The organism is Nocardia jinanensis (assembly GCF_014645735.1).
GTDB classification, from domain to species: Bacteria; Actinomycetota; Actinomycetes; order Mycobacteriales; family Mycobacteriaceae; genus Nocardia; species Nocardia jinanensis.
In genome coordinates this window covers 1-56,634 of record NZ_BMMH01000014.1, presented here as the reverse complement: position 1 = coordinate 56,634, position 56,634 = coordinate 1, and the positions used below count along the sequence as shown (strand labels likewise).

At 67.1% G+C, this 56,634-nt stretch carries 56 protein-coding genes and 3 pseudogenes (1 of these 59 only partly in view); 29 read left to right on the top strand and 30 right to left on the bottom strand.

Annotated elements, in window-relative coordinates; all coding sequences use genetic code 11:
- Nucleotides 1–190, bottom strand: partial view of a sulfite exporter TauE/SafE family protein gene (locus IEY68_RS26580; protein ID WP_058855157.1) — the 5' portion only. Its footprint begins 554 nt before the window's first position; the window shows 190 of its 744 coding nt (coding positions 1–190); the start codon lies at nt 188–190; its stop codon lies off the left edge, out of view.
- Between the two features lie 200 nt (nt 191–390).
- On the opposite strand from IEY68_RS26580, the gene IEY68_RS26575 reads away from it, so the two are divergent.
- Nucleotides 391–1,059, top strand: a complete 669-nt coding sequence (locus tag IEY68_RS26575; RefSeq protein ID WP_199804943.1) for a GntR family transcriptional regulator — start codon at nt 391–393, stop codon at nt 1,057–1,059.
- Nucleotides 1,060–1,142: 83 nt separating this feature from the next.
- A complete protein-coding gene (locus tag IEY68_RS26570; RefSeq protein ID WP_058855156.1) occupies nt 1,143–2,426 on the top strand; it encodes an amidohydrolase family protein in 1,284 nt (427 codons plus the stop codon).
- A gap of 7 nt (nt 2,427–2,433) precedes the next feature.
- Here the strand turns inward: IEY68_RS26570 and IEY68_RS26565 are convergent, their stop codons facing one another.
- The 5 genes from IEY68_RS26565 to IEY68_RS26545 are packed head-to-tail and all read right to left on the bottom strand — an operon-like array spanning nt 2,434 to nt 7,484.
- The gene (locus IEY68_RS26565; protein WP_058855155.1) at nt 2,434–3,240 is read right to left on the bottom strand and encodes an ABC transporter ATP-binding protein; all 807 of its coding nucleotides are present in this window, start codon (nt 3,238–3,240) and stop codon (nt 2,434–2,436) included.
- A 23-nt stretch (nt 3,241–3,263) separates the two neighbouring features.
- The gene (locus IEY68_RS26560) at nt 3,264–4,169 is read right to left on the bottom strand and encodes an ABC transporter permease (RefSeq protein ID WP_082681379.1); all 906 of its coding nucleotides are present in this window, start codon (nt 4,167–4,169) and stop codon (nt 3,264–3,266) included.
- Nucleotides 4,166–5,140 (bottom strand): ABC transporter substrate-binding protein, encoded by a 975-nt coding sequence (locus IEY68_RS26555; protein ID WP_058855154.1) that lies wholly within the window; start codon nt 5,138–5,140, stop codon nt 4,166–4,168. The genes IEY68_RS26560 and IEY68_RS26555 overlap by 4 nt, the downstream gene beginning before the upstream one ends.
- Nucleotides 5,137–6,336 carry an amidase family protein gene (locus tag IEY68_RS26550; protein WP_058855153.1) on the bottom strand — a complete coding sequence of 400 codons (1,200 nt, stop codon included), beginning with the start codon at nt 6,334–6,336 and terminating at the stop codon, nt 5,137–5,139. The genes IEY68_RS26555 and IEY68_RS26550 overlap by 4 nt, the downstream gene beginning before the upstream one ends.
- A complete protein-coding gene (locus tag IEY68_RS26545; protein WP_058855152.1) occupies nt 6,333–7,484 on the bottom strand; it encodes an acetamidase/formamidase family protein in 1,152 nt (383 codons plus the stop codon). Before IEY68_RS26545 ends, IEY68_RS26550 begins: the two co-directional genes overlap by 4 nt.
- Before the next feature lie 306 nt (nt 7,485–7,790).
- Here IEY68_RS26545 and IEY68_RS26540 point away from each other — a divergent pair, with 306 nt between their 5' ends.
- The 11 genes from IEY68_RS26540 to IEY68_RS26490 all read left to right on the top strand — a co-directional run bounded on the left by IEY68_RS26540 (nt 7,791) and on the right by IEY68_RS26490 (nt 20,263).
- Entirely contained in the window at nt 7,791–8,489 is a 699-nt protein-coding gene (locus IEY68_RS26540; protein ID WP_058855151.1) for a FadR/GntR family transcriptional regulator, read from the top strand.
- 350 nt (nt 8,490–8,839) lie between these two features.
- Nucleotides 8,840–10,366, top strand: a complete 1,527-nt coding sequence (locus IEY68_RS26535) for an acyl-CoA synthetase (protein ID WP_062999203.1) — start codon at nt 8,840–8,842, stop codon at nt 10,364–10,366.
- Nucleotides 10,367–10,776: 410 nt separating this feature from the next.
- Complete coding sequence (locus tag IEY68_RS26530) at nt 10,777–11,271, top strand: hypothetical protein (protein ID WP_058855150.1); 495 nt, start codon at nt 10,777–10,779, stop codon at nt 11,269–11,271.
- 73 nt (nt 11,272–11,344) lie between these two features.
- Nucleotides 11,345–11,701, top strand: a complete 357-nt coding sequence (locus tag IEY68_RS26525; RefSeq protein WP_058855149.1) for a hypothetical protein — start codon at nt 11,345–11,347, stop codon at nt 11,699–11,701.
- A gap of 159 nt (nt 11,702–11,860) precedes the next feature.
- Complete coding sequence (locus tag IEY68_RS26520; RefSeq protein ID WP_058855148.1) at nt 11,861–13,387, top strand: hypothetical protein; 1,527 nt, start codon at nt 11,861–11,863, stop codon at nt 13,385–13,387.
- A 228-nt stretch (nt 13,388–13,615) separates the two neighbouring features.
- Nucleotides 13,616–16,063, top strand: coding sequence for a sensor histidine kinase (locus tag IEY68_RS26515; protein WP_229719019.1), 2,448 nt, complete (start codon nt 13,616–13,618; stop codon nt 16,061–16,063).
- A complete protein-coding gene (locus IEY68_RS26510) occupies nt 16,041–16,457 on the top strand; it encodes a roadblock/LC7 domain-containing protein (RefSeq protein ID WP_062999226.1) in 417 nt (138 codons plus the stop codon). Before IEY68_RS26515 ends, IEY68_RS26510 begins: the two co-directional genes overlap by 23 nt.
- Nucleotides 16,454–16,843, top strand: coding sequence for a DUF742 domain-containing protein (locus IEY68_RS26505; protein WP_058852907.1), 390 nt, complete (start codon nt 16,454–16,456; stop codon nt 16,841–16,843). The genes IEY68_RS26510 and IEY68_RS26505 overlap by 4 nt, the downstream gene beginning before the upstream one ends.
- A 336-nt stretch (nt 16,844–17,179) precedes the next feature.
- On the top strand, nt 17,180–19,498 hold the full coding sequence (locus IEY68_RS26500; RefSeq protein WP_058852906.1) for a nitrate- and nitrite sensing domain-containing protein: 2,319 nt from the start codon (nt 17,180–17,182) through the stop codon (nt 19,496–19,498).
- Nucleotides 19,476–19,892, top strand: a complete 417-nt coding sequence (locus IEY68_RS26495) for a roadblock/LC7 domain-containing protein (RefSeq protein WP_062999228.1) — start codon at nt 19,476–19,478, stop codon at nt 19,890–19,892. Before IEY68_RS26500 ends, IEY68_RS26495 begins: the two co-directional genes overlap by 23 nt.
- Nucleotides 19,889–20,263: a DUF742 domain-containing protein gene (locus tag IEY68_RS26490; protein WP_058855076.1), complete on the top strand. Its 375-nt coding sequence runs from the start codon at nt 19,889–19,891 to the stop codon at nt 20,261–20,263. The genes IEY68_RS26495 and IEY68_RS26490 overlap by 4 nt, the downstream gene beginning before the upstream one ends.
- Before the next feature lie 12 nt (nt 20,264–20,275).
- Here IEY68_RS26490 and IEY68_RS26485 read toward each other — a convergent pair whose 3' ends face one another.
- Both IEY68_RS26485 and IEY68_RS26480 read right to left on the bottom strand, forming a co-directional pair.
- Entirely contained in the window at nt 20,276–22,231 is a 1,956-nt protein-coding gene (locus IEY68_RS26485; RefSeq protein WP_058855139.1) for a GMC family oxidoreductase, read from the bottom strand.
- Nucleotides 22,232–22,422: 191 nt separating this feature from the next.
- Entirely contained in the window at nt 22,423–22,818 is a 396-nt protein-coding gene (locus tag IEY68_RS26480) for a winged helix-turn-helix transcriptional regulator (protein ID WP_058855140.1), read from the bottom strand.
- 171 nt (nt 22,819–22,989) lie between these two features.
- On the opposite strand from IEY68_RS26480, the gene IEY68_RS26475 reads away from it, so the two are divergent.
- Nucleotides 22,990–23,862 (top strand): aldo/keto reductase family oxidoreductase, encoded by an 873-nt coding sequence (locus tag IEY68_RS26475; RefSeq protein WP_058855141.1) that lies wholly within the window; start codon nt 22,990–22,992, stop codon nt 23,860–23,862.
- A 152-nt stretch (nt 23,863–24,014) separates the two neighbouring features.
- On the opposite strand, the gene IEY68_RS26470 is transcribed toward IEY68_RS26475, so the two are convergent.
- The 7 genes and pseudogenes from IEY68_RS26470 to IEY68_RS37185 form a co-directional block, all read right to left on the bottom strand.
- A complete protein-coding gene (locus tag IEY68_RS26470) occupies nt 24,015–24,848 on the bottom strand; it encodes a DUF72 domain-containing protein (protein ID WP_229719018.1) in 834 nt (277 codons plus the stop codon).
- A complete protein-coding gene (locus IEY68_RS26465) occupies nt 24,845–25,648 on the bottom strand; it encodes an SDR family oxidoreductase (RefSeq protein ID WP_058855078.1) in 804 nt (267 codons plus the stop codon). The genes IEY68_RS26470 and IEY68_RS26465 overlap by 4 nt, the downstream gene beginning before the upstream one ends.
- Before the next feature lie 203 nt (nt 25,649–25,851).
- Entirely contained in the window at nt 25,852–26,361 is a 510-nt protein-coding gene (locus IEY68_RS26460; RefSeq protein ID WP_156426203.1) for an IQM protein middle domain-containing protein, read from the bottom strand.
- A 199-nt stretch (nt 26,362–26,560) separates the two neighbouring features.
- Nucleotides 26,561–27,052: an SMI1/KNR4 family protein gene (locus IEY68_RS26455; RefSeq protein ID WP_373293018.1), complete on the bottom strand. Its 492-nt coding sequence runs from the start codon at nt 27,050–27,052 to the stop codon at nt 26,561–26,563.
- Between the two features lie 34 nt (nt 27,053–27,086).
- Nucleotides 27,087–27,479: pseudogene (locus tag IEY68_RS37190) on the bottom strand (deaminase domain-containing protein); the annotation flags it as partial.
- Nucleotides 27,480–27,817: 338 nt separating this feature from the next.
- Entirely contained in the window at nt 27,818–28,369 is a 552-nt protein-coding gene (locus IEY68_RS36460; protein WP_058855081.1) for a hypothetical protein, read from the bottom strand.
- A 100-nt stretch (nt 28,370–28,469) separates the two neighbouring features.
- Nucleotides 28,470–28,922 (bottom strand): annotated as a pseudogene (locus tag IEY68_RS37185) (toxin glutamine deamidase domain-containing protein); the annotation flags it as partial.
- 2,506 nt (nt 28,923–31,428) lie between these two features.
- Here IEY68_RS37185 and IEY68_RS26445 point away from each other — a divergent pair.
- Nucleotides 31,429–31,863: a hypothetical protein gene (locus IEY68_RS26445; protein ID WP_156426205.1), complete on the top strand. Its 435-nt coding sequence runs from the start codon at nt 31,429–31,431 to the stop codon at nt 31,861–31,863.
- A 152-nt stretch (nt 31,864–32,015) separates the two neighbouring features.
- Here the strand turns inward: IEY68_RS26445 and IEY68_RS37350 are convergent.
- Nucleotides 32,016–32,459: pseudogene (locus tag IEY68_RS37350) on the bottom strand (WXG100-like domain-containing protein); the annotation flags it as partial.
- 455 nt (nt 32,460–32,914) lie between these two features.
- Between IEY68_RS37350 and IEY68_RS26440 the strand changes: the two are divergent.
- On the top strand, nt 32,915–33,568 hold the full coding sequence (locus IEY68_RS26440; protein WP_058855088.1) for an AIM24 family protein: 654 nt from the start codon (nt 32,915–32,917) through the stop codon (nt 33,566–33,568).
- Nucleotides 33,569–33,592: 24 nt separating this feature from the next.
- Here IEY68_RS26440 and IEY68_RS26435 read toward each other — a convergent pair whose 3' ends face one another.
- Together IEY68_RS26435 and IEY68_RS26430 are read right to left on the bottom strand one after the other, a co-directional pair.
- Nucleotides 33,593–34,165 carry a hypothetical protein gene (locus IEY68_RS26435; RefSeq protein ID WP_058855089.1) on the bottom strand — a complete coding sequence of 191 codons (573 nt, stop codon included), beginning with the start codon at nt 34,163–34,165 and terminating at the stop codon, nt 33,593–33,595.
- Nucleotides 34,162–34,536 (bottom strand): hypothetical protein, encoded by a 375-nt coding sequence (locus IEY68_RS26430; protein WP_156426206.1) that lies wholly within the window; start codon nt 34,534–34,536, stop codon nt 34,162–34,164. The genes IEY68_RS26435 and IEY68_RS26430 overlap by 4 nt, the downstream gene beginning before the upstream one ends.
- Before the next feature lie 6 nt (nt 34,537–34,542).
- On the opposite strand from IEY68_RS26430, the gene IEY68_RS26425 reads away from it, so the two are divergent.
- The 6 genes from IEY68_RS26425 (at nt 34,543) to IEY68_RS26400 (ending at nt 39,107) form a co-directional block, all read left to right on the top strand.
- A complete protein-coding gene (locus IEY68_RS26425) occupies nt 34,543–35,592 on the top strand; it encodes a helix-turn-helix domain-containing protein (protein WP_156426207.1) in 1,050 nt (349 codons plus the stop codon).
- A 26-nt stretch (nt 35,593–35,618) separates the two neighbouring features.
- Nucleotides 35,619–35,762 carry a DUF397 domain-containing protein gene (locus tag IEY68_RS26420; RefSeq protein ID WP_229719016.1) on the top strand — a complete coding sequence of 48 codons (144 nt, stop codon included), beginning with the start codon at nt 35,619–35,621 and terminating at the stop codon, nt 35,760–35,762.
- Between the two features lie 179 nt (nt 35,763–35,941).
- Nucleotides 35,942–36,523 (top strand): DUF3558 domain-containing protein, encoded by a 582-nt coding sequence (locus IEY68_RS26415; protein WP_063916359.1) that lies wholly within the window; start codon nt 35,942–35,944, stop codon nt 36,521–36,523.
- Between the two features lie 60 nt (nt 36,524–36,583).
- Nucleotides 36,584–36,979, top strand: coding sequence for a hypothetical protein (locus IEY68_RS26410; protein ID WP_058855093.1), 396 nt, complete (start codon nt 36,584–36,586; stop codon nt 36,977–36,979).
- A 2-nt stretch (nt 36,980–36,981) separates the two neighbouring features.
- Nucleotides 36,982–38,247: a hypothetical protein gene (locus tag IEY68_RS26405; RefSeq protein WP_058855094.1), complete on the top strand. Its 1,266-nt coding sequence runs from the start codon at nt 36,982–36,984 to the stop codon at nt 38,245–38,247.
- A complete protein-coding gene (locus IEY68_RS26400) occupies nt 38,244–39,107 on the top strand; it encodes an ESX secretion-associated protein EspG (protein WP_063916360.1) in 864 nt (287 codons plus the stop codon). The genes IEY68_RS26405 and IEY68_RS26400 overlap by 4 nt, the downstream gene beginning before the upstream one ends.
- 127 nt (nt 39,108–39,234) lie before the next feature.
- On the opposite strand, the gene IEY68_RS26395 is transcribed toward IEY68_RS26400, so the two are convergent.
- Together IEY68_RS26395 and IEY68_RS26390 are read right to left on the bottom strand one after the other, a co-directional pair.
- Complete coding sequence (locus IEY68_RS26395; RefSeq protein ID WP_058855095.1) at nt 39,235–40,437, bottom strand: cytochrome P450; 1,203 nt, start codon at nt 40,435–40,437, stop codon at nt 39,235–39,237.
- 100 nt (nt 40,438–40,537) lie between these two features.
- The gene (locus IEY68_RS26390) at nt 40,538–41,134 is read right to left on the bottom strand and encodes a TetR/AcrR family transcriptional regulator (RefSeq protein ID WP_058855096.1); all 597 of its coding nucleotides are present in this window, start codon (nt 41,132–41,134) and stop codon (nt 40,538–40,540) included.
- 146 nt (nt 41,135–41,280) lie between these two features.
- On the opposite strand from IEY68_RS26390, the gene IEY68_RS26385 reads away from it, so the two are divergent.
- On the top strand, nt 41,281–41,673 hold the full coding sequence (locus IEY68_RS26385) for a VOC family protein (protein WP_058855097.1): 393 nt from the start codon (nt 41,281–41,283) through the stop codon (nt 41,671–41,673).
- 329 nt (nt 41,674–42,002) lie between these two features.
- Here the strand turns inward: IEY68_RS26385 and IEY68_RS26380 are convergent, their stop codons facing one another.
- Nucleotides 42,003–42,542, bottom strand: a complete 540-nt coding sequence (locus IEY68_RS26380; RefSeq protein ID WP_156426208.1) for an Rv3235 family protein — start codon at nt 42,540–42,542, stop codon at nt 42,003–42,005.
- Nucleotides 42,543–43,053: 511 nt separating this feature from the next.
- On the opposite strand from IEY68_RS26380, the gene IEY68_RS26375 reads away from it, so the two are divergent.
- The 3 genes from IEY68_RS26375 (at nt 43,054) to IEY68_RS26365 (ending at nt 45,428) form a co-directional block, all read left to right on the top strand.
- Entirely contained in the window at nt 43,054–43,758 is a 705-nt protein-coding gene (locus tag IEY68_RS26375; protein ID WP_058855099.1) for a metal-dependent hydrolase, read from the top strand.
- 68 nt (nt 43,759–43,826) lie between these two features.
- A complete protein-coding gene (locus IEY68_RS26370) occupies nt 43,827–44,540 on the top strand; it encodes a VIT1/CCC1 transporter family protein (RefSeq protein WP_058855100.1) in 714 nt (237 codons plus the stop codon).
- An 81-nt stretch (nt 44,541–44,621) separates the two neighbouring features.
- Nucleotides 44,622–45,428: a hypothetical protein gene (locus tag IEY68_RS26365; protein ID WP_062999232.1), complete on the top strand. Its 807-nt coding sequence runs from the start codon at nt 44,622–44,624 to the stop codon at nt 45,426–45,428.
- A gap of 51 nt (nt 45,429–45,479) precedes the next feature.
- Here the strand turns inward: IEY68_RS26365 and IEY68_RS26360 are convergent, their stop codons facing one another.
- From IEY68_RS26360 to IEY68_RS26320, 9 genes are all read right to left on the bottom strand, one after another.
- On the bottom strand, nt 45,480–46,442 hold the full coding sequence (locus IEY68_RS26360) for an MlaD family protein (RefSeq protein WP_058855102.1): 963 nt from the start codon (nt 46,440–46,442) through the stop codon (nt 45,480–45,482).
- Nucleotides 46,439–47,506, bottom strand: a complete 1,068-nt coding sequence (locus IEY68_RS26355) for an MlaD family protein (protein WP_058855103.1) — start codon at nt 47,504–47,506, stop codon at nt 46,439–46,441. Before IEY68_RS26355 ends, IEY68_RS26360 begins: the two co-directional genes overlap by 4 nt.
- Entirely contained in the window at nt 47,503–48,603 is a 1,101-nt protein-coding gene (locus IEY68_RS26350; protein WP_058855142.1) for an MlaD family protein, read from the bottom strand. The genes IEY68_RS26355 and IEY68_RS26350 overlap by 4 nt, the downstream gene beginning before the upstream one ends.
- Nucleotides 48,603–49,661 carry an MCE family protein gene (locus IEY68_RS26345; RefSeq protein ID WP_058855104.1) on the bottom strand — a complete coding sequence of 353 codons (1,059 nt, stop codon included), beginning with the start codon at nt 49,659–49,661 and terminating at the stop codon, nt 48,603–48,605. Before IEY68_RS26345 ends, IEY68_RS26350 begins: the two co-directional genes overlap by 1 nt.
- Nucleotides 49,649–50,653 carry an MlaD family protein gene (locus IEY68_RS26340; protein WP_058855105.1) on the bottom strand — a complete coding sequence of 335 codons (1,005 nt, stop codon included), beginning with the start codon at nt 50,651–50,653 and terminating at the stop codon, nt 49,649–49,651. The genes IEY68_RS26345 and IEY68_RS26340 overlap by 13 nt, the downstream gene beginning before the upstream one ends.
- A complete protein-coding gene (locus IEY68_RS26335) occupies nt 50,650–51,642 on the bottom strand; it encodes an MlaD family protein (protein ID WP_058855106.1) in 993 nt (330 codons plus the stop codon). Before IEY68_RS26335 ends, IEY68_RS26340 begins: the two co-directional genes overlap by 4 nt.
- A 6-nt stretch (nt 51,643–51,648) precedes the next feature.
- Nucleotides 51,649–52,515 (bottom strand): MlaE family ABC transporter permease, encoded by an 867-nt coding sequence (locus IEY68_RS26330; RefSeq protein ID WP_058855107.1) that lies wholly within the window; start codon nt 52,513–52,515, stop codon nt 51,649–51,651.
- Nucleotides 52,515–53,396 (bottom strand): ABC transporter permease, encoded by an 882-nt coding sequence (locus IEY68_RS26325; protein WP_058855143.1) that lies wholly within the window; start codon nt 53,394–53,396, stop codon nt 52,515–52,517. Before IEY68_RS26325 ends, IEY68_RS26330 begins: the two co-directional genes overlap by 1 nt.
- 273 nt (nt 53,397–53,669) lie before the next feature.
- Nucleotides 53,670–54,065, bottom strand: a complete 396-nt coding sequence (locus IEY68_RS26320) for a nitroreductase/quinone reductase family protein (protein WP_058855108.1) — start codon at nt 54,063–54,065, stop codon at nt 53,670–53,672.
- A 107-nt stretch (nt 54,066–54,172) separates the two neighbouring features.
- Here IEY68_RS26320 and IEY68_RS26315 point away from each other — a divergent pair, with 107 nt between their 5' ends.
- From IEY68_RS26315 to IEY68_RS26305, 3 genes are all read left to right on the top strand, one after another.
- Nucleotides 54,173–54,850 carry a phosphate signaling complex PhoU family protein gene (locus IEY68_RS26315; RefSeq protein ID WP_229719014.1) on the top strand — a complete coding sequence of 226 codons (678 nt, stop codon included), beginning with the start codon at nt 54,173–54,175 and terminating at the stop codon, nt 54,848–54,850.
- A gap of 592 nt (nt 54,851–55,442) precedes the next feature.
- A complete protein-coding gene (locus tag IEY68_RS26310; protein ID WP_058855109.1) occupies nt 55,443–56,228 on the top strand; it encodes an HNH endonuclease family protein in 786 nt (261 codons plus the stop codon).
- 35 nt (nt 56,229–56,263) lie between these two features.
- A complete protein-coding gene (locus tag IEY68_RS26305) occupies nt 56,264–56,488 on the top strand; it encodes a hypothetical protein (RefSeq protein WP_189094506.1) in 225 nt (74 codons plus the stop codon).
- The last annotated feature ends 146 nt before the right edge of the window (nt 56,489–56,634 follow it).

Here is a 56,634-nt window from a genome sequence, read left to right as displayed (position 1 = left end):
GCAGGGCGGCCGCACCACCCAGATAGCCGGGCCAGACGGCCACGGCATTGGTCACCGTCGCGGTCACCGGCGGCAGGCCGGTGGCCACCAGGGCGGGAAACGACAGCAGGCTGCCGCCGCCGGCGATGGTGTTGCACACGCCGGCGCCGAAACCGGCCGCCAGCAGCAGCACCGCGTACACGGGATCCATGGCGTCCTTCCGATCACAAGTGAGACCGGATCGTATACGAAATAGAGCGTTATTGTCGCCCGTGTGCTGCCGGTCACCATGGAAAGCGCCGCTTCGGCAGGCCGCACCGGCGATTCGAATGCTTTCCTGGTATCCAGGTGGAGTACCGGGCGACGGATCGTATGCGACCGCCCGCCGTTTCCCACCGAACCGAGGATGATGTGGACAGCACCAACCCGCGGATGACCAAACAGCAGGTGTGCCGCGCCATTCGCGACGACATCATCCGCGGTGTGTTCGCACCGGGTCAGCGACTGACCGAGGACACGCTGGCCGAGAGCTACGGAGTCTCCCGGGTGCCGGTCCGGGAAGCCCTGCGCACACTGGAGGCCGAGGGCTTCGCCTACTCGCGCCCCTACGCCGGCACCTTCGTAGCCGAGCTGACCGAGGACGAGGCGGCCGATCTGCTCGAGATCCGCGCTCTGCTCGAACCGTTGTGCGCGAGCCGGGCCGCACAGCGGCGCAGCCCCGAACAACTCGGCCGGCTCAAAGAACTGACCGCACTGGGGCAGGAATCGGTGCGCTCGGGCCGTCTCGACGATCTGACCAGGCTGAACAGCCGTTTCCACGAGGTACTCGCCGAGGCCTCGGGCAGCAGTCTGCTGGCCGGTCTGATCACCCAGCTCGGCTGGAAGATCGCCTGGGTGTACGCGGTCGAACTCCCGCGCCGCGCCACCGATTCCTGGGACGAGCACGAGCGGATCTGCGCCGCGCTCGAAGCCCGCGACGCCGATCTCGCCCAGCGGCTGGTCACCGAGCATATCGCCCACGCGACCACCGCCTACCGGCTCCGGCACGCCCGCCCGGCACCCTCGGGCGCGGGTTCGTAACCTCGCCGAAGCAATTCGCGGGCCCACCGGAAACACCCGGGTCGTATACAACCGGTGTGACTCTTTCGGCCCCGGAGGTATCCATGGCGAACCCGTCGCCGCTCGACAGCGCGGACCTGCTGCTCCGCAATGCCCGTATCGACGATGCGGCGGCGCCCGTGGATATCGCCGTGCTGGACGGTGTGATCGCGGCGATCGGCCCGGCGCTGCGGGCAACCGCCACCGAGGAGATCGACTGCGCCGGGCGCGTGGTGATACCGGGTCTCGTCGAATCGCATGTCCACCTGGACAAGGCGCTGCTCGACGGCGAACGCGCGAACCCCGACGGCACCCTGGCCGGGGCGATCGCGATCACCGCGGAGCTGAAACGGAGGTTCACACCCGCCGCGATCCGGGACCGTGCCCGCCGTGTACTCGAACAGGCGATCACCCACGGCACCACCGCCATCCGAGCGCACCCGGATGTCGACCCCATCGTCGGTCTGCTGGGCGTGCACACCCTGCTGGAACTGCGGGAGGAGTTCCGCGGCCGGATCGATCTGCAGATCGTGGCCTTTCCGCAGGAGGGGATCTTCCGGGCGCCCGGCACCCTCGGCCTGCTGCGCGAAGGTCTGCGTGACGGCGCCGATGTGATCGGCGGCTGCACCTACAACGAGGATTCCGTCGCCCAGTGCCGGCGCCATATCGATCTCGTCTTCGACCTGGCCGCCGAGTTCGGAGTGCCGGTCGATCTGCACGCCGATTTCGCCGACGACACCGCCGACCCCCGCTTCGCCCTGGCCGACTACATCGCCGAGGTCACCGACCGCACCGGGATGGCGGGCCGGGTGACCATCGGGCACGCGACCTCGCTGGCCGCCCGCCCTCCGGAGGACCGGCGACGGGTCCTTTTCCGGCTCGCCGACGCCGGTGTGGCCGTGGTGCCCCTCCCGGCCACCGATATGTTCCTGGGAGGGCGCGCCGATACCGCGAATATCCGCCGCGGTATCGCACCCGTGCGTGAGCTGTGGGCGGCCGGAGTGCGAACCGCTTACTCCTCCAACAACATCCGCAATGCCTTCACCCCGTACGGCAATGCCGATCTGCTCGATATCGGCCTGTTCCTGGCCCAGACCTCGCATCTGGCCGGTCCCGCCGATCTGACCCGGGTCCTCGGTATGGCCACCTACGAGGCCGCCGCGGTGATCGGGATCGCCGACGACTACGGGTTGCGCGTGGGCGCGGCGGCCGACCTGGTGGTGCTGTCCACCCATCGCGTGGCCGACGCACTGCTGGACCGGCCCGACCGCTGCTATGTCGTGAAAGCGGGCCGGGTCGTCGCGCGGACGACCCGGACCCGGGAACTGCTACCGGCGACCCCGGTGTGACCGCCGGTCAGGCCGCGGCCCGATCGCCCTGGTGGATCAGCGCGTCGATACGGCGCTTGTACTCGTTGAACTCCGGCGCGGTCACCTCCCGCTCCCGGGGCAGATCGATGGTGACCACCTCCCGCACATGTCCAGCCGTACCGTGCGCGGTGCCGCCGGCCATCACCACCACCCGGTCCGACAGGTACACCGCCTCTTCGACGCTATGGGTCACGAACACGACCGTCACGCCGGAATCCCGGTGGATACGGGCGAGTTCGGTCTGCATATCGCCGCGGGTGAGGGCGTCGAGCGCCCCGAAGGGTTCGTCCATCAGCAGCACCGCCGGCCGGTTGGCCAATACCCGCGCGATCGCGACCCGCTGCTGCATACCGCCGGAGAGCTGATGCGGGAACGAATCGCGGACCCGGGTCAGCCCGACGGTCTCCAGGCTGCGGTCGGTGGTCTCGCGGATATCGTCGCGGGTCATCCGGGCCTGTTTCGGACCGTAGGCGATGTTCTCCGCGACGGTCAGCCACGGGAAGAGCCCATAGTCCTGGAATACGACCCCCCGGTCCGGGCCGGGCCCGGTGACCGGCTCCTCGCCCACCGAAACCGCGCCCTGGGAAGCGGTTTCGAACCCGGCGAGAATGCGCAGCAGCGTCGATTTACCGCAACCGCTGGCGCCGACCACGCAGACGAATTCTCCGGCGGCGATATCGAGGTTCACCCGGTCCACCGCGAACCCGGAAGCGCCCGGATAGCGTTTGCCCAGGCCGTCGAGCACGATCCGCGCGGGCCGGTGCGGACGACGGCGAGTGGAGTAGATCTTCATATCATCACCTGGTCCGAGAAGAGTCACGGGAGCAGTGGTCGCCGTCCGGCGACCAGGCGTACGGCGAGCATCATGATCCGGTCGGCCAGGAATCCGGCCAGTCCGATCACGATCATGACGGCGACGATGAGGTCGGTGCGGGACTGTTCACGCGCCTGGGTGATCAGCGCGCCCAGGCCCACCCGGATACCGACCGTCTCCCCGACCACCAGAATCACCCAGGACAGCCCGAGCGCGATCCGCAGCCCGGAGACGATCGTCGGTATCGCGGCCGGTAACACCACCTTGTACAACGTCTGTGCCGACGGTGTGCCGAGCATGGCGGCCGCCTCGAACAACCGGGCCGGGACGGCGCGCACCCCGGCGATGGTGTTGATCAGGATCGAGAACACCGCGGCCAGGAACACCAGGAAAATGGTGGCCCGATCACCGAATCCGATGATCAGCAGTGACAGCGGCGCCCAGGCCGTCACCGGGATCGGACGGATCAGATTGAGTGTCGGTTCGAGCATCCGGTAGACCAGCGGCGAGCGCCCCATCACGATCCCGAGCGGCACCGCCACCGCCGCCGCGATCGCGAAACCCTGCAGCACCCGGACCGTACTCGCGTACAGGTGCAGCCACAGGGTGCCGCTGTAGGAATCGTCGACGATCCCGCCGACCGCCAGATCGGCCAGCCGCCGCGCGACCTCCACCGGAGTCGGCAGGAATTGCATCTGGATCCCGAACGGCAGGGTCCAGCCGCCGCCGACACCGCGGTCCCACAGCAGCAGTACCGCCAGCGGGACCGGCAGCGCCCAGAGGATCGCGACCGCCCGGGCCCGATAGCGGTCGCGCCGCGACGGCGCGTCCGGCGAGCCGTTCCCCGCCGCGGTATCCGGATCCGCCGGCTCGGCCGTCTGCTCGGCCTGGATCCCCAGCGTGGTCATCGCTGCGCGCTCACGGATTCGAGGAATTCGGTGCGGAAGACCTTGCTCATATCCGGGGCGGCGGGCAATTGGTCGAAGTCCACCATCTGCCGGGCCAGTTCGGCCACCCGCTGCCGGTACTCGTCGTCGAGTTCCCAGCGCAGCCGCACATTGTCGATGGCGATATCGGTGACAGCGCGGTCCAGGCCGAAAGTCTCCACCAGTCCGGCAGCCCAGGCCGCGCGGTCACTTTTCATGAAGTCGATGGCGCGGGCGAAGGTCTGCACGGTATCGCGGGCGCGGTCGGGGTGTTCGCCGAGGAAGCGTCCATTACCGCCGAGAATGATATTGGTGGCGCCGATCGGGGTCTCGTAGGGCGAGACGATCTGGTGGGCACCGGCCTGCCGCGCGATCGACACACCCATCTCCGCACTCAGGAAGGCATCGACACGACCGGCGGTATAGGCGCTCGCCATATCGGAGTACGCCAGATTGACCAGCTGCACATCGGTATCGGGGTCCAGGCCGTGCGCACGCAGGGTGAGTTTCAGCGCGATCTCCTGCGAGGAGCCCGCCGGGAACCCGATCCGCTTGCCCCGCAGTTCTTCCGGGGTCCGGATCTGCGGCGATCCGACGAATCCGGATCCGCCGTCGGCCGCCGACGCGATGATCTGCACATCCTGTTCCGCCGCGATACCGGAAAGCATCGCGGGCGCGCCGAGCACTCCCATATCGATGGCGCCCGAGGCGAGCGCGTTCTTGATATCCGGGGAGTTCTCGAACAGCACGATTTCGTAGGTGGTGTGCTCCGGGGCGAACCGCTGCATGAAGTAGGGAGCGTAGAGATGCGGCTGACCGCGCAGCGTCCCGATCCGGATCGCACCGGAATCACCACCGACACTGTCGGGTGTGGCGATACAGCCCGTCAGGCCCGCTATCGCCAGCAGCAGCACCGCGCTGATCGAGAAGATCTGGCGGAGTCGTCGTTTCATGGTCGGTCCTCACTGTGGAGCGATCCTCCGGCCGGTACAGCGACACTGCTGAGTGCGAGGCGGATCAGGGAACGGTCGGTGCCCGAGGCGCCGAGCAGACAGAGGCCGACCGGGATACCGGCTCCGGATCGCAGCGGCACCGTCACCGCGGGCAGACCGGCGATGGAGGCCAGGCAGGTCAGCCGCAGGGTGCGGGCGCGGGCGTGCTCCCAGGCCTGCGGCCCGCCCGCACGCGGCGGTGGCGGGGTCGCGACGGTCGGCAGCAATAGCGCGCGATCACCGATCGTGGACCGCAGGGTTACCATCGCGGCGGCCAGGACCTCGCGCGCGGCGGCCGCCTGTGCGGCGGTAACCGTCGCGGCGAAGGCGAACCGGTCGGCCACCTCGGGTTCCAGCACACCCGGATGGGCAGCGACCCACTCCCCGTGGTTCCTCCAGGCCTCGAACGCCTGGACAATACGGAATGCCACGAGCCAGCTGTCGGCGGGGCGTAGGTCGACCGGTACCGCATCGAGCCGATCCGCGGCCCTCCCGACGACGGCCGCGAGTTCGGGGTCGGCGTACCCGCAGACCGCCGGGTCCACCGCGAAACCGGTGCATGCCGCGGTGTCGGCGCCGAGTACGCAATCCGCGATTTCCGCCAGAGTCGCGCCGTCGCGCGCGAGCCAACCCACGGTGTCGAAGGACTGCGCCAGCGGCAGCAGACCCGAGGTGTCGACCCGGCCGGATGTGGTCCGGATACCCCACAGTCCCTGATAGGCCGCCGGAACCCGGATCGAACCCGCGGTATCGGTCCCCAGACCGATATCGGCTTCGCCGCGGGCCACCGCTACCGCCGGACCGCTGGTGGAACCACCCGGAATCCGGTCGGGCGCGGCCGGATTCACCGGCATTCCGAACCCGCCGTTGCCGCCGGTCAGGCTGTAGGCGAACTCGTCGGTCCGGGCGATACCGCCGACCTGCGCCCCGGCCGACAACAGTCGCGCCACCGCGTCCGCGTGCCGGGGCGCGGCCGGTTGCTCCCGCTGATAGACCGGCACACCGGCGCCGATGGGGAATCCGGCCACCGCGAACAGATCCTTGACCGCCACGATCCGCCCGGACAGCGGCCCCGCCGCGGTCGCGGCCACCAGCGGCGAACCGGTCACCCGCCAGACGCTGGTATCGATTCCGGGTTCAGCGGCGACCCCGGTCATCGCACTCGCTCCAGCACCCGGCGCGCGAAAGCGGTATCGGCGGCCCGGCCGAAATCGGAGCGGCGCACCGCGGCGTGTACCCCGCGGACCTGGTCGACCGCCTGCGAGATCGTGAAATCGGCGGCAGCGCTGAGATACAGGTACGCCTGCCTGGGGTCGGCCTCGAACAGCCCGCTCACCAACTCCACCGCATGCGTCACGCACAATTCCAGTGCGGTGTTCAGATCCGCGTGCAACCCGGTCGGGATCAGCAGCCCGTGGGCCGCGGCGAACGGGCCGATCCGGCCGCCGAACCCACCCGCGATCTCGGCCGCGGGGATCAGATCCAGGGTCAGCCGCGCCCGCAGCGGAGCCTCCAGCGCCGTCAGCGCGACCTCGCCGTCGCCCTGCGCGAAATGCGGATCACCGATGTACAGCAGGGCTTCCGGTACTTGTACCGGAAGGAACAGGGTGGCGCCCGCGGTGAGGAGTTTGACGTCAATATTGCCGCCGTGCGGTCCGGGCGGCACCGAGTTCACCCGGGTCCCGGTATCGGTGGCCACCCCGATGATGCCCAGGAACGGCGCCAGCGGAAATTTCGCGTGCCCGGCATTTCCGGACGTGTCGAGCGGCATCGTGGCGGACCAGTGATCGTCGCCGGGAACGACCCGGCAGAACTGCCCGTAGTCACCGTCGAATCCGGCCCGGCCGCTGAGCACCCCGCGACCGTGCCGGGTGGATACCACCCCGTAGGGCGCGCGCATGGTCAGCGCGTCGATCCGCACCGCGAGCAGATCACCGGGTCGCGCACCGGCGACCGCGATCGGTCCGGTCACGATATGCGGCCCGACTCCGGGTTCGCGGCTCCGCCGCGCGGCCACCGCCACCGCGTCCGCCAGCACATCGGCCCGCTCCACACCGTGATTCCCGAAGTACCGCAGTGGATCCGAACCCTGATCCTCGAGGATGCCCTCGTGGCTGACGGTGTCGATCAGCACGGTGGATCCCGCTGCGACCGTGGCGACGGCGGTATCGGTCCGGCAGGGCAGCCGGCCCCAGAGAACTCGGTCGGGTTCGGCCGGTACGTACACCGTGCCCGGATCGATTCCCATGTCCTGCTGCAGGACCGGGAAGGCCGGGGCCTCTTCCTGCGATGCCAGCGTCGTCACCGAAGCTCCTTATTGGTCCGACCACCTGATGCACCGACCATAGGAGTCGCGACACCCGGTCGCGAGCGGGGCGGCGGAACGTAACGACCGATTTACCGGTCGGCAACACAGCTACCTGAAACGCAGGCCATCGGTAACTTTTCCGAATCATCCCGGCTCGTGGAAAACTTGCGGCGACAAGCGGTGGCCGGCTACGTAGAATCCGCATCGACCACACAGCCCGATATTGGTAGGACCAATTCTGGTCCGGATGCCGTCACCGGGTTCACCAGCCGCGGCCGTCCGGCCGGTACCAGGAGGGCCCGTATGACATTCGCGTCGATCCCACCGATGCGCCGCCACTCGCGCAGCGTGAGCGCCGAGGTAGCCGCCCATCTGGAGAAGCTGATCATCAGCGGCGAACTGCGCGCCGGCGATCGGCTCCCCCCGGAGCGGGAACTCGCCGCGAGTATGAACATTTCGCGGTCATCGTTGCGCGAGGCCATGTTCGAACTGGAATCGAAGAAACTGGTGGAGCGGCGCCAGGGCCGGGGCAGCACTGTCGCCGATATCTCGAAGGGGGCATCCCGGCTGTACGGGAACCTCGCCGATCTGGATGTCGAACTCGGCTATGCCACCGAACTACGCGATCTGGTCGAGCCGCGGATCGCCGAACTCGCCGCGCTGCGTGCCGTGGATTCCAATCTGCTCTCCCTCGACGAGGTGCTGACCCGTTCGCAGGAGACCCTGCCGCCCGAGGAGTCGATGCGTCTCGATATCGAATTCCACACCCTGCTGGCACATGCGGCGCAGAACCCACTGCTGGTCACGCTGTGCACGATGACCACCGAATGGACGCAGCGCACCCGGATGCTCTCCCATCGCACCGCGCTCGGCCGCCGGATCTCCATCCAGGGCCACGAGCTGATCTACCGGGCGGTATCCGAGCACGACGGCCCCACGGCGGCGGCCGCGATGGAGCAGCATCTACGGGAGGTCCGCGAGATCAGCACACCGAACGGCTGAGCCGAGCTGCCCGCGACCGGCCGGCGCCCGCCTGCCGGCGGACCGGATGCCCGCCTGCGATGCTTTTCCCGGCGGCCACGGGTCACTGGGCACAATGGGAGCGGCCCGAGCTGTTCGACCAGGTGGCCGCGACCTTTCCGAACGAGCCGTCGCGGCCCTGAGGAAGGACCCGGGCCCGAAATACCGGCCGGGTCCGCCAGTTCCGGAAAACTGACGAATCGCTGTTCACTTTCCGCTATCGTCGCGATCGCCGGGCGATTGCCCGGCGGGGCCGGTGACGCGGAAGCGACATAGGCCTCATCTCGGCTCGGCAGTCGATATCCGGCTGCTTCGTTCCGTGAAGGAGCATTATGTATCCCGGCGCGCATGTCGATACATTCCCCGATAAACCAGCCATTATCGTCGCCGAGACCGGCGAGACGCTGACCTATCGGGAGCTGGAGGACAATTCCGTCCGGCTCGCCCGGCATCTGCACGCCGCCGGATTGCGCAAGGGTGATCACATCGCATTGCTCTCCGGTAACGACCCGAAGGTGTACGAGGCGTACTGGGCGGCTCTGCGATCGGGGCTTTACATCACTGCGGTGAACCGGCATCTGTCCCCGCCCGAGATCAGCTACATCGTGAACGACTGCGGTGCGCAGGCACTGATCGTCTCGGCCGGACTGCGCGACGCCGCCGAGGCGATCGTCGAGCAGACTCCCGAGGTAGGGATCCGGCTGGCCTTCGGCGGGGCGGTCGAGGGCTACGAGTGTTATGAAGACGCGCTTGCCGCGCAGCCCCCGCAACCGCTACCCGACCAGCCGCGCGGCGCCGATATGCTCTACTCCTCCGGTACCACCGGGCGGCCCAAGGGTATCGAACAGCCGCTGTCGGACCAACAGGTCGGCGATGCGCCCGGCGACCCCTACACCGCCGTCTTCGGACCGCTCTACGGTTTCGACAGCGAATCGATCTACCTGTCCCCCGCCCCGCTCTACCACGCCGCACCGCTGCGTTTCGGCGGTGTCGTACAGGCCCTCGGTGGCACCCTCGTCGTCATGGAGCGGTTCGACGCCGAGCAGGCTCTGGCCGCGATCGAGCGCTACCGGGTCACCCACAGCCAATGGGTTCCCACCATGTTCGTCCGCATGCTGAAACTCGACGAGGCCACCCGCACCCGCTACGACATCTCGAGCCTGAAGGTCGCCGTACACGCCGCCGCTCCCTGCGCCGTCGACGTGAAGCGGGCGATGATCGAGTGGTGGGGCCCGGTGCTGTTCGAGTACTACGCCTCGACCGAGGCCAACGGCGCCACCTTCATCGACAGCGAGCAGTGGCTACGCAAACCGGGCTCGGTGGGTCCCGCCGGTATGGGCTCGATCCGGATCTGCGGGGAGGACGGCGCGGAGCTACCGACCGGCGAAATCGGCACGATATATTTCGAACGCGACGAACTGCCCTTCGCCTACCACAACGACCCGGCGAAAACGCAGCAGGCGATCCACCCGGACCACCCGACCTGGACCACCACCGGCGATATCGGCTACGTCGACAACGACGGTTTCCTGTTCCTCACCGACCGCAAAGCGTTCATGATCATTTCCGGCGGAGTGAACATCTACCCGCAGGAGATCGAGGACGCGCTCGCCCTGCATCCGTTGGTGTTCGATGTCGCGGTGATCGGTATTCCCGACGAGGAGATGGGCGAATCGGTGAAAGCGGTGGTCCAACCGGCGCCGAATGTCGCGCCCGGTCCGGAACTGGCCGCGGGACTGCGTGAATACCTGCGCGAGCGGATCGCCCACTACAAGGTGCCGCGCAGTTTCGACTTCGCCGACGAATTGCCCCGCACCCCGACGGGCAAGCTGGTCAAAGGCAAATTGCGCTCTGTCTAATGGCGGCGCCTTCGGCGCCGCGGGGGCGGGGCCCTATTAACCCCGGTTCTTCACTCCTTCGCTCAGTCGCTGCGCTCCTTCGCTACGTCGCTCCAGAACCGGGGCGGGCCCCGCCTACTGAGGTGGACCATCCGGAGTAGACGGAAGGTGGTGCGGAGGTGCGCCATGGCAGACAGAAGGTGGGTGCGGAGGTGCGTCATGGCAGACAGGAGGTGGGTGCGGAGGTGCGTCACGGCAGACAGAAGGCGGGTGCGGAGGTGCGTCCTGGCCCCCTGGGGAGGTTCGCGACCTTGTAGGTGCTCAATGGTCGCCGACCTCTGGACGGCCGACCGCACATCGCACGCACATCGCACGCGATCGGCCGCGGCGCTCGTTCGCTCCACAACCGGGGCGGGCGATAGGTTGCGGAGGTGGCACACGCGATCACCGCATTGATATTGCCCGGCCCGTACCACGCCGATGTGGTCGACAAGTGGGATCTGGTACCGGTACCTCTGGGCGGCGACCTGACGCTGTTTCATCTGACGCACTACTACGCGGCGTATCGGCAGAAGCTGCTCGGGGTCGAAGGACATTTCGAACTCGCCCCGAGCGCGCGTGAACTGTTGTTCCCGACCGAGAACGTGATCGGTGTGCTGGCGGCGGAGCTCTCGGCCCGATCCGAGGCGACTTTCGCGTTGGTGGTTACGGACTACTTCGCAGGCGCAGGAGGCCAGGGGGCTGTCGTATCGATCGATGGTGGACCCATACGTCCGGTAGCGGACATCAATGGCGCTCTGCGCGTTCTGGGGGTCGCGGCGAGAGAGGGCCTGGACGAGTTCGACACGGTCGGCCTGGGCGACCAACGATCGACACCCGACTACCTGGATCGCTACGTAGATCTCTGCGACGAGCTCGGTGTTTGACGAGTCAGCGGTGCTGACCTGGGATGTTTGTCGCGCTGCTGCCGGGAAATACCGCGGCCGGGAGGGCTGTGCGATGACCGACGATGTGGAGAAGCGCTGGTCCGACGACGGAAACTTCCGCCGGGCGGTGCGCTACGTGCTTGCCGTGCTCGTGCTCGCGGCGCTGGTTTGCGCGGTCGCCGCGATCTGGGCGGCGACCGGGCGGTGCCGCGACGCCGACGCGCTGCTGTGCGATACGGCCGCCCAGACCGCAATCCTGTTCGGACCCGGGCTCGTACTGATCGCGGGCGGCGTCGGCGCCTTCGTGGAGACGATCCGGGTCTGGCGGCGGGAAGGTCCCTGGCCCATCTGGCAGGGGGCCGGCTGGTTCCTCTTCCTGATCATGCTCTTCTACCTGGGAATCGGCGCGAGTACGGTACCCGCGGGCTGACGGGCGGTCCCCATCGGCCCGGGCGCCCCCGTGCCGGCGGGACCAACCGCCCGGTAGCGCTGCTAACTCACCTGTACCTGTGGCAGACTTTCGAGGAATGCTCGGACTACGGCCGCTCGACGACCGTGCGCGGAAGGTGATGCGGGAATTGAGATCGCGATGGACCTGATCGCCATCGAGGGCCGGGTGGCCGCAGACCGGATCGCGGCGCGTGACCGGACACCGGCGGCGGAGCTCCAGCTCGCCACCAGCCTGTGTGAGCTCGCCTCGGGCTATCTGGCCACCCAGACCGACGGTTCGGTGCGCAACCGGGTGGCCGGCGCGTTGGAGCCCGCGCAGGAAGCGGTGATGATCCGGCTGCGCTGGTTCACCTCCGGTCATGTGTCGGCGATCTTCGCCAACGAGGTCCAGGACACGCTGCGGCTGCTGGAACAGGCCGCGCGCGCCATCGGCCATCGCGAACTCGCCACCGCCACCATCCGCGACGCCTGCAACGCCTACACCCGGGTGGCGCACGAATATCCCAATGTGGCGGGAGTCTGCGCGGACGGTCTGTCGAAATGCGGTGTGTGGCTGTGCCGGCTGGACCCGGGCGCGGCCGTGGTCGCCACCGACGAGGCAGTCCGGATCCGCGCCGGCCTGTTCCAGGCCGATGCCGAGCAGTCCCGGAAATACCTCGCCACCCTGAACACCCTGCTGCGCACCCTCATGGTGGGCCGCCAGCGGAAGCAGGCGGTGGCCATGTATCGCGAACGCTATACCGCGCTCACCACCCCGGCCATGGCATCGCAACTGCGGAACCTCAAGCTCGAGGAGATCGGTTTCACCAGCAAAACGCAGTCCGCGCTGCGGAAGCTGGAATGCCGGACCCTCGAACGCGCCGGTTACCTGACCCAGCAGCAGATCCTGTATCAAAGCGCGGGAGATCTGGCCACGATCGAGGAGATCAACTGGCAGCTCGCGCTGGTCGGGCTGAAACCGCTGGTCGCCGGGGCGATGCCGGACCAACCGGCCAAACCGGTGGAGATCGGCTCCTCGTTCGGCGCGTTGAGCGTGCTGTGCTCGGCGCCCGACGCGCTGGAGCAGGTGCGCGACGCGATCGTCGCCGCCTATACGGCGGCCGGTGCCGAACCGGTGGATATCAACACCGCCTACGGAGTGGACAAGGCGCACTGGGGTACTCGCGATCCGCAGCTCAACGCCGCCGCCGAACTCGGTGAGGACATCGTGCTGGTCGAGCGGAGGTCGGGCAGCTGGATCGCGGTCGAGAGCCTCAAATGGGAGCTCACCCCGGTCGCGAAGAACCCACTGGCGCTGGCTCTTTCGCAGCATTGGCCGGTGATGAGTGTGACCAGCACGGAGAACCTGGCCTACGAGTTGTGCTGGTACGAGCAGGGCGCGGCCACGCAATACGCCGCACTCGGCCGGCCCGCCGAACCGGTCGCCCTGGATACTCCGCTGGCGCCGTTGGACTTCGGCAAACTCGCCGACTACGGCGCGGATTACGCCTCGGAGACCCAGATCCGCTCCGCGTTCGGTAACGCCACCATGTTCGCCAAGCTCACCGAGCTCCCGGCCAGCGGTATCCGGCAGGCCGCCGAGGCCCAGCCGCTGGCCGGATACGGCGAGCGGGTGCTGTGTTTCCGCGTCGCCGGCGCGAAACGTACGGCTGTTACGCGCGGGTAGCGCCCCGATCGCGCGAGGTCCGCGAATAAACCGTAACGACCCGGCTTCGAATCCCGAAAAGAATGCCTGGTGAGAGTAGTAGTTTTCGAGACTGAAACGTACTACTTTCGCTAATGTCTGGGACAAGCATGACGCATTGCCGGGAGAACCGCAGTGCCGGGATAGTTGGGCGGTGAGCCGGACCGATGAGGGCGTTCGCGCGCATCCCCGGGAACGAGTTGATCTACTGTGTCCAAGCGGCTGCCGCTCCCCGAATTCGCATCGACATTCCGTTCCAGACCGAGCCGAACGCGCGGCCGCGTCGGTATTCGGACACGTCTACTCGCGATCGTTCTCATCACCAGCGTCGCCCTGCTGTCCATCGGGGTCGGCGCGGCGGCATACCTGGTGAACTCCAGCCGCCAGGCCCAGGAATGGGCCGATCTGGCCAGTAGCACAACCACTCCCGCCATCCTGATGGTGCAGGCCCTCCAAGAGGAACGGCGGCTGTCGCTGCTGTATATGGCGGGCGATAGCGGCATACCGGCCGCGCTCCTGGACGCTCGCAAACGCTCGGATATCGCGCTCGCCGAGCTCACCGCCAAAGGCGATGCCGCCCAGCGGCTCAATCCCGACGGCGGTACCGGCCAGCTGGAGGGCTATCGCAAACTCTTCGATGCCGTCCCGAATCTGCGCACAGCCATCGACGCGCGTGCGATTGCGCGCGAAGAGGCATTCGGGTTCTTCAGTTCGGTCATCGAGACCATCATCGGGGGCTCGGTCCTGGCGGCCCGGGTCGCGCCGGACGCCGGTGTCGGTATCGCGCTCAACTACGGTGTCGAGCCCTTACGGGCCGCTGAGGCACTGTCGAAGGCCGACACCCTGGGCGCCGTCGCGTTGACCCTCGGCGAGTTCACCCATGTACAGCTGCTCGAATTCAACCGGCAGGTCGGCGAATTCCGTGGCGAGGTCGCCTATTCCGCCACGGTGCTGGCGGGGCCCCGCCTGGCCCAGTTGCAGACTCTCACCGCCTCGCCGGCCTGGCACCAGCTGACCGCCGTGCAGGACGCCGTCATGCTGCGCGGCCCGGTCACCCCCGAGGATCCGGAGACCGGTAGCTCCACGAGCGAGCGCGACGGGACCGGTACCGGTTCCGGCTACAGCACCTCCGACGAATCCACGGACTCCGATACACCCGCCCTGCCGTTGACCGTCGCCGACTGGCAGCGGGCATCCGGCGAGGTGGTTGCCGCCCTGCTGAAGCTCTGGGAGGGCCAGAGCGCCGACGCCCATGCCATCGGTCGCGCCCAGGGCGCCGATACCGCCAACCGATCGCTGGCCGGCGGCGCCGCGGTGCTGCTGTTCACCGGGTTGGCCTTCCTCACCGCGCTCGTGCTGGCCAACCGCTTCATCGCCCGGATGCGCCGCTTGCGTGACGACACCCTGGAGCTCGCCGACAAGCGGTTGCCCGACATCATGCACCGGCTGGATCAGGGCGAGAAGGTCGATTCGGCCGCCGAAGTCGCGCGGCTGGACTTCGGTACCGACGAACTCGGTGAAGTGGCCGACGCGTTCAACCGGGCCCAGGTGGCCGCCGTCTCGGCCGCGGTGGCCGAGGCGCAGACACGCGCCGGTTTCCATACGGTCTTCCTCAATATCGCCCACCGCAACCAGCTCGCCGTACACCGCCAGCTCTCCTTGCTGGACAAGGCCGAGCGCCAAGAGGAGAACGCCGACCAGCTCGAACTGCTCTTCGAGCTCGACCATCTCGCCACCCGCGCCCGGCGCCACGCGGAGAACCTGATCGTGCTCGGTGGTGAACAGTCGGGCCGCCGGTGGCGCAACCCGGTTCCGCTGTGGGAACTCATCCGCGGCGCGGTCGCGGAGAGCCTGGACTACACCAGGATCCACACCGGACGCGTACCCGATGTCCTCATCGCGGGCAAGGCCGTGGCCGACCTGATCCATCTGCTCGCGGAGCTGATGGACAACGCCACCGCGTTCTCGCCGCCGGAATCCCAGGTCGAGGTCTCGGCGACGGTCGTCGGCAAGGGTGTGGCGGTCGAGGTCGCGGATCAGGGCCTGGGGATGACCGAGGAGGAGACGGCCGAGCGCAACAGTCTGCTGGCCGAACCGCCGGACTTCGGGGTCGCGGCACTCACCGGCGATACCCGCCTCGGTCTGTTCGTGGTCGCCACATTGGCCGCCCGTCACGGTGTCACGGTGCGCTTGACCGATTCGGTCTACGGCGGAATCAAGGCGATCGCGCTGATCCCGACCGCGCTCATCGAGTCCGGGGGCCCGCAGCGCCCCGCCCGTCCGGCCCTCGAACCCGCTGCGGCCCCGGTACCGGCGGCGGTGGTGCCCGGCGCCCCTGCCGGTGGGCCGTCCGGCCGGTCCGGCGAACCCGCACCGCATATATCCGCGGGTGCGCATCCGATGGGCGTGATCTCGAAACCACGGCCGGACGAAGGCTCTCGCCCGGCGTTGCCGCGCCGGCAGCGGCAGTCCGCCGAGGCCGATACCGGAGTGATCCCGATCGTCGACCTGCCCCGTGCCCGCACTCCCGAGCAGTCCCGGAACCTGTTGTCCGCCATCGAAGGCGGCACCCGATCCGGCCGCCGGCCCGACGACGGCTCCTCCACAACCGATCGCACTCGAGAAGAAGGCACCGATGACGACTCCTCCGCGCACTGATCTGAGCTGGCTGCTGGAAGAACTGGTGAGCGGATTGCCGAACGCCGAATCCGCGGTCCTGCTCTCCACCGACGGGCTGTTGATGGGACATTCGGAGCGCTTGGAAAGGACCGAGGCCGAGCGGTTCGCCGCGATGGCCTCGGCATTCCACAGCCTGGCCCGCAGCGCCGGCAGCCATTTCGACGCCGGCGGCGTATGCCAGACCGTGGTGGAACTCGATCGCGCGGTGCTGTTCGTCACCGCCGCCGGTGGTAACGCCTGCCTGGCATTGCTGGCCGCCGAATCCGCGAATATGGGTATGGTGGCTTTCGAGATGAACCGAACTGTGCAGCGGGTCGGCAGCCATCTGGCCGTCGACTCGCGCCCGCAGCGCAGCGGTGCGAGACAGCCGTGACCGGGCCGCGCGGACCCTGGGAAGAGGAGGAAGCCGGTCCGGTCGCACGGCTCTACGCGATGACCGGCGGCCGGGGTCGCACCGCGCGAACCGAACTCACCCTGGACACCATGGTGGTCGATATCGGGGCCGGGTTCGCCCCGCGGCGAACCGAACCCGAGTACATCGGCATCATCCGGTTCTGCCGGGTGCCCCAATCGGTGGCGGAGGTCTCGGCACAGCTCCGGATCCCGCTCGCGATGACCAAAGTCCTCGTCGGCGATCTCATCGACGACGGCCGGTTGGCCGTACGCGCTCCGTTCGAGACCACTGATGCCACATCCGATCTCGGTTTGTTGCAAACCATCGCGAACAGTCTGCGGGGAGGCCGAGACCGGGTCACCTGATCGAACAAGCCCTGGATACCGGCACTTTCCCCGGCCATCGAGTCGTCCGATGGGTGCGATTTCGCCGGTCTTTGTAGCAACAGTCACACCTATGCCCGGAAGTCCATACGGTGAGACCGGTCTCCGGTCTGCGCCCAGCTTTCGCTATGGTCTGGACGAAAGCTGATGCATTGCCGGGCAATGGCAATGCCGAGAACATTGGGTGATGCGCCGGTCACCACGTGTCGTACTGGCGTATGCCCGGGAACGGGTTGATCTATCGTGGCTGTTCGGCGGCTTCTGCCCGAATCACTGGTCAGGGCATTCCGGTCCGGCAGAGACGCGACTCGGGGTCGGATGGGCATTCGCGCCCGGCTGCTCTCGATCGTGCTGATCACCAGTGTCACCCTGGTGATCGTCGGCGTCGGCGCCGCCGGGTATCTGGTCAAATCCAGTCTGACCGCCACGGTGTGGGCCAATCTGATCAGCGGCACCACGACCCCGGTGATCTCGATGGTGCAGTCCTTCGAGGAGGAGCGGCGGCTGTCGCTGCTGTATCTGGCCGGCGATCCGGATGCCGCGAACATTCTGGTGGACGCGCGGCAGCGATCCGATACCGCGCTGGCCGCCGTCATCGCCAAGGGTGAGGCCGCTCAGCGCCTCAACCCCGACGGATCGGCCGCCGAGCTGGAAACCTTCCGGCCGCTCTACAACCGGGTCCCCGGCGTACGCACCGCGATCGACGCGCGTGCCATGCCCCACACCGAAGCCTTCGAGTTCTTCAGCACCGTCGTCGGCACCATCTTCAAGGCTTCGATGGTGGCGGCCCGGGTGGCACCCGACGCCGGTCTCGGTATCGCACTCGGCTACGGCGTCGAGCCGCTGCGGGCCGCCGAGGCACTATCGCAGGCCGATACCCTCGGCGCTGTCGCCCTCACCCGCGGCGAGCTGACCCATGAACAACTCTTCGAATTCACCCGTTACACCGGTGAAGTCCGGTCCCAGGTGGCCTATTCGGCCACGGTACTGACCGGTCCGCGACTCGCACAGCTGCAGGCCATCACGGATTCCCCGGACTGGCGCCAGGTGATCGCCATGCAGGACGCGGTGGTCTTGCGCGGCCCCGTCATCGCCGCCGAGACCGACGGTACCTCCGAATACGGCGACGAATACGAGCAGTCCGCGCAAGCCGAGACAGCGCCCTTGCCGATGACCGTGCCCGCATGGCAGGAAGCCTCCGTCCGGGTCAGTTCGGCCCTGCTGAGCCTGTGGGAGAGCCAGAGTCGCGATGCCCATGCCATCGCGCGCGCGGAGGGCACCGATACCGCCGGAATATCGCTGATCGGTGGGGTCGTGGTGCTGATCGTCACGGCGGTAGCGCTGCTGGCCGCGCTCATCGGAGCGAACCGGTTCATCGCCCGGATGCGCCGCCTGCGCGACGACACCCTGGAACTCGCCGACCAGCGCCTGCCCGATCTCATGCGCCGCCTCGACGACGGTGCCGAGATCGATACCGCCGCCGAGGTCGCGCATCTGGACTTCGGTACCGACGAACTCGGCGAAGTGGCCGACGCGTTCAACCGCGCGCAGGTCGCCGCGGTTTCCGCGGCGGTGGCAGAGGCCAAGACCCGGGCCGGATTCCGGACCGTGTTCCTCAATATCGCCCACCGCAACCAGCTCGCCGTGCACCGCCAGCTCGCCCTGCTGGACAAGGCCGAACGCCAAGAGGAGAACGCCGACCAGCTCGAACTGCTCTTCGAACTCGACCATCTCGCCACCCGCGCCCGGCGCCACGCCGAAAACCTCATCGTCCTCGGCGGCGAACAGCCGGGCCGCCGGTGGCGCAAACCTGTTCCCCTGTGGGATCTCATCCGGGGAGCCGCGGCGGAGAGCCAGGACTACACCCGCATCCACACCGGTCAGATCCCGGATCTGAGTATCGCCGGCCAGGCCACCGCCGACCTCATCCATCTACTCGCCGAGTTGATGGAGAACGCCACGGCGTTCTCGCCCCCGGAGGCCCACGTCGAGGTTTCGGCCGCCGTCGTCGGCCGCGGCGTGGCGGTCGAGGTCGCCGACCGCGGACTGGGAATGTCGGCGGACGAGATCACCGATCGCAACCACCTGCTGGCCCAGCCGCCGGACTTCGGAGTCACCGCCCTGACCGGGGAAACCCGGCTGGGCCTGTTCGTGGTCGCCACCCTGGCGGCCCGTCACGGTGCCTCGGTGCGGCTGGCGGAATCGGTCTACGGCGGGATCAAGGCGGTTGTGCTGATCCCGGCCGCGCTCATCGAATCCGCGAACTCCCCCGAACCGCCCGCCGCCCCCGCGTACACGGTGGCGCCGAGTCCCGCGCCGCCGGAAACCGCCCCGGCCACCGGGGGCGTCACCCCGCGGCCGCGGTCCACCTCCGGACCCGCCCAGCAGGTCACCGCCGCGGCACCCGGCGGAACTCGTCCCGCGCTCCCGCGCCGGCAGCGGCAGCAGGCCGACCCCGAACCCGCGGAAACCCCGGTCGCCGAGGAAACCCCTCGTACGCGCACACCGGAACAGGCTCGCAATCTGATGGCCGCCATCGAGGGCGGCACCCGGTCCGGACGTCACCCGCGTCCCGATCCGGGCACGGCCGATCGAACCCGACAGGAAGGCAACGATGACAACTCCTCCGCGCACTGATCTGAGCTGGCTGCTGGAAGAACTGGTGAGCGGATTGCCGAACGCCGAATCCGCGGTCCTGCTCTCCACCGACGGGCTGTTGATGGGACATTCGGAGCGCTTGGAAAGGACCGAGGCCGAGCGGTTCGCCGCGATGGCCTCGGCATTCCACAGCCTGGCCCGCAGCGCCGGCAGCCATTTCGACGCCGGCGGCGTATGCCAGACCGTGGTGGAACTCGATCGCGCCGTGCTGTTCGTCACCGCCGCCGGTGGTAACACCTGCCTGGCATTGCTGGCCGCCGAATCCGCGAATATGGGTATGGTGGCTTTCGAGATGAACCGAACTGTGCAGCGGGTCGGCAGCCATCTGGCCGTCGACTCGCGCCCGCACCCGAGCGGCGCGCCGCAGCCATGAGCGGGCCGCACGACGACGGCTGGGACGAGGAGGACGCCGGTCCCGTCGTACGCCTCTACGCGCTGACCCGTGGTCGCGGCCGTACCTCACGCACCGACCTCACCCTCGACACCATGGTGGTGGACGCGTCGCCAGGACTCGCTTCCAGGCGGCCCGAACCCGAATACGTCGATATCGTGCGCCTGTGCCGGGTCGCGCAATCGGTCGCGGAGGTATCGGCGCAACTACGGATTCCGCTCGCGCTGACCAAGATCCTCCTCGGCGATCTGGTCGACGACGGCCGGATCCTGGTCCGCGCTCCGGCCGAGACCAGCGATACCGCCGATCTCGGCCTGCTCCGTTCCATCGCGAACAGTCTGCGCGGCGGCTGATTCCGGGACGGCTCAGGTCAGCCGGGCGACCAGCCGCTTGGCGTTCATATGGGCGATCGCCTCGATCGACACCATCGGGTTGACGCCCGAGGAGGTAGGGAAGCAGGACGCGTCGGCGACGACGACGTTCTTCACCTCCCAGGTGGCGCCGTCGGGGTCGGTCGCCGAGAGTTCCGGCGATCCCCCCATCCGAGCCGAACCCATGATGTGCAGGGCGCCGAGCGCGCACTGTCCCGGCCCGTAGCCCGCGGCACGGGCGGCGGCGGCGAACTCCGCGTGCGAGCCCCGCGCACCCGGCTCGTAGGAGATACCGGCCTGGTGGCCGGAGAAGATACGCCGCGCGCCCGCGGCTTCGAGAATGCTCGCCGCGCCCTCGATCCCGGTGTGCAGATGACCGGCGTCGTAATCGGAGATGCGGTAGTCGACGGTGGGCCGGCCGTCACGGTCCACCTTCACCTCTCCGGAATCACGGTCGCGGGTGATGATGCCGATGGCGTTCGAGCGCCCGAATTCCAGCATATTGGTGCGGTGGTTATCGGCCCCGCGCCAGCTCATGAACCCGGTGGACAGGCCCGGATGCAGGGGGCCGGTCTCGTAGATGACGCCGTAGCCGTTGCCGTCGAGGTCCGCGTGACGCCGGCAGATACGGGTCTGCAACCCACCCTCCCACGGCCGGATCTCCTCGTCGAACACCCCGAACACCGCCGCCGCCGGATGCAGCCGTAGATACCGGCCGATGTTCTTGTTCCCCAGCCCGGACCGTTTCAGCAGCGCCGGGGTCTGGATCGCGCCCGCTGCCACCACCACCGCGCGCGCCCGGATCTCGAACTCGATCCCCGTGGCGGTGCGCGCCGCCACCGATTCGGCCTTCCCGCCCCGCACTTCGATCCGGCCTACATCGGCGTCCACGATCAACCGCGCGCCTCGTGCGGCGGCATCGGCCAGCCAGGTCTTGGTGACCGACTGTTTCGCCCCCACCCGGCAGCCGTTACCGCACCGGCCGCATTCCACCCCGGCATCGCAGGCATCGGTCACATTGCGCGGCAACGGATCCACCGCCCAGCCCAGGGCGCTCGCACCGCGTTCCAGCACACCGTCGCGCGCCGAGAGGATCGAGCGGCGTTCGTTCACCCCGAGCCGGCGCACCACCGCGTCCAGCGATTCGGTGAACTCCGCCTCCCGGAACTGATGGGCGCCCGCCTCGGCCCATTCGTCGCGCACACCGTCCGGTGTCGGCAACGAGGTACTCCAGTTGACCACCGTGCCCCCACCGAGGCAGGTGCCCGCGACCAGCGTGATCTGCCCCTCTGCCGAAGCCGACGGCCCCGGCGCGTACAACTGCTGCAGGCCCGCGAGTTCGCCCGCGCCGAAATCCTTGTCGTCGTAATAACCGCCGCGTTCGACGACGATCACATCGAGCCCCGCTTCGGCGAGCACGGCGGCCGCCGTCCCGCCACCCGCACCCGAACCGACGATCACGACATCACAGGTGAGCGTGCCCGGTTCGGTGATCCGCTGCGGGGACAGCGCGGGCTGCGGCGCGGTCGGCAACGGTCCGGGTGGGCCCGGGTAGCCGATCTCCTTCCACAGCGGATGGAACCCGGTGGGCCCCGGGGTGACGTTGTAGGCCAGCAGCGAGGCCTGTTTGAGTGCCTGGAAGACCGCCCGGACCGCGCCGATCCCGGAGTCGCCGAGCCGCAGCAACGCCCGCTCCCGTTCGGCCTGCGACAGCTTCGAGAACCGCCGCGGCCCCCGGCCGGTGAGCAGCCCGGTCACCGGGGAATCCCAGATATCGAGCAGCATCGCCAGCTGCTTACCCTCGGACTCCCGGGGATTGCGCCCCAGCAGTTCGAATACGGTATCCACAGCACCGATTTCGGTCGCCGACGGCAACGTGAGACCGTCCCCCGGCACGAACGTATCGCAGATCGTCCCGAGCGCGGCACGTTGCTTGGCAGTCGCCTTCATACCCATCCGCCTTTCAGATTGCCGAAGTTCTATCACGGCGCGCGAATCCTCGCTTACAAAAAGGCATAAAATTCAGTGTAAATAGGGAAAACTCGCCAGAACAACGATTCACATCAAGCGAAGATCCGTCAATGAACTCTTCGCCGTTGAGGGTGTAGCGCGAGAAGGTTCGAGCTGTTGAATGTGAGTCGTCAGGTGGTGTGAATGTCGTAGTGTTCGCGGTTGGCGAGCACCTCGGTCATGTGCGTCTGGGCCCAGCTTCTGATGCCGCGCGTCATGTGGTGGAGCGAGAGGCCGAGATCGGTCAACTCATAGGAGACCGTGACCGGGACAGTCGGCGTCACGGTGCGGGCGAGTAGGCCGTCACGTTCCAGTGACCGCAGTGTCTGGGTCAGCATCTTCTGGCTGACCCCGGCAAGGAGACGAGAGATCTCGGAGTAGCGCATCGCCTTGGGCGCGTCTGCTGTACCGGGAACGGGCGAGGCGTCGCCGCCGAGCGCGCAGAGGATCAGGACGACCCATTTGTCCGAGATTCGGTCGAGCAGCCGGCGGCTGGGACATACCGCCAGGAATGCGTTGTACTCCATCTTGGCCTGCGCCTTCTTCTGAGCCGCCGTCGTCGTCACGGATCGCACCTTTCTCCTTCGGGTGGGTTACGCACTCCGAGGTGCCTACTTCCTCACAGGAAGTTACTCTCCAATACTGGTGCAGGGAGGGTGGACAGCGCCATCCCCGAGCGAACTACGAAGGGCACCAGTTTGAGCACATCCTCCACATCTCTTCCCGGCGGCACCTGGACCCTCGGCGACCTGACAGTCACCCGGTTCGGCTACGGCGCCATGCAGCTCGCCGGGCCGTGGGTCATGGGGCCGCCCGCTGATCGCGACGGTGCGCTGGCCGTATTGCGCGAAGCAGTCGACCTGGGGATCACCCACATCGACACCAGTGACGCCTACGGGCCGCGTATCACCAACGAGTTGATCCGAGAGGCGCTCCACCCCTATCCCGGGTCGCTGCGCATCGTGACCAAGGTGGGCGCCAACCGTGACGCACAGGGTGGCTGGCCTACAGCCCGGCGACCCGAAGACCTACGCAAGCAGGTCCATGAGAACCTTCAGGCGCTCGGGGTCGAGGTGCTCGACCTGGTCAACATGCGCTCGGGCAACGCCGAGGGCCCGCAATCCGGTTCGCTCGCCGAGTCGTTCGCGACTCTCGTCGAGCTCCAGCAAGAGGGCCTGATCCGCCACCTAGGGGTCAGCAACGTCACTACGGAGCAGGTCGCCGAAGCACAGACCATCGCCCCGATCGTGTGCGTGCAGAACATGTACAACCTCGCCCACCGCCACGACGACGAGCTCATCGACCGGCTCGCCATCGAGGGCGTCGCGTATGTGCCGTTCTTCCCCCTCGGAGGCTTCAGCCCGTTGCAGTCCTCGGCGCTCTCGGCAGTCGCCGGTCGCTTGGGGGCGACGTCGATGTCGGTCGCGCTGGCCTGGCTGTTGCAGCGTTCCCCGAACATTCTGCTCATCCCCGGCACGTCGAAGGTGGCGCATCTGCGTGAGAACGTCGCAGGCGCCGGCCTTTCTCTCACTTCTGAGGACTTGGCAGAGCTGGACGGCATCAGCGACTGAATCACGACGAGCGCCCCGGAACGAACGAGCCGAGATGGCCGGTCCGGTCCGATTCCCGATCCGGACACAAGCGCGAGGTCGCCGAGGTGCTGCGCCGCGGCGGGGTCCGCGGGCCGGCGGACGGATCGGTCCGGTATGTACGAGAGCGCACATCAGAAGAGCGTCATGGGCTCGGCCTCGGCCGGGTCCGGCAGGAGCGCGAGTTCGGGTACGAGAGTGCGGACCTCGTCGTGGAAGCGGCGCGCGAGGTCCCGGGAGGACGCGTTGTCCGGCGTGTGCAGGAACACCGTCGGCGACCGGCCCTCGCGCAGCCATTCGGCCGTCTGCTCGACCCAGGTCCGCCACCCCTCGACCGTGGCCTCGCTGTCGTCGCGACCGTGATAGCGGACGATCGGTGCGCCGGTGAGTGCCTTCACCCGACGCGGCAGCCGGGGCTTCTTGGACCGGGCCTCGAATTCGGCCGGGCTCGCCGCGGGCGCGGCGAACAACACGGTCGTATCGAAGGGCACCCATTCGGCGCCGACCCGGCCCAGCACCCGCTCGAGTTGCGCCGCCGCGCTCTCGTCGGTGAAGAACTCCGGATGCCGCACCTCCACCGCCAGCGGCAACCCCGCGGGCAGCCCCCGGAAGAACATCGCCAGCGCGCCCAGATCCGCCGGTCCGAACGAGGACGGCAATTGCGCCCACAGCGCGTGCATTCGCGACCCGAGCGGTTCCATGGTGTCCAGGAACTGCCGCAGTTCGGTGTCCACCCCGGAAAGGCGGCGCTCATGGGTGACGGTCTTGGGCAGTTTGATCACGAACCGGAAATCGGGATCGGTCTGGTTCGCCCAGTTCTCGACCGTGCGCCGAGCCGGGACCGCGTAGAACGTCGTATTCCCCTCCACCGCGTTGCACCACTGCGCGTAGCCGCGCAGTTTGTCGCCGCTGACCGGCCACGCGGTATGCGTCCACATGGCACAGCCGACATGGAGCCGCGTACTCAACGCTTCAGCCCGTGCATCCCCGCCACGACCTTCTCGATCACCGATGCCGGCAGCAGCCGCCGCAGCAGGAAAACGATCGGCGCCCGGCTACCCCTGGCGTACAGCGGTTTCGGCTTACCCGCCTCGATCGCCCGCAGCACGGTTTCAGCCACCTGCTCCGGCGAGATCCCGGCCTTCTCGTTGCGGTCCAGCCGCGTGATCATGGTCCGGAAATCCGCCCCGTACACCGAGTCCTCAGCGATGTACTTGGTACGCCGCTCCCCGATCCCGGTCGCGATGGACCCCGGTTCGACCGTGCTGATCCACACACCGAACGGCGCCGTCTCCAGCCGTGCCGCATCCGCGAACCCCTTGATCGCCGCCTTCGCCGCCACATACGACGACCGATACGCCAGCGGGAAACTCGCCAGCATCGACCCGACCATGATGATCCGCCCGTAACCCCGCTCCCGCATCGCCGGTAGCACCAGCTGCGCAAGCCGCACGGCCCCGAAAACGTTCAGCTGGAACAGCCGCTCGATCGCCGCGATCGGCAGCTCCTCGATGGGCCCGGACTGGCTCTCCCCCGCGTTGTTGACCAGCACATCCACCGGACCCAGCTCGGCACCGAACTGCTCGATACCGGCCTGATCGGTCAGGTCGAGGGCCCGATACTCGATCCCCGCCACCCGCGCCGAGTCCGCGATCGTGTCCGGGTTCCGGCTGGTCCCGATCACCCGATATCCACGCTGCACCAGCAGCGCGGCAGTCGCGCGCCCGATCCCCGAGGACGCTCCGGTCACCAGCGCGGTCTTGGTCATACGACACCCATCCTCGACGATCCGTGGTCACCCGGGTGGTGCAGCCACCCGATTCGCCAATCTAACGGACATGTCCCCGGGGCGGGAGAGAGTGTCGGCGGGCCGCATCAGCGTCCAGTTCATCCGATCGACTCGGGTCGGGTCCGTCCTCCGGCAGAGCCGAAGCCGCACCCCTCGACGTAGGCCGTGGCACCGCAGCCCGTTCAGCAGGCCGGGTGGCGACTCCGTACATCGGCGAAGGAGCGACACCCGACGTCCGCTGCGGCGGCTGTGTACCCGGCCGGAATTCCGCAACCCCGGTCAGCCCGGTTCGGTATCGGGCGGGCCGTGGTACTCGACGTCCAGATGATCGACAGGGAGCCCCTGTCTCGCCAGCTGTCCACGACCTGGCGGGTGAACCGCCGAGCGGGCCCGTAATGGGTGCTGTGATCGGAAACGAGGACGACGCGCCCACCGGCCGCGCTGATCTCCCCGGCACCCGCGACCGGAGCACCTGCGAGAAGGCTGGAATGATGGAACTCGCCGAGCAGGTGGTACGGCGAAGCGTAGAACCACCCGTACTCGTCCATCACGAAGACGGCCCGACCACCCTGCGGCGTCCACAGCGTGCGCGTATGCGTCGTATCCAAGGGCCGCTGCTCACCGGTGTAGAGCAAACCGTCGTGGGCGAACAATCGATAAGGGTCGCGTTCCTCGACCCTCAGGTACCGCACGAACTTGTCACCCCCTTGCCGGTTCCCCGGGAGGTGCTCACCGCGGAACTCGGGTCGCAGCGGGGTGGTTGCGTACAAGGGGTGATCGGATCCACAGGGCCCGGGCCAGATTGTCAACGTGCTGTCCTCCGTACGCAGCCCAGAACCAACCACCGGCTCGGAATATCGGCCGCCGTTCCTATTTCGGACGGCATGCCCGCTATCTGCTTCCGGTACCGCCGTGCAGTTGGTTCCTCAATTCGATTGCCTGCGGAAGGTAGCCAGCCAATTCGCCGATCCACTCGCTGAAACTGACACCGATGCTCTGCACGGGTTCGGTAGCAGAATATATCCAGAATTCCGGGTCGGGATCGGCCAGATTTTCCGGACGGAAATAGTAAAAGCTATACCCTTGATGCGTCTGGAAGATGAACCCGGATTCGAAAGGGGAGAAATCTTCACTGTAGTCATCGACCACAAACTCACGCGCGACAGTCTTGGCCTCCAACAGCCATTCGTAGTCCCACTCACCCCCACGGCTCAGCCAGTACGGATCTCTGCCACCGTACTCCAAGAATTCTCGATACGACGCTGGTATCTGCTCCACCCCCTGAGACCTCAAGAGAGTTTCGATATCGCCCTGTGTGCACCCAGTGATCGATTCTCGGTTCACCCACCCTCCGGCTATCAGAGGCCGTGCCAACTGCTCCATAAATCCCATTTCGAGTTCCTTTCCCAGCTCATACCTAAAGGGTCGGCCGATTCCTCTGCACAGGTGGATACGGAAGGACGTATGACACTTCTACCTCCAAGTTAGGATACATCCGCTGAAATTGTCGAATAGTCGGATTGCAGGACTCACAAGGTTCCTGTTCGGAGAGCATTCGGACTCGGCCTTGCACCGGGTTGGTGCCGTCCGGTCCTACGGGGAATTCTGTACTCAATTGCGATACGAGATGTTCCAGCATGTTGTTCTCTGCGTCATTGGCTCGAAATCCGCGCGGCGGAGCGGGATCAGGAACGATCACGTTGGAGCTGCACGGAGGCGCGACGGGCGGGCCATCTACCCCGGAAGGATAGTTTCGTGAGACATCATTTCGGCCGCTGAAGCCGGCAAATTCACCCGATATACCCTCTATATCGAACTGCAGCGCTCCGCCCATTGTGCGCCAACCGACTCCGGCGGTTCTCCGGGCGGCACGTTGGAGATCGACGAGGTCACGAATGGATGGATCATCGGCATCGAACATTCGTATCGCCGGAACGTTGGGATCTTCGGTTCCGGGTCCGCTCTCACTATGTGTCGCGTCCGGCCCAGGTGAAAGCGGTTCGGCATCGGCCCTATCTCTGCCGTCGATCGGCCGGGAGCGTTCGGGGTCGTCCGCGAGCGGCCCGGAAGTATCGGCAGCGGCCGCGGAGCTGCGGTCGGAAATACTCTCGACCCGAGCGTCGGTTGGCTCCGACTGTGCAGATCGCTCTAGAACTGGAACGTCCCGGCCTGTGGCCAGGTCCCGGTCTCCTGACTCCGGTCCTCCGCCCAAGCCGCCGCTTCGCTGCACGCCGGGTGGATCACCTGCACGTTGGTCACCATGTGGAACGTTTGCTTGTTGATCAGCAGCAGATGATCGATCGGGGGTTCCGCCGGCGGGTCGGTCAGTGACCGGGCCTGTACCCGGTACTCGATGTCGGTCGGGGTTTCCCGGGTCGCCTGGATCTGCACGGTCCAGGTCGGGGGATACACCCGGGCGCCCTGGACCGGTTGGCCCGACCGGATCGCCTGGTCGAACTCCTGGCCGATCACTTCCGGGGGCAGGCTGCGGTGTTCGGTGATCACTCCGGTCTGTTTGTTCACCACGAAGTTCCCCAGACCCAGGCCCAGGCCGGCCGCCATCTCCTGCTGGGTCAGGATCGGACGGCACACCCATCCGAACTCCGTCTCCAGGAGGCTGAACTCCGCCTCCGGGCCGAACGGCTCCCTCAGGTACTGGGCCACTTGGTTGCTGGTGCGGAACGGGAGCTCCGGGTGCATTGACGACTCCTTGCTGAGGGGGTACCGGGATGGAGTACAGCTGATTCGAGTTCGCCACCATAGCGGGCGGCGGGAACGATGAGGTCTGTCCCGATTGGGGATCCCACCACACAGGACCGCCGGCGCCGTAGGGGTAGACGACGACGGTGGCGTGGCTTCCACCCTGACTCCAACTGTTCACCACCAGCGCCGAGGATCCGGGCCCCATCGCGGCGATGTGGTTGTGCAGGTCGAAGAATTGCTGCGGCACCGACACATTCGGGTTGTGCGCCTGCAACGGAGTCCCCAGCCAGGCAGCCGCTCGTTCGACACCACCGACCTCTCCCGATACCCGGTCGAGGCGGAACAATCCTTGGCGATCCCGCCAGCGTGGCGCCGAGACCTGAGGATCTCCGTAGAACGACGACAGCGCCGACAGAGAACAGTCGAGACAGTTGTTGCCGCGGCCGGCGGTCGTCGGACCGCCGTCGTTCACCAACTGGCCGTATGGGTGATAGCGAGGGTCGGCGCCTACGACGAATCTGTTGCCGTTCCGGAGTGAATCCTCGACCATCTGCTGATACGCCGGATTTTCGACGGGGCGAAGCCTGCCTCGCCCCTCGACACGTGAGTCCGACGGATTCGGGAAACGCGGAGCGGTATTCGCACGAGCTATGTCATTGCTGAGTGCCCGCAGGTCATTCGGGGTGAGCGTCGGGTCGTTGCCCGGCCCGACCGGATCCAATCCGAGTTGCTGTCGAACGTTGTCGGTGATCGTTTCGGGAGTGGAATCGACCGACCAGGTATTGGTGCCTCCCGGCGGACCCTGCGAGGTGCTGATATGCACATCGGCGTCGTAGGGGTTGGGTGTGAACACGACATCCACCAGCACTCGGTCGCCGCTGACGAGTTGCGGTGCGGTGTTCAGATCACGATCGATGCTGTGCTCGGTGTTCGCGATCAGCCGGTTGATATCGGCCGAGGTCACATTCGGACCGAGCGTGGGATGGACTCGCACGGTGAGTACATGCAGCGTCTCACCGTTCGGTAGCCGATGTTGCGTAGTGCGGTATGCCGGGCGTCCGTGCGGGTTTCGGCTGCTTCGCACCGGAGTCACCCGGTTTCCGAGTGGAGGTTGGTTGCGGTGGAACTCGCGCGCCGCGCGGGCCGCTCGAATATCGCTGCCCGACCGGTTGGGGCGATGCCGGTCCGGCCGCCACCGCGAACGACCGGGATCGGCCGGACCCGGTGTGGGTGACGGCGCATTCCGGTGTGGGCCGCCGGGTGATGGCGGGTCGGCAGGCCTCGAGTTGGGCGGTCCCGCAGGTTCTGGACCGGAACCCGCGGGGTTGGCCGGTAGAACCGGGGGCGGCTGTCCACCGGTATCTGCGTTCGCTGAATGCGTCGGCTCGGGCGAACTCCAGATGGGATCGTTCGAAGGGCTCGTCGGCGCCCTGGGTGATCGATCGGGCTGGGTCGGCTCGGATGGGGAGTCTCTCGATGTTTCGTCAGCTGCCCGTGATGGGGCGGCCGTGTCGGTCCGAATCGTGGACGTTCTGTCGGCGGTATTTGCACGGGAGGGATCGGATGGATTCGATGGATCGTCCGGCCCACGGGTTCCGGCATCGGCGGAGTCGGCACGGTCGGTGGTCGGCGAGGGCCGGCTCGGGATCGGCGGCCGGGCGAAATCGGCCAGGAAACGCGCGTGGTTGGCCGGGTCGAAGAGGTTGTAGGGGTAGCCCGGTGTATTCGGTGTCGTGTCCGGGGTCGGGGCCGGTGTGGCGGGCGTGATCTGATCGCGGACGCTCTCGGCAGCAGCAGGGTCACGGGTGGGTCCGGCGGATTGGGATGCGGGTGGCCGGGCCCGAGTTCCCGAGGAGGGATTCGCGCCGGCCGAAGCCGGAGTTGCCGCTGTCTCCGGGGACGAATTGGCGCGAGGAGCGTCTGCTGAAGAACCAATCGAGGTGGGCGGAGCAACAGGCCCGGATTGGACCGGCGGTGTCGCGGTGGCGGCCGAGGTGGTGGTCGTTTCCGCAGCAGAGGTTTCGAGCGTTGTCGCGGGCGCGGGATTCGACGTCCGGGGAACCTCGGCGGGCTGGGTTCCAGCGAGCGGGGTTTCGCCGGTGGTCGTCTGGCCCGGTGTTGTGGCATCACCCGTGGTTGTTGTGGGCCCCTGGTCGGTGCGTGACGGACCGGGGTGGTCCGGGGTCGTGGACTGAGTAGTGGGCAGACTCGACGTGGACGGCGGCGGGGCGGGTGTCGTCGCTCCGGGGACACTCTGCGACGGAGGGTTTCCTTGACCGTTCGACATATCCGAGCCGGTCGAGGTTGTCGTGCCGGTCGGCGTACCCGTGGTGGTCGGCGTGCCCGGGGCGGTCGAGGTCGAGGTATCCGGGGTGGTCGAGGGCGCGGGATTTGTGGTGGAGGGTGTTCCGGTATCCGGAAAGGCCGGGGTTTCGGGGCCGAGGTCGAGACTGGAAGTCTGCGGTGGTGTTTCCGGGCTTGCTTCGGGGGTCGGATTCGCTGCGGTGGGCTCGTCGGCTGCGCCCGGTATGCCAGTGGTGTCCGGCGAGTTCCGGGACTCGGCGGGCGAATCGCCGGCCTCCGTTCGGTTTCCGCTGTCGGAGGTCTGGGGTGGCGTATCCGCAGTACCGGAGTCGGTCGGCTGCACCTGTTGTGTATCCGGTGAACCCGTCGGCGGCTGCTGTCGGTCCGGAGTTCCGGTGTCCGAGGGCGTCGACTGTGATGAGCCGGGGTTGTCGGTTCCTGATTCGGTCGGTCGCTGTGAATCAGGCGTTTCGGTAGACGGCGAGTTCTGCTGAGAGCTGGGGGTCTCCGCGGACGGACTGTCCTGGCCGGTGGGCTGCGAACCGGTCTCCGCGGGTTGTCCGGGTGGCTGCTGACCCGACGCCGATGCCGGTGTCTGCGTGGAGGTGTCCGGAGTCGATGGCGGATTCGTACCCGCCGGCTGGGTCGGCTGTTGGCTCTGGTTCTGCGACTGGTCTGGAGTGCCCTGGTCGCCTGGGTCCTGTTCACGGCCCGGGTCGGGTGCGTCGTTATCGCCGCTCTGCTGGTCGCCGGTGTCCGGCGACTCGTTCGGCGTGTTCTCGTCACCGCTGCTGTCGTTGTCGTCTCCGGTGCTGCCGGGTCCGTCGCCGGAGTCGCTCTCCCCCAGCGTTTCCCCACCGCGCTGCAACCCGCCCGCCGCGGCCGAGGACAGGTTCTCCGGTGAGAGCGCGTTCTCCCAGCTGAATTCGCGGTCGTTGAGCGCCGCGTCGGTGGCCTCACCGGCCACCTCCCCCGCGACACTCGCCACCGTCTCCTTGCCCGCGTCTTTGGCGGCGTTCGCCAGCGGGTTCCCGCCTTCCGGACCGCCGGGGACATTCCGACTGGTCAACCCGTCGGGCCCCATCGCGCCCGTGACGGCGCCGCTGGCCGCGGCGGTCAGCGCGGCCTTGCCCGCGTCCGTCAGATCCTCGGTCGTGATCTCGTCGCGGCGTCCGGTCGCCACCTGAAGGGCCTTGGTGCCCAGATCGAGCGCTGTCTCCTCCAGCGCCGCTTCCCAGGCCCCACGCACCGCGGCCCGGGCGGCCGCTTTCAACGCGGCCTTCGACAGGATCCGCTGCACCAGCTGCTTTATCGCCGTGCGAATGGCGATCCGTGTCGCCACCTGCGCGGCCGCCGCCTCCGCCGCAGCCGCCGGGGCGCCGATCCCGGTGGACGCGGCAGCCAGCGCCACAGCCATTTCGACCGCGAAGATCGCCAGGCTCGCCAGGATCACCAGTTTGGTCTGTTCGATATCGGCCGCGCCGTCGCCGATCTCGTCGGCGAGGGTTTCGATATGGGCGATCAGACCGTCGAACGCGCCCTGACCGTGCCCCAGCTGGGTCCATCTGTCCGAGATCGCCTGTGCGGTGTCGCCTTCGATCGATGCCAGCACCTGGTCGATCGCATAGTTGGCATCGGCGTCCAGGTCTCTCAGGTCGGTGGCGAGCTGCGTCCATGCCGACTCGACCCGGCGCATCGCCGTCTCATCGCCGTCCGGCCAATCACCGGCTCCCACCACATATTTCGCCACCCACTGCAGCGATCCCGGGATCTCGATACCCATTCAGTGCACTCCCGCCGAGGTGAACGACGCTCCCGGCACGGGGTGGCGGCCACCGCTTTCCGACCCGACCCTCGAGCGGCGCATCGTCCCACCCCTCAGCCTCGACAACAGATCCATCACCCATATCCGACGTCGCCGAACGCCACCCGGTTCCCCCGATCCGGAAAATTTCCGCATCGGTCGAGCCGAGCCAGATTGTGCCATCGGTCGCGGCGGGCTGCCCGACCCGCGAACAACAGGGGCATGCCATGAGCGCCGGTGCCGATCCTGCCCTGTGGGCGATACGAACCGAGCCGGGCCGCGGGAGTTGTCCAATATGCTGGCCACTGTCCACGCGGTGCCACGCGATACCTGCCCGGACCGAATCGAACGAGGAGCTCGGGGGTGCCCGATGGTGAGCAGCGACCCGGCCGCGCAGGAAGCGGATCCGGCGCCCGATACGAGAGGAACTCACCGTGCAGAGTGAATTGTTCGCCGCCGAGAACACGGCCCAGCCCGCGACAGCTCCGGGCTTGACCGCGCAGAGCGCGAAATCCCTGAAATACGCCGTGAACGGCGAATGCCTCGCCCGGCAGGGCTCCATGGTCGCCTTCCGGGGTGACCTGCGCTTCGAGAAGAAGGGGCAGGGCGTCGGGAAGTTCCTGCAGCGCGCCCTCACCGGCGAAGGCGTGCCACTGATGACCGTGCGCGGTCAGGGCGAGGCCTGGTTCGCGCATTTCGACCGCAACTGTTTCATCGTCGACCTGGTCCAGGGTGATGCGCTCACCCTCAACGGCAGCAATGTCCTGGTGTTCGATTCGAGCCTGCACTACGACATCCGCATGGTCCAGGGCGTCGGCATGGCCGGTGGCGGACTGTTCAACTGTGTCTTTTCCGGACAGGGGCGGCTGGGGCTGGTCTGCGCCGGGACACCGATCATCATTCCGGTGCACCCGCAGGCCCCGGTTTTCGTCGATACCGACGCCGTGGTCGGCTGGAGCGCGAACCTGCAGACCTCGCTGAACCGGTCGCAAACGTTCGGTTCGATGGTGCGCGGGGGTTCCGGTGAGGTGTACCAGCTCCGGCTCGACGGTGAAGGTTTCGTCATAGTCCAGCCCAGCGAAGCCTGACCCGCTGGATATCCGGCCCGCCGTTCACGGTCTCGACGCGGTCCGCAATCGCAACAAGTGCGGGTGATTCGCCTCGTCCAGGGCGAGCGCGGCGGTCCACAGGGATACATCCAGCGCCGGGGTGATACGCCACTGGTTCGGTGGAGTCGCGGGGAGGTGGATTCGCACCGGTTCCAGTTCGGTCAGGTACCGCCCGACCACGGCCCACCACTGCCGACCGGTCGCATCGATGATCGCGGCCACGATCAGGTCGCTTTCGCCGGGCAACTGCTCGGCCGCCGCGCGGACCTGTTCGGGGATGTGCCGGTTCTCCGGCCGGTCGGCGAGCTGATCGGCGAATACGACGAACACCAGCCCGAAACCGAACATCCCCGGCCCGAGTATGTTGCGCAGGTCGGCCGCCCGCAGATGGATCGGATTGGACTCGTATTCGCTGCGTTCGCCGGTGAGGTCGACGGCAGCACAGTCGGCGTCGATGACCCGGCCGTCGAAACGGAACCCGTACAGCATCGGCATCAGCGTCGTCGGCAGTGACAGCAGATAACGGGCGGTGATCTCGTCGACGGACTCGGGATCGGGATAATGGATCGCGATCATCCGCGGCCGGCCGCGGTCGCGACGGATGTCCAGAGATCGTGCCGGACGGCGTCCCACAGCGGCGTCAGATCCGGCCATCTCTCCCGCATCTCCGCCAGGTCCGGCGACCCCGCCACCGACACCCGGCTACCGGATTCGTCGCGCACCTCGATGATTCGGACGCAGTGCCGGTCGAGCCGCCACAGCGCTCGCCATCCACCGATCTCGGTACTACGCGCGGCCCGGGACGCGCCGCTCGTCGCCGAGCGACCAACGGGCGCAGTTCGCGACCCGGAAAACGCGTGCGGGTGCGCGGCGTCGTCCACCCCGGACCTCGAGTCTCGAACCTGTCGTATCGCCCTGGTCAGCGGGCTTCCGTGTTGCTCGGCCATGTGGTTATGTTGCTGCCCGCACGCCGCGTCCGTACGGCTCAGCGAGACAGCACAATTCAGCTTGTCCGTACACACAGACCACAGTCCGGTCGACCGAGCGGCATCGTCCGAAACGGACCTTCACCTGGGCCGTTGCGGACCGACCTGGGGAAGGGGAGCTCTATGGAGAGAAGCGATCGACCCGGCTCGACACTGCCGCGACGGCATCTGGGCCGTGCACTACGGGAGGCGCGAGAGGGGGTGGGGTTCACCCTCGAACAGGCAGCGCGAGAGATGGAGATGAGCAAAACCGCCCTCATCCGGCTCGAGAAGGGGCACAACGAGAAGGTCAAACTGCGGGATGTGGAGGGGTTCGGGAGGCTGTATGAGCTCGATGACACGCACATCGAGGATCTGAAAGAGCTGGCGCAGCAAGCGGCGACCAAGTCCTGGTGGAACGAAACCCGCCGCTTGTTCAGAGGCGGGTTCACCACCTATCTAAGGCTCGAATCAGTGGCATCTCACCTGAGTACCTTCCAGCCTTCGATCATCCCCGGCCTCCTACAATCGCTCGAATACACGAGAGCTGTGGAAGGACCATTCTTCTCGGAGGATACGCAAGAAGACCTCGAACGCCGTATCGCGCTGCGTATACGCCGAGCAGCCATCCTTACTCGGAGAAACAGTCCTGCGTCAGCAGAGTTCTTAGTGCATGAGAGCGCTCTGCACACGCGGGCGGGGTCGGCGTCGGTAATGAGTGCCCAGCTGCGGCATATGGCCGATATGAGCACGCTCTCCAACGTTTCCGTGCGAATACTCCCGTTCGCAGCAGGCTTTCCAGGAAAATGGAACCCGGTTCTTCCCTACATCATCCTCGATTTCCCCGAGCGCAGTCGGGAGTTCCGGGACGAGCCGCCCGTCGTCTACACCGAAACAACTACTGGATCGATGTTTTTCGAGAGTGCAGCGGACCTGAGGATATACCGTGAGATTCACGAGACACTCCGGCACGCAACTCTGGACGAACAGCGATCACGAGACCTGCTGCGACAAATAGCAAGGAGATACACGTCATAACGTTCGATCCGACTCACGCCCACTGGTTGAAATCATCACGCAGCTACGCGGCACGAGAATGCGTCGAAGTCGCCTGGCTCGACGCGGGGAATGTCGGAGTCAGGGCCCCGAAGTGCTCGCCGGGGCCCGCACTGGTCTTGACCGAGTACCGGCCTCGAGACCGCAGATAACTGCGGGGCAGGGTCGATCGCGCAGGTCGAGATCTCGTCAGGTAGGTAGCCGCGGCGGCGCAGATAGACGGTCGCCATGGGCCGCTCACCCACCAGGTACGCGGTATCGAGTCGGCAAGTTACCCGGTATGGTGAATTCGGGTCCGTGTGGAACGTTCACACGTCGTGGCAGGAGGGGAATGCTTACCGCGAAAAAGTACTGGGCAGGGATCGCGGTTCACGCCGCGCTTGCCGTGTCGGCCGCGTTGCTGGTAGCTGGGTGCGCAAGCACCGTCGGTGGGGAACCCGAGGTGGAGGGGCAGTCGACAAACAGCGGTGAGGCATCTGTCGAGTGGAACCCGTGCTCGCAGCTGCCGGAAGAGGCCTTGCGAGCCACCGGAGCAGATCCTTCGCAGAAGATCGATACAATCGACGCGCCCGGTGATCGTGCACTGTTTCGGGTCTGTTCCTGGGATTCGGTCGACGGGCCTTATCACGTGGGCATCGGCTCGACCGCACTCACCCAGGATGAGTGGTACGACAACACCGAGGTCACGGACGTCAAGCCGCAGAAGATCAACGACCGTGCCGGGTTGAGTTTCTATCCCGACAATGGCGAGCAGCCGATCCGCGCATGCTACGTGAGCCTCCCGATGGAAGGTGGCTCGCTCTTTATCAATGTCGACTGGCAGTACAGCCAGCGCAACTCGATGCCGGAGTCTCCGCCGTGTGCGCTGGTGATACAGCATGCAGAGAAGCTGGAACCGTATCTGCCCAACTAGCATGCTGGACGATTCAACAGGTCCGGCTTCACCGGGATCTCATCAACGGGGGAAGACACCATGGCGCAGCAAGAGCAGGACACCACGCAGGTGGCGATGCTGCAGCAGTGGCAGGGGTTGAAAACTCAGGCCGAAAACGGTGAACTACGGATGGATGCGTCGATCGTCGACAAGCTGACTGCACGCTGCGACACCTTCATAGATGAGCTGGAAGGCATGCTCAATTCATCAGGCAACCTGGCCGCGCTCACCGGCTTCGGAACGCTGAGGTCCGCCGTGGCCCTGCAGGCCAAATTCGCGGCCAAAGCTGTACAGGACTCCGATTCCGCTTCCAACCGTCTGAAGACCGCGATCGACATTGTCATCTTGATGAGGGAGACCTTCGAACTGTCCGCAGGGCGAGTTCAGGAAACCGACTCATCCACTTCCAACGCGCTGGGCAACGCAGGAGTCTAGTCATGGTCAATTTGTCTCAGTGGCTCGATCCGATTCTCAACGGCTCGGAGGAGGCATCGAAGAACAAGACCGACGACACCCATCACGCCGAGGATCAGAACACGAGTTGGAATCAGGACCGGACGGCCTTCGGCGGCGAATGGTCAGGCCTGGTCAGCGAATTCGGTGGCCAGTTCGCACCGCCCGCCATCCTGGAGAAGGATGGCTTCGCCGCGATGACACATCAACAGATCTGGGATGGTCTCGATGGTGTCAACTCCGCCATGATCAACGATTTCGCCACCGCCTGGCGCAACTTGACAGACAAGGCTCGCAACGCAAGTAAGGAATTCCTCGACGGCGTCAACGCCGACCTGGAAGCCGGCTGGAACGGCCAGTCCGGCACTGCAGCCGTGAACGGCGTCCGCGAGTTCAGCACCTCTTTCACCTCCCTCGCCGCGAGTTTCCAGATGGTCGCCCACGGCCTCGACCTGATGGAAGGCCATCTCGCCCAGGCCAAGGCATCTGTCGGCGAACCCGACTCCGTAACCCTCGGCGACAAGGTCATCAACAACCTGCCGTTCAGCGACACCTTCAAAAGCCCCCAGTACCGGGCCGACGAAGCCCAGGAAACCGCCCGCTGGGTGATGACCACCTACTACGAACCCGGCGCCACCGATGTGGACAGCAAGACCCCGATGCTGCCCGAGCCGAAGAAAACCGTCGACGACGGCAGCAACCCACCCCAGCAGCCGGTACAGCCGAATGGTGGGCAACCACCCGGGCAGACCACGCAGCCGCAGGGCACCACCACCGACGACGGCACGCGAACCGAGGACGGCACCGAGGATCCGGGTCGGACCGAGCAGGAGGATCCGCAGGCCACCGAGCCACAGAGTACGACTCCGCAGTCGACCACACCGGAAACCCCGACCAGCCCGGCGCTCACCACCGGAACTCCGACCACGACCACACCGGGGAGCCCGTCGGGCATGCCGTCCGGAACCCCTTCCGGCACACCGCAGACCACCACCCCCTTCGTGCCCGGCCAGACGGTGCAGGGTGCGCCGAAGTCCACCACCGGGACCCCGTCCGCGGCTTCGACCAGCGCGTCCAATCGGGCCGGGCGAAGCGGTATGCCGGGCATGATGTCGCCGGGAGCGCGCGGTAACAAGGGTGACGAGGACGACGAACACAAGATTCCCGACTATCTGGTGTACGACCGGGGCAGTGAACTGCTCGGCACCCAGCCGCCGGCGCTGCCGCCGGGGGGAGTGATCGGCGGGTGAGCGAGCCACAGTGGCGCCTGGACGGGGAGATGTTCTCGCAGGCGGTCCGGGCGTTCGGCCGGGATCGTCTGCCCTACCCGATCCGCGTACTGCCTCTCGGCCCCACCGAGACACCGCCGACGTTCGACGAGTACGAGCAGGTGCGGCTGGCGGCGGCGCGACGGCTGGCGGAGCTGGCCGACGAACGATTGTTCCGCACCCTGGAGACCCTGCTGGAACCGCAGGTGCGGATCGAAGTACACGGAATCTACGACCGCGGATTCGAACGGGTCGTGCGCATGCACGCGGGTGTGACCGGGCAATCCGCCACGCTCGCCGCCCAAGCCCCGGGCCCGACGAAAGATTACGGCGGGGACGTCCTACTGCACACGCTGCCTGCCCAGCAGCTGGCCGCCGAGATCGTGTCGTACCTGCCGCGCTGCGCGGCCGGGGGGTACGCCACCGTCCACGGTGCGCGCGCCGATATCGGGAAGGTCGAGTACGCCCGCCATCCCACCCGGATCTCACGGACCGAGGAGATCAACCGGATAATCCGGCGCCCGCGTTCCGGTATCGGCGAGATCGGAGTGTTCGCGGGCCCGGCGATCGACTCCCGGCTCACCGGTAACCCGCACGGGTTCCACTGGATGGACTACCTGCCGCAGGACGGCCGCTACCTGCTGATCAACCACACGAAAGAGGAATTCACCCTCACCCCGGGTGCACCGGAGGAGATCACGCGGCGACTTCAGCAAGCCGTCGTGACCGTTCGCCCGGCCGCGAGCTCCCGTCCCGGCACACGCCGCGACCACGCCCGAGATGATTTGGACGCGGACGACCGCTACTACCAGGAACGTAGTTCACGCGGCCGACCGACCTGACCCGGCTCGTCGGCGAAACATCGGGACTTCACACCGGTCGCGCGCGGGGGACGGTGGGGACATACTCCCCCTGTCACGACATGATCATCTCGCCGGGTTCGCTGCCGGGCAGTTGTTCTGAGCGCGTTCACCACTGCACGAGAAGCTCTTTCGGACCGCGCACCAGCAGCCCGGACTTCCACGGGATCTCGTCGAGCGGGGTCGCCAGACGCAGCGACGGGAACCGTTCCAGCAGCGCTTCCAGCGCGACCTGGAGTTCGACCCGCGCCAGCTGGGCTCCCAGGCAGTGGTGTGCGCCGTAGCCGAATGCCACATGCGGGTTGCGCTGCCGGGTGAGATCGAGAGATTCGGGGTCGGAGAACACGGCTTCGTCGCGGTTGGCGGCCTGGGTGTTCACGAAAACCGAATCCCCCGCCCGCACGGTGACACCGCTGAGCACCACATCCTCGGTGGCCACCCGGGGCTGTCCCGCACCGGCGCCGAGCTGCACGAAGCGCAGTAGTTCCTCGACCGCGCCCGGGATCAGCTCGGGCTCCGCGCGCAGCAACTCCCAGTACTCGCGCTGCGTGAGCAGCGAATAGGTGAAGTTGGCGATCTGGTTGGCGGTCGTCTCGTGGCCGGCGATGAGCAATCCGACACCGAGATTGACCAGTTCGCGTTCGCTGAGACGGTCCTCCTCGTCGCGGGCGGCCACCAGTGCGCCGAGCAGGTCGTCGGTGGGGCGCTGCCGGCGCTCGGCGACGACCTCGGCGAGGTAGGTCTCCAGCGCATCGCGGGCGCTCTCGATCTGCTCCCGGGTGTAGGCCGTGGTCGACAGGATCGCGTCGGAGAAATCGCGGAAGCGGTGCTGGTCACGCGGGGGCACACCGAGCATCTCGCAGATCACGGTGACCGGCAGCGGCAGCGCGAAACCCTCCACCAGATCGGCGGGCGCACCGGCGCGTTCGAGTGCGGTGAGCTTCTCGTCCACGATCTCGCGGGTGCGCGGGCGCAGTTCGGCCACCCGGCGGCTGGTGAACGCCTTCGCCACCAGTTTCCGCAACCGACTGTGCTCCGGAGGGTCCATGCTCAGCAGCGAATCGGCGCGGGCCGGTGCGGGAGTGGCGCGCGGCAGATCCTCCCGGCCGACGGTGGCCGCCCGGCTGAACCGGGGGTCCGCGAGGACCAGTTTGACGTCCTCGTAGCGGGTGACCAGCCAGCCTTCACCGCCGTAGGGCAGTTCGACCCGGCAGACGGGCTCTTCGCGGCGCAGTTTCGTGAAGAGCGGATCCATATCGAGGCGAACCGGTTCGCCGAAGGGATAGTGACGTACCTCAGTGTTCACGGTCATACGGTCTCCCTTTCCCGACGCCGGCGGCTCCGCCTGTAAGCGAGTGCTTACTTAGCCAGGGTAAGGGTCCCCGCGATGCGGAGTCAACGACGTAACAGCGTTACGCCGGAGGGAATTTCGCGTCGTTGCGTTCCAGCAACACCCCCGCGGCCCGCAGCACATGCCCGGCGACCTCCGCCGGATCCGCACTGCGCAGCGGTTCCCGATGCAGCACGGAACGGACCAGCCCGATCCCCAGCAACCAGGCCAGCAGCAGATCCGCGCGCAACTCCCCGTCGGCACCGTCGGTGAGCGTCGACAGTGCCCGCATGTACTCTTCCCCCAGTTCCCGGCGGATCACCGACGCACCTTCTTCGTGCCCACTGGACCGCAACGCGGCCTGCAGCCAATTGCCCGGTGAGACAGCCTCATCGGGCTCCAACGCGCGTTCCAGCAACCTGGACAGCAGCGCGTCGACGGGTCCGGCATCGAGCACCGAGCGCCCGCGATCGGTCATCGTCGCCCGGAACAGCTCGTCCTTGTTGCCGAAATACCGGAACAGCAGCGCCTGGTTCACCCCCGCCCGTGTGGCGATATCGCGCACGGTGGCGCGTTCGTACCCGCGTTCGGCGAACAATTCCTGCGCCGCCGCCAGAATCGCGGCCCGCGTGGCCGACGCATCCCGCCGCCGACCCACCGGCTCGTTCCCGCTGACCATGCATCCTCCGCTCACCTGCCATTTGGAAGTGCAGCGTAAGGCACACCGGATCGGACAAAGCGGGCGCCCAGCAACGCCCCCGCACACCGCCTCGGCAGAAGACACCCTGGACGCGGGCCGGGGCAGGGCTCTACGCTCGGATCACCATGCCGGAACTCCTCGGGATCAACCATCTGACGCTGGCCACGACAGACTTGGACCAGCTCGTGGCGTACTACACCGGAGTACTCGGGGCACGACTGTCCTTCGAGCGACCCGCATCCGCCACCGACCCGCGCATCGCGGTCCTCGATGTCGGCGGCGCCGACCACCTCGCGATCGTCGAGACCACCACCGGACCGTCCACCGACCTCGACCCACTCGGGCGAGCGGGCTGGGGTCTGCGGCTGGCGACCTACGCCCAGCTGTGCGAAGTACGCGAGCGGATCATGGGCGCGGGGTTACCGGCGGGGCCGATCGAAACGCTCCCCACTCAGTGGACGATGACAGCCAACGATCCCGACGGTCGCCCGGTCGACATCCGCGCCCACCGTCCCTGAACCCGCCGGCCGCGCCTGTGAGCAGCTTCGCAGGCGGCGCGAGCGGACAGGAATCGGCCGAGTTCACCGGGGCGCGCCGAGTTCGTGTCGGCGATCTCCGCGGCCCGGGTCCCGCGTTCGCCCGATCCGCACGAATCCGCCCGCCTCGACCATGACGTCGTGATGTCTCCGGATCCATCTGCACCGGCTCCTCGCGCACAGCGCCCTCCTCCACGAAAACCCAGCACGTCATGATGTCTGCGCGCGGGGTCGACAGTACCGAGTAGCCGATCCACCGCGCCGTGCTGCGACCGAGCCGCAGGTCACGGGGTTGGGGAGAACACGGGTGGTCATATGACGCGCAGCGCGGTCATCTTCCAGGGGGTCGCGGTGCCGCGTTCGATACGTCCGGCGACCACGAGACGCCGAGGACCCCGCTGGTATGTGGCCATCATCTCCGCCGCCTGCTCCTCGACCTGGAACAACCGCACAGTACCGAGCACGGCCGATCCGAGCGTCCGGCTGGGAGCGTGATCACCTGCCACCAGGGAGCCGACCGCGAAGACCAGGCCGGGTGTGCACAGGGCGTTCAGCTGCGCGACCGGGCGCCGGCGGTCCAGTACCTCCAGCAGGATCCGGACCGCGGTCGTAGCGAAAGCCCTGGCACCGGCGGGCTCCGGACGCCGGACGCCGGCGTGCCCGGCACGCTGGGCACGCCGGACTCCCGCCGGAGCACTGTGGTTGCGCCGGAGCGTTTTCCGGTCCAGGCGTGTCGCACAGACCGACGCGGAGGTGGACGACTCCCGGTCAGAATCGCTGCCCTCCGGGTCACCGACGCCGACCGGATCCGTTCCCTGCGGCTCACCGGCCTCGCCGACTCTGATCCGCACCGCCGTACCACCCTCTCCCGAGGTACGGCCGGTGGCGGGCGTTGTCGACGATTCCCTCCGAGCCGACGCGTAGATCGGCTTCTCGTGGTTCGGTGGCGGAGGGACCGTGGCGGCGGTGATCGCATGGAGTCGTTCGTGGTCCGGTGCGGGACCGTCCCGGCGGCCGCGCGTATCCCGCGCGGCCACACAGCTTCGCGCACACGACCGGAGCACCGGCGGTTCGTACGCCGGTGCCCGGTGGAGAACCGGTCGGAAATCAGCCATATCGAAGCCCCCCTCGATGAACGGATCGCCCCCACGACGTTCCGACCGGGCCAGCATCGCACCTCGGCGCGCGGCAGTACAGATGATCACCGGATCTTTCAATGGATCATTGGTCGGCACGGCGTGTCTCGGTAGGACCCGACTCTCGGCGAGTCGTGCGCGCTGCCCGACGGAATACGACCTGTCGGGATCGATTGCTAACTTTGACCGTTACCGTTCGTTCGCTTTTCAGATACCGGGAGAGTTAGTGCTCGGCCATTCCCACGCCACCAGCGGCGCACTCGCGTTCGTCACCGCCGCCACCATCGTCCCGCCCGCCGTGCTGGAGTTCGTCCAGGGGCCGGTGGAGATCAGCGCACTGGAACTCGTCCTGGGAGCGTTCATCACGGCGGGAGCCGCGCTGCTCCCCGATATCGACCACCCCAACAGCACTATCGCGCAGTCGCTCGGGCCGGTGAGCAATACTCTCGCGAAAGGGGTTTCGGCGGTGTCCGGTGGGCACCGCAAAGGGACGCACGGCTTGCTGTTCGTCCTACTCGCCGGGTGGGCGACCTGGGCAGGCGTGCACCACCTGGGCCGGTACTTCACCCTGGGTGTGGTTTTCGTGATGCTGGCCTTCGGGGTGCGGGCGCTGCACCTGACGCCGAAAGGCGACTCGCTGCGCGCCTACGGCCTGTGCGTTCTGCTGGCCGGCGCGGGCACCGTTCTGATGGACCGCTGGCTACCGGACTCGCCCTACTGGCTACCGTTCGCGATCGGCCTGGGCGCGCTCATCCATATCGTCGGCGACTGTCTCACCGACCGCGGCTGCCCGCTGCTGTGGCCGCTGAAGCCCAAGCTGACGCTCCCGATCATCTCCCGGACGGGGAACAAGGTGGAGACCTGGGTGCTGACACCGTTGATGGGTCTGGTCACGGTCGGGTTGCTGTACGTCTACGCGGTGCCCAACTAGAACATGCGGGAGCAACACGCGATCGGCGAGCATGTCCTCACCTGCGATTATTCGCATAGTGTGCGGCTATGACCGAGGCGGCGGAGGATAGGTACCTTCCGCAGACCGGGTTGGCGGCGAAGCTCAATTGGCTGCGGGCCGGGGTGCTGGGTGCCAACGACGGGATCGTGTCGACCGCGGGACTCGTCGTCGGGGTCGCGGCCGCCTCGTCGGACACCGACACCATCCTCACGGCGGGGATCGCGGGAATCAGCGCGGGTGCCATCTCCATGGCGGTCGGTGAGTACGTCTCGGTGAGTACCCAGCGGGATACGGAGAAAGCGCTGCTCGCGCAGGAGATTCGGGAGCTCGAGCAGGATCCGGACGACGAACTCGACGAACTCACCGCGATCTACCACGCCAAGGGCCTGTCCGCGGAAACCGCGCGGAAGGTGGCCGAGGAGCTCACCGCCTTCGACGCGTTCGCCGCCCACGCCGAGGCCGAGCTGGGCCTGAATCCCGATGAACTGACCAACCCGTGGCATGCCGCCCTGTCCTCGGCGATCTCCTTCGCCGTCGGCGCGCTGCTGCCGCTGCTGGCGATCCTGCTGCCGCCGACGCCGGCGCGGATCCCGGTCACCATGGTCGCGGTCCTGCTCGCCTTGGCGCTCACCGGTTCGATCAGTGCCCGGCTGGGTGGCAGCAGCCGGGCACGGGCGGTGGCCCGGGTGGTGATCGGCGGTGCGCTGGCGATGGCGGTCACCTACGGGATCGGACAGTTCGCGGACGTCGCCGGTATCTGATCTGCCACGAATTCTGTTGCCGGAGCGACATTCTTGCTAAGTGAACCAGCGCCGAGTCGCATATTTTGTTGTACTTGGCGGGTGAGTTCTCTTTTCGCCGTATTGCCCGCGGCCGGGATCGAATCGGCCGCGCAGGCATATGAGCGTTACCAGTCCCTGGCCGGTGCGCCCGAGCCGACTCCACCGGCGCAGCCGGTCGGGGTCGTGTGCACCTTGATCCACCGCTCCGGTACCGGATTGCGGGTGTACCGGCGCCCCGATGCCCGCGGGGCACTACTGGAGGCCACTGTCGACGATCGTTTCGACTGTCTGCGCGCGTTGCTGGCCCTCACCGCGGACCGCGACCTGGCCGTGCTGGATGTCGCCACCCGCCGCTTCTACAATCCGCGCGGCGCCGCTCGGGTCCCCGTGACCACGGGTGATTTCCGGCTCCCCTATCTCACCGAGAGCATTCTCGACGAGATCCTGGAAACTCCCCCGGACCCACGTGACCCGGCCCTGAAGGTGATCCGCGCCCCCATGTGCCATATCCGCGCGCGCCGACTGCCGGAGGAGATATTCGAAATGGAGCATCGCGATCTCGACGCGTTCTTCCAGCTCTACACCGACGATTCGACACTGGTGCGCAAGACCATCTGGGCCTGGGCCACCGGTGACCCTTGGTGGCAGCAGGCCATCGCCTGGCAGCCCACCGAAGCGCCGGACCCGAGACGTCGCCCGCCGCCGGAGGACGATATCGACGCCGTCCTGGCCGAACTCCGGCAGATGGCCGAGGAGACACCGTTCGAATTGGGTGCGCTGGATCTGATCTCGGCCCTGGGCGATGTCGACAACCAGGCCCAGGCCATCCTCGACCGTGCGGATACCGACCCAACGGATCGGCCCTGAACAGGAGGAATCCCCGCCCCGCGGCGCCGAAGGCGCCGCCAAAATATACAGCTATTTCACCTCCACCCCGACCCGCAGCCGTACCGAATCGTCGCTGGTGCTCTGCAACGCCTGACCGATCAGGCTGCCGATATCGAGTTGCGGCGCGGAGGCGTTCAGCGCGTCGGTGAGGGGCGCGAGGCCCGGTTGCAGGGCGGCCAGTTCGGGCCCGGCCTCGTCGAGGAACTCACGCAGGCGTTGCAGCAGCGGCACCAGACCCCCGTCGCCGAGGTACATCTCCGGCGACCCCTCGGCGCCGGTGAACCTGCCCACCGCCTCGGTGAAATCGTCGAGTACTTCGGCGAATCGGGTGAACTCGGTGGCCGCGGCCGCGGTGGCCGGGCCCGACCAGTCGCTGTCGGCGGCGGCGGTCTCGAAATTGTCGAGCAGTTCGGCGATACGCGGTTCCCGGGACATGATCGTCGCCGCGAGCAGATCCGCGGCGCGGGTGAGTTCGGGTAGTGCCGCATCGGTGCCGTGCAGGGCGTCGCGCAGCGTGCGGACCAGCGACCCCATCGTGGCCGGATCGAGCTGGTTCATGGTCCGGGTGACCATCCGCGCGGCCTCCGGGATGGACAGCGGACTGTGGATATCCTCCGATTCCAGCCGCTGCCCGTCCCGCAGATACGGACCGGCCCCGGTCTTGGGGGCGAATTGAATGTAGGGCTCCCCCAATGCGGACAGATGCTCGACGGTGACCACACTGTCGGTGGACAGACGAGGCGAATCGTCGACCCGGAAACCGACCTCCACCCCGTCGGCGGCGCGGTCCACCGAGGTCACCCGGCCGACCTCGATACCGGTGAGCAGGACCGGTGACCCGACCCCGAGGCCGCCGGAATCGTCGAGGACCAGGGAGGCGTTCAGGTAATCGGCGAACGGGTCCGCGCGCACCACACCGAAGGTCAGATAGCTCGCGCCGAGCACGCTGATGGCCGCGATACCGCCCAGTGACGCCAGTGGACCGATCTTCATCGCACGGCTCCGATCATCCGCAGGGTTTCGATGATCCGGCTCACCTGATCGTCGGTGGACAGTGGATCTCCGGCACGCACCGATCGGATGTTCACCCGGGGCCCGTTCTCCACGAACGGAATGACCTTGTCCCGCAACAACGCGACGAGCAAGTTCAGATTCGAGGGCTGTCGCAGGTCGAGTGGACCGCCGGTCGCCAGCGGGACGAACGCCGCCGCGGCCGCGCCGCCGGATTGCGCCAGCGGTGCCAGCCAGGACAGCGATTGCCCGACCGGACCCAGCCCGCTGAAGATCTCGGTGACCCCGGCGATGGATTCGGTGGCGGCGTTCATCTGCTGAACCGATTCGGGTCGCAGGATATTGTCCAGTTCGTCCTGGATGCCGTGCATCACCTCGGCATTCGACGCGACACCGTGGAGCAGCAGGTCCACCTGGTCCAGATGCGCCGCCAGATCGACCGTATCGGTCGCCAGGACCTGCGCGATCCGCTTCGTCTCCGCCGGATCCTGGGGCAGTACCGAGTTGACGCGGTCGACGATGTCCTGCAACTGCCCCACCGACCCGCTGTTCACGAAGAACGCGATCGCGGCCATGGTGTCCTCGAGCTGCACCGGCGGCCGGGTGTGGTCGCGGGTGATGGTGTCGCCCGGACGCAGCAGTGTGCCGTATCCGTCGGGCGGGGTGCTCAGCGCGATATGGATATCGCCGAGGACCGTGTTCTGCCGGAGTTCGGCGATGGTGCTCGCCGGTAACTCGACCGAATCCTGCACCTCGATATCGACGACCACATATCCGGGGTTCTCGGTATCGCCGGGCACGACTTCTACCGTGTCCACATTGCCGACCTGGGCGCCGTTGGCGATCACCTTCGCCCGCGCCGGCAGGTTCAGCACATTGGTGAACTCGATCCGCAACCGGTAACTGTCCCCGGCGACCATCGCCCCCGGCACCGGTATATCGGACGGGTCGAACGCGCAGCCCGAGATCCCCAGGGCCGCCGCCAGTCCCCAGGCGGCCAGCCCGCGCCGTAACCGGGCGAGGTCCACTGTGATCCGCGCGGTCATCGAGCACCCACCGATCCCAGCACCAACTGCATCAGATCCAGATCGACCATGCCGTCGGCCGCACCCGCGCAGCGGCCGGGCGAGACCGCGTTCACCGCCGCGCACACCTGCTCGGCGTTCGCCTGCGGGATCGCCACCCGGGGCGGGGCGTAAGTGAGTCCGGGCGTCCCGGTCGCCGGATCGGTGACCGTCCGGAATGCCGAGACCAGTACCGGAGTAGTGCGCACAATGTCGGTCAGCGACCCCACGTTCGCGCGCAGCAACTTCACCGTCGGCACCAAGTCGTCCAATATCACCATCAGCGGATCGGACAGGATGACGGTGAGTTCGTTGAGCACCGGCAGGATCTCGCTCAGCCCGTCGAACAGTGTGATGCCGGGGGTGAGCAGTTCGCTGTGCGCCTGGTTCAGGGTCGGTGCCAGCCGGGTCAGCATCAGCTTCAGATCACCCCAGTGCTCGGCCACCTTGTTGGACACCGACGCGTAGGCGTCGAAGATCCCGGCGAGATGGGCGATATCGGCATCCGGTGATTCCAGGACACGGCCCAGCTGATCGATCAGGTGATTGATCTGAGGGCCGGTACCGGCCGAGGCCGCGTCGAGTACGTCCAGGCCACCGGCCAGCGCGTTCGGCCGGTCCTCGGTGCCGCCGATCTGATCGGACAGCTCCGCCAGAGCGGTGACGGTCTGGGTGAGGCTCTTCGGCGTGAGGGTTTTGGTCACGCACTGCCCCGGATCCCATTCCTCGGTGGACTTCCCGCTCGACAGCACCGCGAGTTCCCGGTCGGCGACCACGGTATCGGAGACCGTGGTGGCGCCGGAATCGGCGTAGAGCGGATGGTCGGCGTCGACCTCGAAATCCACACGCACCTTCGCTCCCGCCGGGGCGATACCGGTGACCGAACCGACGGAGATACCTCGCATCGACACCTGATTGCCCTGGTAGAGACCGATACTGTCCGGCATGATCGCGCAGTACGCGCGGGTCTGCTTCAGCGGTTCGAACGCGATCACATACGCCGCGGCCACGACCAGTACCAGCATCGCCGCCCCGGCGATCGACATGAGCCCCGGTGACCCGAGAATCCGCCTCAGCATCAGCACGCCTTCCCGGGAAGCGGGACACAGACGATCGCGCCGGGAGCGGTCACCGTGGTGCCCGACCGGTCGATGCGCACCCCGCCGTCCGGCCCGGCGAGCTCGCGCAGTTTCGTGCCCAGGCTCTGCGCCGACACGATCATCGGCTCCAGCCGGCTGCCGTATTCCTGGAGTCGCGGCAGCGCGTCGGCGAGTTGGCGGACCTTGGGCCGCAGGGTGCTGTCCCAGGCCGGTGCCAGCGCACTCACCCGCTGCACGACCGAACTCAGCAGCGCCAGGGCCTGCTTCAGTTCGGCCCGTTTGTCCAGCAGCACCGTCTCCATCAGGTTGACGTTGTCCATCAACCGGCCCAGATCGGTTTTCGCGCCGTCGTACATGGTGACGTACTCGTCGGCGGTGGCGATGGCGTTGGATACCTGGGTGCGCTGGCGTTCGATGGCGTCCAGGTAGCTGCCGACCGTATCCAGCACGCTGCGCAGCGATTCCGGTGCGGCATCGATGGAGGTGTCCAGCGCGGCGAGGTTGCGGCGCAGGGTGTCGCCGTCGGTTTCGCGCAGCGGTGTGGTGGCGTCCTGGAAGGTCTCCATCAGGCTGTAGGGCAGCCGGACCCGGTCGGCGGGGATCGGCTCGTCGCCCAATTCCTCGCCACCCGCCGGGAACAGTGCCACGTAGTGGCCGCCGACCAGGGTCAGCATCCGGATATCGAGGGAGCTGCGGTCGCCGACGAAGACATCGCGGTCGACGGTGAAGCTCATGGTCACCCGATCCGGTCTCAGTTCCAGTGACTTCACCTCGCCCACCGGGACCCCGGCCAGGCGGACGTCGTCACCGGGTTTGACCGACTGCGCTTCGCTGAGCTCAGCGGTATAGGTCCGCTTACCCAGCGGCACCACGTACAACGCTCCGACCGCGACCGCCAGCGCGGCCACCGCGCACACTCCGATAACGCCCAGCCGCAACTGTTTGCGCAGTTTCGTCGGTTCGTCGGTGATCGGCTGGTCGCGGTCGAACCAGCGGCCCAGCGCCGCCGTCCACTTCGTGAGGTTCACCCGTTGCATATCGCCACCTGCTGACCGCCGATCAGCACGCGCACCGGGGCGGGTACCTCGGCCGTGCCCTTACTGCACTCCGGCCGGAATCCCGTCGTCGCGCGGGGGAACGAGGTGTCCACCGCGACCAGCAGTCCGGGCAGGCGGCCGAAGACCTCCACGGCCTGCCGCGGATCGGGGAACAGATCTCGGATCATGGCGTCGATATCGGGACCCGCCTGCGGGCTCAGGCCCGCCGCCGCCAGCAGCCGATCCACCGGTTCGAGCACCGAGGGCGCACTCATCGCGAAATCGGCCAGCCCGCCGACATTGCGTTGCAACGCCTGGAAAATATCGGTGAGCCGAGCCAGTAGCGGCACCAGGTGGTACAGCCGGCCGCCCACTCGCTCGGACAGGTCGGACATGTTCCGGACCAGAGTGCCGATCACCTGCTGCCGATCGCCCACATACGCACTGAGCGTGCCGATCGCGTCCAGGGCGGGACCGATACCGGCGCCGTCGCCCTCGATCACCGCCAGCAGGCTCTCGGTCAGTTGGTTGACGGCCTCCGGGGACAGAGTCGCCAGTACCGGCTGCAGACCGTTGAACAAGCTCGTCACATCGAAGGACGGGATGGTCTGCTCCGGTCCTATGGTCGCCTCGCCGGCGAGCCGGATACCGGCGTTCGGCGGCTGTTGCAGGTCGATATACCGCTGGCCGGTGAGGTTCTGATACCGGATGGCCAGCGTGCTGTTGTCGTAGACCGGGGTGTCGGTGGTGACGGTCAGCCGGACCTTCGCCTTGTCGCCCTCCAGCGTCACGGCCTCGACCTTGCCGACCTGGACCCCGAACATCCGCACATCGTCACCGGTCTTCAGGCCGTTGGCGTCGGTGAACAGGGCGTGATGGGCTTCGGTCTCGCCGTCGACGGGTCGTTCGATGGCGCCGATCACCAAGGCGAGCACCAGGGCCATCACTCCCGCGAACAGAGCCAGCCGCCACGCGGCGCGCCGTGCGGTCATCGCGCGCCTCCCAGTTCCACATCCATATCGAGCACCGGGCCGTCGGGGCCCTCCTCGAAGGCGAGGCCGAGCCGGGTGAGCAGGGCGCGCAGGTCGGCGGCGGACTGCTGCGGGTCGGGAACGGCCAGCGCCAGCAGATTCAACGTGGGCGCGAGCGAATCGGTGTACCCGGACAACTGCCCGGCACTGTGCGCGGTGGCGGCCAGGGTCGGCAGGATATCGCCGGTGAGCGCCTTCACGCCCGCGTCGTAGTCGGCGCGATCGGTGCGCAGCACGTCGATATCGACGATCTGGTCGAGCACCTCGATGGTGGCGCCGGCGAACTGCCCGCCGCCCTCGAACGCCGGACCCAATCGCCCGACGAGTTCGTTCGCGGGCATCGACTGGTGGTCGGCGATCACCCGGCCCGCGGTGATCAGCGCCTCGGCCAGCGGGGTGAATGCCTTCACATCGGCGGCGGCCTGCGAGATCACCATGGCCATATCGGGTGTGAACACCGTATCGCCGGTCTGTGAAAGGGAACGCAGCAGCGCGCCCATGGTCGCGTCGTACACGTCGGCAGCACGGCCGCCGGTCAGATCGACCACCGCACCGGATTCCAGCGGCGTACCGCCGGCACCCGGCCGCAGTTCGATCTCGCTGATACCGAACAGGTTGGCGGGCGCGTAGTCGACCAGCATGCTGTCGTCGATCCCGTGCAGCCGGTTCCGGTCCAGGGTCAGGGCGATCTCCTGGGTGCCCCGCCCGGCGGGCGCGATATCGGTGACCGCACCGACCTGGACCCCGTCGATCCGCACCAGCGTGCCAGCCACGACACCGTCACCGATCTGTTCGGTCCGCAACGCGATGCGCAATCCGTCGTCCGAGGTCAGTTCCCGGTACCCGTAACCGGCCAAGGTGAGCACCACCAGCGCCGCGATCACAACCACACCGACCCGCCGCGCACTGCGCGGATCGGCGGCGACCCCGGGCATTCCGTACTTCGGCATCTGTCCCTATCCCGTGAAGCTGATCGCCGCGTCGAATCCCCACAGCACGAGGGTCAGCACCATATCGATGGCGATGATGGCGACGAAACTGGCGCGGACGGCGCGGCCCGAGGCGATACCGACACCTTCGGGTCCACCGGTGGCGAAGAAGCCGTAGTAGCTGTGCACGCAGATCACCACGGTGCCGAAAACAGCGACCTTCACCGTGGCCGCGATGATGTCGAACCCCGCGATGAACTGGAAGAAGTAGTGGTCGTAGACACCGGCGGACTGGCCGTGGACCAGCGTGATCAGCCCACGGCAGGCGAAATACGAGCCGATCAGCGCGATCAGGAAGGTCGGCACAATGGCGATCGCCCCGGCGACGACACGGGTGGTCACCACGAACGGCACCGACCGCAATCCCAGCGCCTCGATGGCGTCGATCTCCTCGGAGATGCGCATGGATCCGATCTCCGCGGTGATCCGGCAGCCCGCCTGTGCGGCGAAACCCACCGCCGCGGCGATGGGGGCCAGTTCCCGGGTGGTCGCGAAGGCGGAGACGATACCGGTGACCGGGCCCATCCCCAGCATGTCGAGAGTGGCGAAGGATTCCACGCCGATCGACGCGCCGATCACCAGGCCCATCACGATCATCATGGGCACGGTGCCACCGCCGACGATTATCGAACCGCGACCCCAGGTCATATCGGTGATGACGCGCAGGGTCTCGGCGCGGTACCGGCGCAGGGCCAGCGGTATCGAGGACAACACCTGCCAGCAGAACACCAACACGAAGCCCAGCGAGTCCACCGCGCCCAGGACGCGGCTCCCGCGCCGGAAGTAGCGCGCGAGGAACCCGAGTCCCCTCGGGACGTACGAGGTCGCGGCCATCACGCCAGCCTGGTGGGCAGGAACATAGCGGTCACCTGGGTCATCGCCAGATTGACGATCACGATCGATACCACCGACAGCACCACGGCGGCGTTCACCGCGTCGGCGACACCGCGCGGTCCGCCCTTGGCCTCCAGGCCACGCTGGCAGGCGATGATCACCACCAGGAATCCGAAGATGAGTGCCTTGAGCAGCGATACCCATACGTCGGCGGCGGTGGTGAAGGAACCGAAGGTCGCCCAATAGGAACCGGGTGTGACGCCCTGCCCGCCGATCGCGACCAGATATCCGGCGATGACGCCGACGAAGATCACCAGAATATTGAGCAGTGGCGCGACCAGCAGCATGGCCACCATCCGCGGGATCACCAGCCGGTGCACCGGGCTGATGCCCATGGTGTGCAGCGCGTCGATTTCCTCGCGGATGGTGCGGGCGCCGAGGTCGGCGGCGATGGCGGCCGCGCCCGCGCCGCCGAGCAGGAAGCCGGTGGCCATGGGCGCGCCCTGTTTGATGACGCCGAGACCGCCGGTGGCACCGAGCAGCGAATCGGCTCCGAGATTATGGATGAGATTGCCGACCTGCACCGAGACGATCACCCCGAACGGGATCGCCATCAGGATCGCGGGAAAGGCGGTGACCGTGACCAGCCGCCATGCCTGGACCAGCATCTCCTGCCACTGGAACCGGTTGCGCATCAGATCCGACGCCGCGCCGCTGACCGATTCCTGGGCGATCCCGACCGCGCGGCCGAAAGTGCGCAGCGAAGAGACAACCGTGCCCGAGAAATTCCGCTGGACGATTTCCCGCGCGGACGGATTTCGCGCGAGTTCGGCGGAATTCTCCACGGAATCGATCGCCGCGCTGTGGCGCTCGGAGTTCATGGCCGAGATCCAGGTACCGCTCTCGCGGGACGGATTGTTGCGATTTTCATGCGTGTGATCTCTCCGGTCCGGCATCGATGCCAACGGAGAGGAAGCTAATCGTTACTCGAGGTGACGGACAAATCCGCGACGGTGTGACAGTGACCACGACATTTGGACGCCGTACATCAATTTTTGGAAATCGTGCGAGTCGGCACCGGAACAACCCGGACGAATTAGAACATGTTTCACCTGATTGATCAGTGCGGTCCGCACGAATAACTCCGGACCGTTTCAGTCATCCAGGTCGACGCGAATCGTCAGCAGGTCGGTGCCCATCACACGCACCGCGGCACTGTTGCCACGCGGTAGCGAAGCCAGCCTGCGCACCGCGTCGTCCTCGGGGAGCGGATGCGCGGTCCCCGAATACCATTCACCGCGCAATCGCACCCGGACCCGGCCGTCCGCGCGAATATTGCGCACATAATCCGAGCGGTCCCCGAACTCGGACACGAACCAGAACTCGTTCCCGGCCCGCCGGCCACCGACCGGCACAACCCGGGGCACGCCACTGACCCGCCCCGTGGTCTCCAGCAACTGCTGCGCCGGCCGCTTCCGGTTCAGCGGATTGGCCACATACCGCTGGATGGTGGTGACAATGCGATGTTTCATACGCCGCATATCGGTCATGTGGCGACGGTAACATCGGCCCGGCAACGGTGCGCCGAGAATACGACCGGCCGAACGAATCGTCGGATCATTCGACCGAAGCGCACGCCATGGGTGACAATTCCCCCGTGCGAACTCAGTTCACCAACGAGCTCGTCGCGTTGACCGCGGATCTGACGCAGATGTGCCGCATCACCCACGAAGCGGCCGAACGCGTCACCGATGCCGTCGTCGGGGCCGACCTCGCCGCGACCTACGAGGTCTTCGCCCTCGACGAACGCCTGCAGACGATGTACGGCGCCTGCGAGGCGCGCACCGTTGTCCTGCTCGCGCTACAGGCGCCGGTCGCCCGCGATCTACGCCATGTGGTGACCGCGATCCAGATCGCCGGTGAACTGTCCCGGATCGGCTGGTTGTTCAGCCGGGTGGCCGACCAGGTGTACCAAACCCATCCCGACCCGATCGCTCCGGCGCCCGTACTCGGCGTACTGGCACAGATGGCGGGTCTCACCGCCGAATGCACCGCCCGGGCCCAGTACGCCGTCACCCGCGGCCGGCACACCCCCGCCGACGACACCGGCGCCGCGGCCATGCAGATCCTGAACCAGAAACTGCACAACGCGCTGTCGGCGACCACGGGAACCCCCACCGAAACCGCGATCATGCTCGCGCTGGTCGGCCACAAGCTGTCACGAACCCTGGATCACACCGACCGGATCGAACGGTTGATCCACTTCCTGGACACCGGTATCCCGCCGACCGCTCAGATCCGCGCCGACGACGAGGCCGCCGAGATCGCGGAATGAACCCCGGCCGGGGGCGGGCGGACACCCGCGCCGATACCGCTCAGGCGGATTAGCTCCCAATCATGGGAATTCCCTATGCTTTTCACCTGACGGCGGATCGGCGTACACCCGGAGTCGGGATACCGGCCATCTACCGCACACCTACATCTTCATACCCATAGACCGGCCGGATCCGTTCCGGCCCGAATACGTCACGGCGAGGCGCACCCGGTGCGGAAACGACCACGGGTCTCCCCCTCATCAAGCCCCGCGGTGCGTCGCGGTCACCGGTCCGGACAACCGGCCCGCGACTCGCGCCGGGCATTCATCGCCCTCGCTCGTGACAAGCCCGCCCCCGAGTCGGCGCCGGCACGGCGACTCGGGGGCGGTGCCCTTTCCAGACGGAACAGGAATACCCCGCGCGCCCACCGGGTACTCCCGGTCAGGTATGCCGAATCTCACACCGGACAGTAGCTTTCGGTTAGCTGACCGCCCGGTAGCTTGACGCTCGGCACATCCCGGTACCTCGGCAAGGAATTTTGTTGAAGCGCACAGCAAGTGAATACGAACAGGGCGTCGAGCCCATCGCCCATCGATCCGCGGAGGTCCGGCGATGAACTCGCTACTGTCTGCACTGCCCGCCCCGGCCCGCAAGTTCGCCGCCTTCGTCGTTCCCGTCCTGATCGCGATCGCCTTGGCCGCCGGCCTTCTCCTGGAGGGCTGTAGCACCGCGACCGATCCCGCGGCCGGCGCCGCGAAATCCGTCGCCGGCACGGCCGCCGAAATACGATCCGCGCTCGACCACCTGCCGGTGAAGACCGAGGTGGGGATGGCCGGGTACAGCCGGGAGAAGTTCCCGCACTGGGACAACAACGAAGCCGAACACGGTTTCGGCCCGGAATTCGCCCAGTACAGCAAATGCACCACCCGCGAGGTGATGATGCTGCGCGATGCCACCGGCGATGTCAGCCTCGATCAGAAGACCTGCGATCTGAAGATCGGCAAAGGCGGCGGCTGGCAGGACGCCTATGGCGTCATGGACAGCAAGACCGGAAAGCTGAAGCCGTACAAGTTCATCGCCGAGGCCAAATCGGTCGACGCCGAGCACATCGTCCCGCTCGCCGAGGCCTGGCGATCAGGTGCGAAAGACCTCGATACCGATACCCGGCGCCGGATCGCCAACGACGCGCTGAACCTCATCGCCTCCGACCCGTCGGCCAACCGCTCCAAGGGCGATCAGGACGCCGCGCACTATCTGCCACCGGGAAGCTTCCGGTGTGGCTATATCTCACATTATGTCCAGGTCAAGCTAAAGTACGGCCTGAGCGTGGACCCAGAGGAACAGACCGCACTGCGCACCGCGGTGGACGATTGCGTCGAACGGGGTGAGTTCAAATAGCCGAAGTCATCGAGTTACCCGAAGCGGCAGCGGTGATGACCCGGGAAACCGGGACGATCTCCGGTGATCTCGATATCACCCTCGATCCCGAGGGGTTCGGTCTCGTCCGCTATCGGGAGACCGAGGACTGGTACACGATAGGCAATCTGGACGACGATGAGCCGCGCACCTGGAAGACCGGTGCGGAATTGGCGGAGGCGATCACGAAGGGGATCGGGGCTCGCGACCCCGCGGGTAATACGATCCCGTTCGAATGCTGAATTTATTGCGTCGCCTGCGGCGCCGCGGGGCGGGGCCCTATTAACCCCGGTTCTTCACTCCTTCGCTCAGTCGCTGCGCTCCTTCGCTACGTCGCTCCAGAACCGGGGCGGGCCCCGCCACTGACATGGACCGTCCGGAGAAGACG

Excerpts from the sequence above, each read along its gene's own strand:
- IEY68_RS26570 (WP_058855156.1), top strand. The coding sequence starts at position 1,143 with ATGGCGAACCCGTCGCCGCTCGACAGCGCGGACCTGCTGCTCCGCAAT.
- IEY68_RS26565 (WP_058855155.1), bottom strand. The coding sequence starts at position 3,240 with ATGAAGATCTACTCCACTCGCCGTCGTCCGCACCGGCCCGCGCGGATC.
- IEY68_RS26560 (WP_082681379.1), bottom strand. The coding sequence starts at position 4,169 with ATGACCACGCTGGGGATCCAGGCCGAGCAGACGGCCGAGCCGGCGGAT.
- IEY68_RS26555 (WP_058855154.1), bottom strand. The coding sequence starts at position 5,140 with ATGAAACGACGACTCCGCCAGATCTTCTCGATCAGCGCGGTGCTGCTG.
- IEY68_RS26550 (WP_058855153.1), bottom strand. The coding sequence starts at position 6,336 with ATGACCGGGGTCGCCGCTGAACCCGGAATCGATACCAGCGTCTGGCGG.
- IEY68_RS26540 (WP_058855151.1), top strand. The coding sequence starts at position 7,791 with ATGACATTCGCGTCGATCCCACCGATGCGCCGCCACTCGCGCAGCGTG.
- IEY68_RS26535 (WP_062999203.1), top strand. The coding sequence starts at position 8,840 with ATGTATCCCGGCGCGCATGTCGATACATTCCCCGATAAACCAGCCATT.
- IEY68_RS26525 (WP_058855149.1), top strand. The coding sequence starts at position 11,345 with ATGACCGACGATGTGGAGAAGCGCTGGTCCGACGACGGAAACTTCCGC.
- IEY68_RS26520 (WP_058855148.1), top strand. The coding sequence starts at position 11,861 with ATGGACCTGATCGCCATCGAGGGCCGGGTGGCCGCAGACCGGATCGCG.
- IEY68_RS26510 (WP_062999226.1), top strand. The coding sequence starts at position 16,041 with ATGACGACTCCTCCGCGCACTGATCTGAGCTGGCTGCTGGAAGAACTG.
- IEY68_RS26500 (WP_058852906.1), top strand. The coding sequence starts at position 17,180 with ATGGGCATTCGCGCCCGGCTGCTCTCGATCGTGCTGATCACCAGTGTC.
- IEY68_RS26495 (WP_062999228.1), top strand. The coding sequence starts at position 19,476 with ATGACAACTCCTCCGCGCACTGATCTGAGCTGGCTGCTGGAAGAACTG.
- IEY68_RS26490 (WP_058855076.1), top strand. The coding sequence starts at position 19,889 with ATGAGCGGGCCGCACGACGACGGCTGGGACGAGGAGGACGCCGGTCCC.
- IEY68_RS26485 (WP_058855139.1), bottom strand. The coding sequence starts at position 22,231 with ATGAAGGCGACTGCCAAGCAACGTGCCGCGCTCGGGACGATCTGCGAT.
- IEY68_RS26480 (WP_058855140.1), bottom strand. The coding sequence starts at position 22,818 with ATGGAGTACAACGCATTCCTGGCGGTATGTCCCAGCCGCCGGCTGCTC.
- IEY68_RS26465 (WP_058855078.1), bottom strand. The coding sequence starts at position 25,648 with ATGACCAAGACCGCGCTGGTGACCGGAGCGTCCTCGGGGATCGGGCGC.
- IEY68_RS26455 (WP_373293018.1), bottom strand. The coding sequence starts at position 27,052 with ATGGAGCAGTTGGCACGGCCTCTGATAGCCGGAGGGTGGGTGAACCGA.
- IEY68_RS36460 (WP_058855081.1), bottom strand. The coding sequence starts at position 28,369 with ATGCACCCGGAGCTCCCGTTCCGCACCAGCAACCAAGTGGCCCAGTAC.
- IEY68_RS26435 (WP_058855089.1), bottom strand. The coding sequence starts at position 34,165 with ATGATCGCGATCCATTATCCCGATCCCGAGTCCGTCGACGAGATCACC.
- IEY68_RS26430 (WP_156426206.1), bottom strand. The coding sequence starts at position 34,536 with ATGGCCGAGCAACACGGAAGCCCGCTGACCAGGGCGATACGACAGGTT.
- IEY68_RS26425 (WP_156426207.1), top strand. The coding sequence starts at position 34,543 with ATGTTGCTGCCCGCACGCCGCGTCCGTACGGCTCAGCGAGACAGCACA.
- IEY68_RS26415 (WP_063916359.1), top strand. The coding sequence starts at position 35,942 with ATGCTTACCGCGAAAAAGTACTGGGCAGGGATCGCGGTTCACGCCGCG.
- IEY68_RS26410 (WP_058855093.1), top strand. The coding sequence starts at position 36,584 with ATGGCGCAGCAAGAGCAGGACACCACGCAGGTGGCGATGCTGCAGCAG.
- IEY68_RS26405 (WP_058855094.1), top strand. The coding sequence starts at position 36,982 with ATGGTCAATTTGTCTCAGTGGCTCGATCCGATTCTCAACGGCTCGGAG.
- IEY68_RS26395 (WP_058855095.1), bottom strand. The coding sequence starts at position 40,437 with ATGACCGTGAACACTGAGGTACGTCACTATCCCTTCGGCGAACCGGTT.
- IEY68_RS26390 (WP_058855096.1), bottom strand. The coding sequence starts at position 41,134 with ATGGTCAGCGGGAACGAGCCGGTGGGTCGGCGGCGGGATGCGTCGGCC.
- IEY68_RS26385 (WP_058855097.1), top strand. The coding sequence starts at position 41,281 with ATGCCGGAACTCCTCGGGATCAACCATCTGACGCTGGCCACGACAGAC.
- IEY68_RS26370 (WP_058855100.1), top strand. The coding sequence starts at position 43,827 with ATGACCGAGGCGGCGGAGGATAGGTACCTTCCGCAGACCGGGTTGGCG.
- IEY68_RS26360 (WP_058855102.1), bottom strand. The coding sequence starts at position 46,442 with ATGAAGATCGGTCCACTGGCGTCACTGGGCGGTATCGCGGCCATCAGC.
- IEY68_RS26355 (WP_058855103.1), bottom strand. The coding sequence starts at position 47,506 with ATGACCGCGCGGATCACAGTGGACCTCGCCCGGTTACGGCGCGGGCTG.
- IEY68_RS26350 (WP_058855142.1), bottom strand. The coding sequence starts at position 48,603 with ATGCTGAGGCGGATTCTCGGGTCACCGGGGCTCATGTCGATCGCCGGG.
- IEY68_RS26345 (WP_058855104.1), bottom strand. The coding sequence starts at position 49,661 with ATGCAACGGGTGAACCTCACGAAGTGGACGGCGGCGCTGGGCCGCTGG.
- IEY68_RS26340 (WP_058855105.1), bottom strand. The coding sequence starts at position 50,653 with ATGACCGCACGGCGCGCCGCGTGGCGGCTGGCTCTGTTCGCGGGAGTG.
- IEY68_RS26335 (WP_058855106.1), bottom strand. The coding sequence starts at position 51,642 with ATGCCGAAGTACGGAATGCCCGGGGTCGCCGCCGATCCGCGCAGTGCG.
- IEY68_RS26330 (WP_058855107.1), bottom strand. The coding sequence starts at position 52,515 with ATGGCCGCGACCTCGTACGTCCCGAGGGGACTCGGGTTCCTCGCGCGC.
- IEY68_RS26325 (WP_058855143.1), bottom strand. The coding sequence starts at position 53,396 with ATGAACTCCGAGCGCCACAGCGCGGCGATCGATTCCGTGGAGAATTCC.
- IEY68_RS26320 (WP_058855108.1), bottom strand. The coding sequence starts at position 54,065 with ATGACCGATATGCGGCGTATGAAACATCGCATTGTCACCACCATCCAG.
- IEY68_RS26310 (WP_058855109.1), top strand. The coding sequence starts at position 55,443 with ATGAACTCGCTACTGTCTGCACTGCCCGCCCCGGCCCGCAAGTTCGCC.
- IEY68_RS26305 (WP_189094506.1), top strand. The coding sequence starts at position 56,264 with ATGACCCGGGAAACCGGGACGATCTCCGGTGATCTCGATATCACCCTC.